The organism is Ruegeria sp. BB5 (assembly GCF_056539405.1).
Window position 1 is genome coordinate 224716 of the sequence record NZ_JBQFUX010000002.1, and the last position, 56656, is coordinate 281371.

The following is a 56656-nucleotide window of genomic DNA, read 5'->3' on the forward strand; positions in this document are numbered from 1 at the left end:
GCCAAGGGTGACGGCACGCTCCATATATTCCTCGGGATGTGAAGCCCCGGTGAGAAAGGTAAAATTCGACGTGATCGACAGTTCGGCATACATGGCGATTCCATATTATATTCACGTTTTGTTCTTTTTCGAGTCCTTTGCGCAGGAAACGGGTCGATTGGGATTTTCCGGGTGGGCATGATTGGGCAAAAGGAGACGCAAAATGTTCAAGATCACCGCATTGGCAACCGACGAAGTGCGCGCCCTTCAGGCTGGTCACCCGGATGCTTATGGCGCCACGCCAGAGCGCGCGACATCCACAGGCACAGGCAATCCATGCCGCCATTGCCTGCAGAATATTCCTGAGGGCGAAGAGATGCTGATATTGGCGCACCGGCCTTTTCTAGAGACACATCCTTACGCGGAAACGGGTCCGATATTTCTATGCGCTGCACAGTGTGAGCGGTACGAGGGGAAAGGGCTGCCAGAAATTCTGACCACGTCACCCGACTATCTGATCAAGGGCTACGGAACCGATGACCGGATCGTCTATGGCACCGGAGCGATCACACCCACAGACCAGATTGCCACTGCCGTCAGGGATATCTTTGCCCGCCCCGACGTGAGCTATATCCACGTCCGATCCGCGCGAAACAATTGCTACCAGGCTCGAATCGACCGGGTCTAAAGCTTGACCCGGTGCAGGCCCCGGCGCGGCTGATCCTGATCGTCTGCTGGGGTCTCATTCGCGCGGGATGAGGTAAGGGCGAGGAAGACATCCTCGAGATCAGCTTCTTCGGTACGAACATCGCGGATGCGGATGCCGGCAGAGCGTACGGATTCCAGAACTTGTTCGGCGCTGGTCTGGGCGCTGCGATAGCTCAATACCAGGGTGCCATCGTCTCGCAAAGCGGCTTCGACGCCTTCGGTCGTCGGCAAATCGGTCACCGGGCTATCCGGAGCAATCACCATGGTGCGGCTGTCCACCCGGCCCAGCAGGTTGGCGGTGCTGTCCTGCGCGATCATTTCGCCGTGGTTGATGATGGCGATCTCGTCGCACATTTCCTGTGCTTCTTCCAGATAATGCGTGGTCAGGATGATGGTCATGCCCTGTTCATTCAGATTGCGCACATTGGCCCACAGCATCTGACGCAGTTCGATATCCACGCCCGCCGTCGGTTCATCCAGCACAAGGATCTTAGGATGATGCACCAGCGCCTTGGCCAACAGCAGCCGCCGCCGCATCCCGCCCGAGAGGGTTCGCGCATAGGCCTCGGCCTTGTCGCTGAGGCCAACCAGCTCCAGAATCTCATCGCTGCGGCGCTGTGCTTTGGGCACGCCGTAAAGGCCAGCCTGCACCTCAAGCGCACCGCGCGGTGTGAAGAACGGGTCGAGGTTCAGTTCCTGCGGCATCACCCCAATAGAAGCACGGGACTGGCGCGGGTTCTGGTCCTGATCGTAGCCCCAGATCGATACATGGCCCGAGGTTTTCACCACCAGCCCGGCCAGGATGTTGATCAGGGTCGATTTTCCGGCCCCGTTCGGCCCCAGCAGGCCAAAGACTGACCCTCGTGGAACGGTCAGGTCGATGCCTTTCAATGCGCTCTTCTCGGGCTGGCCCTTGCCGCCACGATAGGTTTTGCGCAGCCCTTCGATCCTGATTGCCGCATCGGCCATGTGACCCTTGCCCCCGGTTTGCTCATCGCTCATAAACGCACCTAATGCATGCCCGCGAGGCCGACAACCGAAGAAGGATCGCCAGCCGTGACAATCGAAGCGCCGGAAACCAAGATCGTCGAAACCGCCCGTGTCGCCTGTGACGGCGGCGAAGGCGCATTGGGCCATCCGCGCGTCTGGCTGCAAATCCCCGAGGATATCGGTTGGGTCGAGTGTCCGTACTGCGATTGCAAATATGTGCTGTCCGGCAGCCAGGCACAAAGCTGACAGAGTGGCAGGTGCCGCGCGAAACGGAGGCCGGATGCCATATGCAGTGCAGCTTTTGAGGCTATCGGATCATGAGCCTTTGGCAAAAGGCGGCCACAGAAATGTGTATGCCTACCCGGATCAGCCCGCGCTTTTGATCAAGGTGACACGGCCCCGTACACGCCGGAACCGCTCGTTCTCTAAACGGTTGGTGCGGCGGATTTTGCCGGACACCGCCTTTCGCAACGCCTTGAAAGAGATCGAATGTGAGATGAAAGCCGCGCTGAAAAGCGGTGAGGAAATCGCGCAGCTGCCATTGGCACGGTCGTTCGGCGTTGTGCAGACAGATGTCGGGCCGGGGGTTGTGGTTGAACGGATTCAATCCAGCGATGGCCAGCTTGCGAACCATCTTTTGTCGATGTGCCGACAGCAGGGGCTGAGCGATCAGATGCTGGGTGACCTCAACCGTTTTGTGGAAAAGTTGTTCGAACTGCAGATTGTGGGCCGTGACATCCACGCGGAAAACATCGTCTACGGGTTACGCGGTCAGACCCGGATGTTTCTTTTGATCGATGGGTATGGTGAGCGTAACCTTGTTCCCCTGCGGTCACTGAGCCGTCGTTTGAATGATCAGTCCCTAAACAAGCAGTTGCAGCAAATCGCAGATCGTACAGGGCTGGTCTGGGATAAGGCGCGCAGGGTATTCAACCTCGGCTAAGCAAGCGGATCCGCAGTTTGTTTGTCTTCTGCGCTGGTCACCTGCACAACCCTGTGGCAGAACCGTTCCCAACCAGAACGGAGCGCGTACATGAGCAATTTCGGAAAAGGATGTCACCTGCATCTGATCGACGGATCGGCTTTTATTTTTCGGGCCTATCACGCGCTGCCCCCACTGACGCGGAAATCCGACGGGTTGCCGATTGGCGCTGTGTCTGGGTTCTGCAACATGCTGCAGAAATATGTCGAAGGAAACGCCGGGCCGGACGCGCCGACCCATGTGGCCGTGATTTTCGACAAGGGATCGCACACCTTCCGCAATGACCTGTATGACCAGTACAAGGCCAACCGCGAGGCGATGCCCGAAGATCTGCGCCCGCAGATGCCGCTGACGCGCGAGGCGACGCAGGCGTTCAACATCGCTTGCAAAGAGTTGGAGGGCTATGAAGCCGACGACATCATCGCGACCCTCGCCGTGCAGGCGCGCGATGCCGGCGGACGGGTGACAATCGTTAGCTCGGACAAGGATCTGATGCAGTTGGTCGGCGGCGGCGTGGAAATGCTGGACGCGATGAAGAACAAGCGCATCGACCGCGATGGGGTGTTCGAAAAGTTCGGTGTTGGGCCGGAACGGGTGGTCGACGTACAGGCGCTGGCAGGTGACAGCGTCGATAACGTGCCGGGCGCGCCTGGGATCGGGATCAAGACGGCGGCGCTGCTGATTAATGAATATGGTGATCTGGAAACCCTGTTGGACCGCGCCGAAGAGATCAAACAGCCCAAACGCCGCCAGACGCTGATCGAAAAGCGCGATCAGATCGAGCTGTCGAAAAAGTTGGTGCAGTTGGACGAAGAGACGCCGCTGGATTTCACCCTTGATGATCTTGAGGTGAAAGACCCCGAACCGGACACTTTGCTGGGCTTTTTGGCCGAGATGGAGTTTCGCACCCTGACCAAGCGCATCGCCGACAAGTTGGGGGCCGAGGCCCCGGTAATCGCTGATGCGCCCGCACCTGCGGCCGAAGAGGCCGAGGCTGAGGCCGTCCCCTTTGATGCGTCGAAATACGAATGCGTACGCGATGCCGGGGCGCTGCAAAAGTGGATTGATCAGGCATATGAGCGTGGCTGGGTCGCGGTCGATACCGAAACCACCGGGCTGAATGAAATGATCGCTGAGCTTGTTGGTATCTCACTGAGTGTTGAGGCGGGTGAAGCTTGCTATGTGCCGCTGATTCATCGCGAAAGTGCAACGGATGATCTGTTCGGATCGGATGCGCTGGCCGATGGGCAAATGCCGTTGGATGAGGCTCTGACCCTGCTGAAACCGATGTTTGAGGATCCATCGATCCTGAAAATCGGCCAGAACATGAAATACGATGCCAAGATATTCAAACGGTATGGCGTCGACGTGGCCCCGATCGATGACACCATGCTGATGTCCTATGCGATGCATGGGGGCGAGCACGGACATGGTATGGATACCCTGTCCGAACGGTATCTGAGCCACACGCCGATCCCGATCAAACCATTGCTGGGCTCGGGCAAGTCGGCGATCACCTTCGACAAGGTTCCGATTGATGAAGCTACAGCTTACGCTGCCGAGGATGCGGATATCACTCTGCGCCTGTGGAAACTGTTCAAGCCGCAACTGCATCAGGTGCAGGTGACCACAGTATATGAGACGCTCGAACGCCCTCTGGTGCCGGTTTTGGCAGAGATGGAGATGCACGGCATTAAGGTCGACCGCGACGTCCTAAGCCGCATGTCGAACGCGTTTGCACAGAAAATGGCGGGATTAGAGGCTGAAATCCATGAGCTGGCGGGAGAGAACTTCAATGTCGGCTCACCCGCGCAGCTGGGTGAGATCCTGTTCGACAAGATGGGTCTGGAAGGCGGCAAAAAGGGCAAGACCGGTAAATATTCGACCGGGGCGGATATCTTGGAAGATCTGGCAACCGAGCATGAGTTGCCGCGCCGGGTGTTGGATTGGCGGCAGCTGTCCAAACTGAAATCGACCTACACCGACGCGCTGCAGACCCATATCAATCCGGATACGGGCCGGGTGCATACTTCTTATTCGATCACTGGGGCGAACACGGGGCGTTTGGCCTCGACCGATCCCAACCTGCAAAACATCCCGGTGCGCACGGAAGAAGGGCGGCGCATACGCGAGGCGTTCATCGCCGAGCCGGGCAATGTGCTGGTCAGTCTCGACTATAGCCAGATCGAATTGCGGATTCTGGCGCATATCGCCGATATTTCGGCTCTGAAACAAGCGTTTTCAGATGGTTTGGACATTCACGCTATGACCGCGTCCGAGATGTTTGATGTGCCGCTGGACGAGATGACGCCGGATATCCGCCGTCAGGCCAAGGCGATCAACTTTGGTGTGATCTATGGCATCTCGGGTTTTGGGCTGGCGCGCAACCTGCGCATCCCACGAGCCGAGGCGCAGGGTTTCATCGACCGTTATTTCGAGCGGTTCCCCGGTATTCGCCGCTACATGGACGACACCGTCGCCTTTGCCAAAGAGCATGGTTACGTGCAGACGCTGTTTGGGCGCAAAATCCATACGCCCGAAATCAACGCCAAGGGACCGCATGCAGGATTTTCACGCCGGGCGGCGATCAATGCCCCAATTCAGGGCACAGCAGCGGATGTGATCCGGCGCGCGATGGTTCGAATGCCGGATGCGATCAATGGGTTACCCGCAAAGATGCTGTTGCAGGTGCATGACGAATTGCTGTTCGAAGTGGCTGAGGACGCGGTGGATCAGGTGATCGACGTGGCGCGCGATGTGATGGAAGGTGCATCGGATCCGGCGGTGAAGTTGGATGTAACGCTGAGCGTGGACGCGGGGCAAGGGGCCAACTGGGCCGAGGCGCACTAGCTGCTAAAAACAAGGGCGGCGCAGTTCATCAGTCCCGGCGGGCCCTCTTCACAGCGGGTCAGTCCTGTGGCCTGACCAGGCGGTTGACCAACCGTTGCACGGATGGGCCAAGCAGCAGGATGACGGTGAAGGCGATGGGCCAGCAAAAGGCCCAGGACGCTATCCAATCGCTGACGGTGTTGGGGCCTAACCCGATGGCTTTTACCGTCGCGATCCCTGTCACCAGGCAGGACATGAGTCCCGACATGATCAGGCTGAACAAGGCGCGGGAAAAGCGGGCGGGGATCATTGCGGGCATCCTGATGGTCTTGTTTCCCCTGATGTGCTGTATTTTCCGTCAAAACGCCAGAGCTAGCCCCGCATCCAGTCAAGGCTGTCCGTTGTTCGGGACGTGGAGGCAATATATTCGGCGCTGACCCAGCCGGAATAACCCGTTGCGTCCATCGCTGCGAACAGACGTTGGAAATCTGTCGGGCCGCGCCCCGGTTCACAGCGGTCGGGGGCGGCGCCGATCTGGGCGTGGACGATCCGCGGGTGAAAGCTATTCCAGACAGTTTCCGCGTCATCGTGGATCATATGAGCATGAAAGCTGTCATATTGCAGGCCGACATTGGGGCGGTTCACATGGTCCAGCACCTGCATTGCCAGATCGTAATCGTTCAGAAAGTACCCGGGCTGGGAAACCGGATTCAGCGGTTCGATCGTGAACTGCTGTTGCGGGGCAAAATCGGCGGCCCATTGCAGGTTGCGCACGAAACAGTCCTGCGCGTCCGAACCCGTGGCATAACCCGACATGATGTGGATCAGCCCTGGTCGTAGGATCTCGGCATAGCGCAAGACACGGCGGATATCGGATTGAAACCGCGCCTCGCCGCCCGGAACTGCGGCATAGCCGGGCTCACCCCCGGTGTAATTGGGCGGCGGCGCGTTGATCAGAACAAGTTCCAGTCCATTTGCCAGCAGCGCGCGGCGCGTTTCCTTTGCAGCCAGTTCATAAGGAAACAGAATTTCGACCGCTTTGAACCCGGCGTCGGCCGCCGCCTGGAAACGCTCCAGATACGGAAGCTCAGCAAAGAGCAGTGAGATATTGGCGGCAAATTTGGGCATGGGCGGTCTCGGGCAGCTGTTGGCCGGACCTTAACGGGACGGCGATTTTTGGGGAAGGGGATCAAAAACGACAGATTGTCGAAAATCGGCCAGATCGCCTGGATCAAATTAGAGACTTTTGGGGCAACGCGGCGAATCATTTTTGCGCGCCGTGCCAACAGAAGGTTTGAACACGATGGCAATGAGCCCTGACCCCGTGCGCGGGAACGCCCTTACTGTGTCTGGCGGACGGACATCCGCGGTGTCTGGCAATGGTCTGGCGGTTGCATCCATGCTGACTTGGGCGGCGGGATTTCCGGCCGCCGAGGTGCTGTTGCAAAGCTGGCCTCCGGTGGCCCTGTTTGCAGCACGATTGGTATTGGCGGTGGCGTTTCTGGTTCCGGTCTGGTTGCTGATTGACGGTCCGTCACGCGTATTGCGCGCCCGTTGGGGACATGCGTTGTTTGTTGGCGGGACGCTGGGCGCTGGCATGTTCCTGATCATTGTGGCGCAAAAACTGACTGACCCGGTAACAGTGGCCATCATCGCCTCTTGCGCGCCTTTGTTCGCGACGCTGTTGGAACTGGCGACTGGCGCACGGCGGTTGCGGTGGAATTTTGCGGTAGGTCTGGTTGTGTCGATCGTCGGCGGGCTGATTGCCACCAGTGCGGTAGCTCCGGCGCAGCTGGGGTTGGGTGCGGGCTGTGCCATCCTGTCAACCGGGCTGTTTTGTTGGGCCAGCATGGCGACAGCGCGGGATTTCCCCGAACTCAGCCAGACCGGGCGCAGCACGATTACCTTGGTTGGGGGGCTGATCGTGGCTGCATTCCTGTTCTTTGCGGCGGGTCAGGCTGGCATGGATATCCTGCCCTCGGCACCGATTGATGTGCAGCAGATGGGGATGCTGGTCATCTATGCGCTGGTTTCGCTGGGGCTGAGTCAGGTGCTGTTCATCGCGTCGGTGGGCAAGCTGGGCGTGGCGTTGGCCTCGTTTCATATCAACATCGCGCCCTTCTATGTGATGCTGATCATGCTGGTATTGGGCGAAGAGTGGAATTGGACCCGCGCGCTGGGCGCGAGCATCGTCGCTGTCGCTGTGGTTCTGGCGCAGGATCGCCGGGTCCCGCGACGGGCTTAATCCGGCAGGTCCTCGGACGGAATCAAAGGAAAAAACCGCCCCCCCGACCGAACGCCGAACCAGCCATCCTGATGCTGGGCAAGGTCCACGAGGCGGTAAAAGCTTTTACGATCAATCCGCGCCTCAAGGTTTGTGCGCACCAATACGTAGGGCGACGGCTCTTCTGTTTCTTCGTCGATGACAATGCGAATGGGATGGTCCGGCCCCGCCACAGCCCGGTCACCGACATGCGTGCTAAAAGTCACGCTTTGCCCGTCACCTTCCCCCTCGACATCGAAATCGACGGCCACAAAGGGCGCATCCTCGACGGTGATTCCAACCTTTTCCACCGGGGTTACCAGGTAATACTTCCCATCTTCTTTCTTAAGAATTGAGGAAAAAAGCTTCACAAGCTCGAACCGGTTGATGGGCGACCCTAAATAACTCCAGGTGCCATCTTTTGCGATCTTGATGTCCAGATCGCCGGAAAACGGAGGATTCCACAGGTGAACAGGCGGCAAACCCTTGGATTTGGTTGCTTTGACTGATGCAGCCAGACCATCAGGTGAAGGGGTCACAGGTTTTTGTCCGCTCATTGCTTTTGCCATTTCCTCTCAGCGCGATACACTTCAATCATAATAGTCCACGGAAGGGAAAGTCATGAGCGAACCTGCCGACCTCGTGTCCGAGATCGAAGCGCTGGAAAACAAGCTGCAAGAGGCCAAGGCCTCGATCACCCGTCGCTTTATCGGACAGGAACGGGTCGTTGACCTGACCCTGACTGCACTGTTGTGCGGCGGTCACGCTTTGTTGATCGGCTTGCCGGGGCTAGGTAAGACGCGATTGGTTGAAACCTTGTCGACGGTGATGGGCCTGCATGGCAATCGTATCCAGTTCACGCCCGATCTAATGCCTGCCGATATTCTGGGGTCCGAGGTTCTGGACACCGCCGATGACGGCACCCGCCACTTCCGCTTCATCTCTGGCCCGATCTTCTGTCAGTTGCTGATGGCGGATGAGATCAACCGCGCCAGCCCGCGGACTCAGTCGGCTCTGCTACAGGCAATGCAGGAACGCACCGTAACCGTGGCGGGCGAAGATCGCCCGCTGGGCGAGCCGTTTCACGTTCTCGCCACGCAAAACCCGATTGAACAGGAAGGCACCTATCCCCTGCCTGAGGCGCAGCTGGACCGGTTCCTTGTTCAGGTCGATGTTGAATATCCTGACCGTCAGACCGAACGAGACATTTTGCTTGCAACCACAGGGGTCGAAGAAGACGAAGCCCATCAGATTTTCACCAAAGATGAACTGTTGGCTGCGCAGGTTTTGCTGCGTCGCATGCCGGTGGGAGAGTCGGTTGTGGAGTTGATTCTTGATCTGGTTCGTGCGTTCCGCCCAGAAGAGGCAGGTGCGTCCGAGCGCGTCGCCGAAACAGTTGCCTGGGGTCCAGGTCCCCGTGCGGCGCAGGCGCTGATGATGACGGTGCGGGCCCGCGCGATGTTGCAGGGGCGGTTGGCGCCAAATGCCGAAGATGTCCTGGACATGGCCCGCCCGGTGCTCAGCCACCGGATGGCGCTGAACTTCGCGGCGCGCGCGCGTGGTGATAGTCTGGCTGAGCTGATCGACTCGACGGCCGCCGGGTTAATCCGTACTGAGGCCGCGGCGTGAATGCCGCGCTGACCCTTCGAGAAAGATCCGAAGCCGAGGCATCTCGGCTACCGCCGCTGTTGGCGCGCGCCGAACATCTGGCCGGAACCGTTTTGCTGGGCGATCACGGGCGCAGGCGCTCGGGCCTTGGCGATGATTTCTGGCAATACCGCCCGGCGCAGATTGGTGACAGCCGCCGGATGATCGACCACCGGCGCTCGGCCCGCGGGGATCAGCAGTTTGTGCGTGAACGGGAATGGCAGATCGCGCAATCGGTGATGCTGTGGGTGGATCAGGGTGCCTCGATGCGGTTTGCGTCCAACAAGAACCTTCCCACGAAAGGTGACAGGGCCCGTTTGCTGGGTTTGGCAATCTCGATCCTGCTGGTACGCGGTGGAGAGCGCGTGGGCCTAACCGGCACCACGCTGCCGCCCCGGCGCGGAAACGCGCAAATCATCCGACTGGCGCAGGCCTGGTCAGGCGATGTGCAGGACGATTATGCCTCGCCCGAGCATCGCGCCATGATCCCGCGCGCGCGTGCCGTGTTCATATCGGACTTTCTGGGCCCGATGAGCGAGGTGGAGCTGGCCCTGACCAAAGCTGCCGACCGTGGTGTACGGGGCGTTTTGATGCATGTTCTGGACCCGAGCGAGGAATCTTTTCCCTATCACGGCCGCACCGTGTTCGAGAGTGTCGGACGAACCCTGAAACACGAGACACTGAAAGCTGGTGCTTTACGTGGCCGGTACCTTGAGCGGCTGGCGGAGCGTAAGGAAGCGCTACAGCAATTGTGCCGGGCGACAAATTGGCAATATGGCCTGCACCACACCGAAGACAGCGCACAGGCGGCGCTGCTGTGGTTGTACCGCGCTTTGGACGGGAGCTTGCGATGACGGCATTTCTGTCAGTGATCAGCTTCACATCCCCTTGGGTATTGCTGAGCCTGCTGGCCCTGCCGATCCTGTGGCTGATTCTGCGCGCGGTTCCACCTGCACCGATCCGCCGCTTGTTTCCCGCGGTCACTTTGCTTTTGGGACAGAAGGACAAGGAAAGCGTTTCGGACCGTACCCCGTGGTGGTTGCTTTTGCTGCGGATGTTGGCAGTTGCCGCGATCATCATCGGATTAGCCGGACCGGTATTGAACCCGTCACGTATTCAGGCCGGGTCCGGCCCGTTGCTGTTGGTGTTGGATGCAAGCTGGGCCGGGGCTACGGGATGGCCAGCAACGCTGGAGCAAATTGACGCCCAGTTGGTTGAGGCCGGACGCGCGGGTCGTCCGGTATCCATTTTGCGCCTTACAGAGCCGGAAACTCCTGTCTTTCAGGCGGCAGAGGCCTGGCGCGGGCGGTTGCCGGGGATGGTTCCGGTGCCGTGGCAACCAAGCGAAACCCAGAACACGCAGGCAATTGACGTGCTGGATCAGATCGAAGAGGACTTTGACACATTCTGGTTCAGCGACAAGCTGGCTTACCCGAACAGCGCCCGAATTCTGGACACTTTGCAATCGCGCGGTGACGTGACGGTGTATCAATCTGCCGCCCCGGTGCTGGCGATGGTTCCGGCAGTGTATCAGGATGGGGTTATTCAACTGACTGCAAGACGATCTGAACCCGGGCCGGCGACGGCTGTCACGCTTGTGGCTCAGGGCCGCGACCCGGCGGGTGTCATGCGCATTCTGCACAGCGCTGATGCCGTTTTCGAAGAAAATGAAACAACGGCGCAGGTGGAGCTTGCCCTGCCATCCGAATTGCGGGGACGGATCACAAGGTTCGAGATTCAGGGGCAGCGTTCGGCCGGTGCGGTAACGCTAACGGATGACAGCCTTCGCCGACGTGAGGTCGTCCTGATCGCCGGAACGTTGAACCGTGAAGGGTTGGAACTGCTCTCACCGCTGCACTATCTGACCCAGGTCCTGAGCCCCACTGCGGACTTCGTGGATGGAGGGTTGCTGGAAGTTTTACCTGCCAATCCTGATGCCATCGTTCTGGCCGATGTGGCCAAACTGTCGCCCGGGGAGCAGACGGCATTGGTGGAATGGGTCGAACAGGGCGGATTATTGCTGCGCTTTGCCGGTCCACGCATGGCCGCCAGCGACCTGGGCCGCGATTCCGAGGATGTATTGCTGCCGGTACGTCTGCGCAGCGGCGGTCGCTCGGTTGGTGGCGCGATGAGCTGGGGTGAGGCCAAGGGGCTGGCACCCTTCCCGGAAAACTCGCCTTTCTACGGCTTGCAGGTGCCCGGCGATGTTACGGTCACAACACAGGTCATGGCGCAACCAGACCCTAACTTGGCGGATCGGGTGATTGCGTCGCTGTCCGACGGCACGCCCCTGGTCACACGCAAGGCGCTGGGTTTGGGCCAGGTGGTTCTGTTCCATGTGACGGCGGATGCAGAATGGTCCAGTCTGCCGCTTTCGGGGCTGTTTGTTGAGATGTTGGACCGTCTGGCCGTGGCCTCGGCTGCGAAATCCCGGCAGGATTCGCAGCTTCAGGGCACCACGTGGGAGCCGTTGCAAGTGATGGACGGCTTTGGCGCCCTGTCCGATGCGGGCAATCTGGCTGGCGTGGACGGGGTCGAGCTGATCTCGGGCACAACCGGCCCCGATTTGCAGCCCGGCCTTTATGAAAGCGGCAAACAGAAGCTGGCCTTGAATGTTCTGACAGAAGAGGCAGTGATTAGCCCGGCAATCTGGCCTTCGGATGTACCGATCAAAGGGCAGGAGGTGAACTCTGAGACACCTGTCGGGGGCATCCTGCTCAGCCTCGCTCTGCTATTGCTGACGATTGATGTGATCGCCTCATTGGCCTTGTCTGGCCGCCTTGGTCTGGCCAAAGCGGCGGCGGTTGCGCTGGGTGCCATGCTGTTGGTGCCCGAGGCGCAGGCGCAGACGCCTGAGGATACAGAATTCGCACTGAATGCCACGCATGAGCTGGTGCTGGCCCATGTGCTGACCGGAAATGCGCAGGTTGACGATGTGGCAGGTGCTGGCCTGCGTGGCTTGTCGCAAACGTTGTTCTATCGCACATCGGTCGAACCTGCCGAGCCCTTTGGGGTGGATCTTGAGCGCGATGAACTGGCGTTTTTCCCGCTGCTGTATTGGCCGATCACTCCGGATCAGCCGCAGCCTTCGGCTGAGGCCTATGTTAAACTGAACGCTTATTTGCGGTCGGGTGGCATGATCCTGTTCGACACACGTGATGCGGATATCGCGCGCTTTGGGGCCTCGAGCCCCAATGGGCGCAAACTGCAACAACTGGCGGCCCCGCTTAATATTCCCGCGTTAGAGCCTGTTCCAGGTGATCATGTTCTGACCCGAGCCTTTTACCTGCTGCAGGATTTCCCGGGTCGCTACGCTGGTACAGAAATCTGGGTCGAGGCCGCCCCGGTGGATGCCGAACAGATCGAGGGCATGCCATTTCGCAATCTCAACGACAACGTCACCCCTGTGGTGATTGGCGGCAATGACTGGGCCGGGGCTTGGGCGATCGATCGCAACGGACAGGCGCTATTGCCAGTCGGGCGTGGTTACGCCGGGGAACGTCAGCGCGAGCTGGCCAATCGCTTTGGGGTCAATCTGGTGATGCATGTGCTGACCGGGAATTACAAATCGGATCAGGTACACGTGCCTGCGCTTTTGGACAGGTTGGGACAATGACCGGAACAGTCATCTTTGATCCGCTGATCCCGTGGCCAGTACTGGCCATTGTCGCCGCGATTGCGGTCACAGGGGTTCTGCTGGCCCTTTGGCGCGGCCTGTCTGGTTGGGCCTTGCGCGGGCTGGCGGCGCTGGTGGTAATCGCGGCCTTGGCGGGTCCGGTCTATCAGGTCGAAGACCGTGCGCCGCTGACTGATATCGTGCTGATGATCGAGGATGAAAGCGCCAGCCAGGCCCTTTCGGATCGCGCCGACCAAACCGCGCAGGCGGCCGAGGGTTTGGCTGCTGAAATCGAAGCGCGTGACAATACCGAGCTGCGCCGAATCAAGGTCGCCGACGGAGACGGGGACGAAGGCACGCAGGTCATGGCCGCGTTGAGCGCCGCACTGGCCGAAGAGCCGCGCGCACGGATTGCGGGTATTCTGGTGGTTTCAGACGGTCTGGTGCATGATGTCGAGCAGGCACCCGACCTGCCCGCGCCGATGCACTTGCTGCAAACCGGACGTGAAAGCGACTGGGATCGCCGCCTGATCGTCCGCAATGCCCCCGCCTTTGCCATTATCGGTGAACCTGTCACCCTGACCTTGCGCGTGGAAGACAGCGGCGCTGCGCCTACCGGGGCGACCACTGCGCCGCTGGAGATATCAGTAGATGGGGCCGAGCCGGAACAATTCACCATTCCCATCGGCGTCGATGTCGAATTGCCCATCGCTCTGCCGCATGGTGGGCGCAATGTCATCCAGTTCACTGTGCCTCAGGCCGAGGGCGAATTGACCGACCGCAACAACACCGCGCTGATCCAGATGAACGGGGTGCGTGACCGGTTGCGTGTGCTGCTGGTTTCGGGTGAGCCGCATCCGGGCGGGCGGACCTGGCGCAATCTGCTGAAATCCGACAGCTCGGTCGATTTGGTGCATTTCACCATCTTGCGCCCGCCCGAGAAACAGGATGGCGTGCCGGTGGACGAGTTGTCCTTGATCGCTTTCCCAACGCGCGAGCTGTTTCTGGAAAAGATCAACGATTTCGACCTGATCATCTTTGATCGCTACAAACGGCGCGGCATCCTGCCCGCGATCTATCTGGACAATGTCACCAATTATATCAACGAAGGCGGCGCTGTTCTGATTGCGGCGGGGCCGGATTTTGCCAGCGCCGACAGCATCTTCCGTTCACCTTTGGCGCCGATTCTGCCGGCACAACCCACTGCCCGAGTGATCGAGGAACGTTTTGTGCCCATGGTGACCGATCTGGGCCATCGCCACCCAGTGACGACAGATCTGGGGGATTCCGAGGATTGGGGCGCATGGCTGCGCCAGATCGACGTCAACCACCGCACGGGTGAGCTGTTGATGACCGGTGTGGATGAGCGGCCCCTGCTGGTGCTGGACCGCGTGGGCGAAGGGCGCGTGGCGCTCTTGGCGTCGGACCATGCCTGGTTGTGGAGCCGGGGTTTTGAGGGCGGCGGGCCGCAATTGGAACTGTTGCGCCGTCTGGCCCATTGGATGATGAAAGAACCCGAGCTTGAGGAAGAAGCCTTATGGGCCGAAGCCAACGGGCAGGTCATGCGTATCATCCGTCAGACATTGGAGGATGAGGTCGGACCGGTGACCATCACCCGCCCCGATGGCGAAACGCTTGAAATAACGCTCGATGAGGTCTCCCCTGGGCGGTTCGAGGCGACCTATTTTGGACCCGAGATTGGCCTCTACCGTCTTCAGGAAGGTGACCAGATGGCAGTGATCGGGCTGGGCCCCGCTGCGCCGAAAGAGTTTGAGCGTACCATCGCCACTGATGAGGTGCTGAAACCCGTACTGGCCGAACTGCGCGGGGGTACAATCCGACTGGAAGACGGGTTGCCGTCTATCCGCAATGTCCGCGCCGGGCGTCCGGCTGCTGGGCGCGGATGGATCGGCCTGACCCCGCGAGAAGCCTATGAGACGCGCGATGTCACACAGGCCGGGCTTTTACCGCCCTGGCTGGTGCTGGTGCTGGCCGGTGGCTTCTTGCTGGCCGGATGGTTGCGCGAAGGGCGACGTTGATTACTCGAACACCACGCTGACCGTGGGATCACCGGGCAGGCCCGCATAGGTGACGGATGCCCCGCCCTTGCCCTTTGCAGGCGGCACAAGCGGGCCGAAAGACCCGACCGAAATCAGGTCGCCGGCTTGAAACTCGATACCTTTCGACATCAGCCATAGGGCCGCATTTGCCGGGTGCCCCAAAACGGCCGCCCCTGGGGCTTGCGCCAGTACCTCGCCATCCGCGGCGCGGAGTGTGACCGTCATATCCTGCAACGCCTGCGTCATCGCTGTAGGATCGGATACGGGAATTTCAGAGCCTAACACGCCGAGTTTCGGGGCAACGCCAATGGCGGTTAGGGTAACCGGCGTGATTGGCTCCCCCTCGGCCAGGGTAAGATCCGGCAGCTCGATAAAGGGGCGGATGGCTGAGATATGGGCAAGAACTTCGGCCGGGGTAGTCGCCTGATTGATGCCAGCGTCGCCGACAACCAGCACCAAATCGGCCTCAAAAACCGGACGCGCACCCCATGTGGCGGGTACAGTGGCCCCGTCGTCCAGCATCATATCGCGGTACAGAACGCCCTGAACCGGTTCAGATGCGCCGAACCGCTCTTGCGCGGGGGCGCTGGTCAGGCCTGCCTTATAGCCGATGATCGGCCCCAAATGTGGCTCTAACACACTGACTATCTTGGCCTGTGTACACAGCGCGTCTTCCATGCTGCCATCCGCAGAAAGGGCCGTCGTCGGTGTGTTGGTCAGATAGTCCTGCACATATTGGTCAATCTGCGCTTCTGTGGCGCAATCCGCCACCGCATGAGAACCCAGCGTGATGGCGCAGAGTATTGGCAAGTATGTTTTTCGCGGCATGGCAGACCTCCGGGTTTTCGAAAACTCTGGCACGATGGTCCGTGTTCGGGCAACGGCTTAAACACTTTTTCACGCTCTGTCGGGATGCTGGGCGCAAGTTACCTGGGATCAGAAACGATGAGTCTAGCAACCAAACTGGCACAGGAACGGCGTGCGCGGCTGGCGGCCGAGCGGCTGTTGGAAATGAAGCAGGTCGAATTGTCAGCCGCCAATCGCAAGCTCGGTTTGCATGCGATGGCCCTGACCAAACGCATCGGTGAAACCCAGGCCGAGGTCGAAACGGTCAGGGATGAAAATGAAAAGGTCAAATCCGACCTGACCGAAGCCAATGCCAAGATCGAAGTGGCCGAGCGCCGCTTGTGGCATTCGATGCAGACCATTCAGGACGGTTTCGCCTTTTTCAATGACCAAAGCCACATGATCGGGGCCAATGCCGCCTATCTCAGCCTGTTTGACGGTTTGGAAGAAGTGTCGCCGGGTATTTCCTATGCGCGTATCCTTGAGATTTTGACCGATGAAGGGCTGATCGATATTGGCGCGGAATCTCCGACCGATTGGCAGGCCAGAATGCTGAACCGCTGGGCACAACCCCAGCCGGAAGCGGTGGTGATCAAGCTGTGGAATGGTGAATATTTCAAGATGATCGACCAGCGCGGCAATGGCGGTGACGTGGTCAGTTTGGGCCTGAACATCACCGCCTCAGTTCGGGATGAGGCTGAGTTGAAGGCCGCCCGCGAACGGGCCGAGGCCGCAAACCGGGCCAAATCTGCCTTTCTGGCCAATATGAGCCATGAAATCAGAACCCCGATGAACGGCATTGTCGGCATGACCGAGTTGATGTCGGAAACCCCGCTGGACGAGGAACAGCGGCTCTATCTCAACACCATCCGCAACTCGGGCGAGGCGTTGTTGGTGATCATCAACGACGTTCTGGATTATTCCAAGATCGAGGCGGACAAGCTGATCCTGCACCCTGAACAGTTCGATTTTGAACGCTGCATTCTTGAGGTTGCGATGCTGATGCAACCCAGCGTGCGCGACAAAGGGCTGTCCTTGTTGGTCGATTATGATTTGTTCCTACCGACCTTGTTCGTGGGCGATCCCGGTCGCGTGCGGCAGGTGTTGACCAATCTGGTGGGCAATGCGGTCAAGTTCACCACCGAAGGCCATGTGTTGATCCGCGTCACTGGTGTGCCGAATGCAGACACGAACACATGCGATATTCACGTTGCGATCGAAGACACCGGTATCGGCATCGAAGAGGACAAGATCGGGCACATCTTCGGTGAATTTAATCAGGTCGAAGATGAAAAAAACCGCGCATTCGAGGGTACAGGGCTGGGGTTGGCGATCACCAAGCGGCTGATCACACTAATGGGCGGGTCGGTCTGGGTGGAAAGCGAACCTGAGCAGGGCTCCTGTTTTGGATTTCGCATCTCGTTGCCCACCATCGAAGGCCCGCAACCCACACCGCCTGATTTGGCTGGTCGGTTGCGCCACGTGGTCGTTGTTGAGGATCTGGCGGTGAACCGTGCCATCCTGTCGAAACAGCTAGGGCGATTGGGATCGAAAGTCACCGTTTGCGCCTCGGGGGGTGAGGCGCTGGCCGCTGTTGATGGCAGTGTGGACCTGTTGCTGTGTGATCACGACCTGCCGGACATGGATGGGTTGGAACTGGCGACCAAGCTGAAAGACCGGGGCTGGGGGGATTTGCCCGTGGTGGTGATGTCGGCCAATCCCGGTGTCATCCACGCCAACCCGGCACGTAACCTTATTGACGGGGTTTTGCAGAAACCTATTCCCCGCGCCGAACTGTATTCGCGCTTGACGAAATTGGGGCGGCTGCCTGTCACGCCTGAAGCTGCTTCAAGTGATCCCGAGGCACCGTCAGAGCCGCAGGGTGAACGCCAGATGCGTGTTTTGGCAGCCGAGGACAATCGGACCAATCAGTTGATCCTGCAAAAGATGGTCAAGGATTTGAATATTGACCTGCAATTCGCGGCGAATGGGCTGGAAGCCGTAGACCAGCATCAGAAATTCGACCCGGACCTGATTTTCATGGATATTTCGATGCCCAAGATGGATGGGAAACAGGCCACGGCGGAAATCCGGCGGCGCGAGATTGACACGGATCGGCATGTGCCGATCGTCGCATTGACGGCGCATGCCATGGCTGGGGATGATCAGGGCATTCTGTCGGCCGGATTGGATCACTATCTGACCAAACCGCTGCAAAAGCGGAGAATCCACCAGATGATATTGGACCATCAGCCCGAGGATGTTTTGCCTGTCATTGCCGAAGATGCACAGGCTGAATAGGGTAAGCCATGACTGATCGTGGATTTCAGCCTCGTGCCTTGGGTGAGATTGCCATTCGCTGTGCTGATATGGGCGCGATGGTGGCGTTTTATGAAGATGTGATCGGGCTGGAACGCCTGAGCGGTGATCACAACAGCGCCATCACCTTTTTCCGCATCGCCGAAGGGTTCGGTGGGCATACGCAGGTCTTGGCCCTGTTTCACCACACAGCAGCCCCGCGGCCCGGGTTGCACCCGAGCGGCGCTAACAAGCCCACAACCGGCGCCGGGTCATCCCTGCATCATATTGCTCTGTCATTGCCCTTTGCCGAACAAGAGGCCGTGATGCGCTGGTATGACAAAATCAGTCAGCCTTACCGCCTTGAACAATTCGGCTGGATCGGATGGCGCGGCATTTTCACCGAAGACCCCGAGGGCAACACGGTTGAGTTGGTTGCTTACGACCCATCGATGCTGGATCAGGCCTGATAGGGGCGCACGAAAACGGGTCTGTCCTCTTGCGACAGGTCCGAGCGGTATTCATATCCACCAGTGTCGAATTCCAGCAGCCCTTTGGGGTCGGTCAGACGGTGTTGAACAATATATCGGGCCATCGCACCCCGCGCTTTCTTGGCGAAGAAACTGACGATCTTAGGCGTGCCGGCCTTGTCTTCCATAAAGACCGGCGTGACCACCCGCAGCTTTAGCGCCTTAAGGTCAACCGCGCCGAAATACTCCTGACTGGCACAATTCACCAGAATGTCCGATCCAACCTCATCAGCTTGTGCGTTCAGCGCCTTGCTCAGCTGATCGCGCCAGTATTCATACAGGTTTTTGCCGCGCCGGGTTTTCAGCTTGCTGCCCATTTCAAGACGATAGGGTTGAATCGCGTCCAGCGGGCGTAACACCCCATACAGACCGGACAGGATACGCAGATGGTCTTGTGCCCAGGCCATTTCTTCGGCATCCAGCGAGGTCGCTTCCAGCCCCTGATAGGTATCCCCAGCAAAGGCCAGCGCTGCAGGTCGGGTCAATTCAGCGCTCGGCGAGTCCGAAAATGCTCGATACCGGTCACGGTTCAGACGGGCCAGATCGTCGCTGAGGTCCATCAGTTTTTTCAGATCGCCCAGTGTCAGATTGCGGGCGGTTTTCGACAGTCGGATCGCGTCGTCCTTAAAGTCGGGTTGCGTGACCTCAACGTCCCGCTCTGCCCAATCCAGCCGCTTGGCCGGGGAAACCACTACCAGCATATCCGCCCTCGTTTCTTGCCTGATGCAGGGTATCTAGCCCGCCTGACGCAGCACGTCCAGAAACGCGGCACCAAACCTTTCGTGACGACGGTTGCCCAGCACCTGTTCCATACCGCGCGGGTCATTGGGGCGCAGTTGTGCGACCTTGGCCAGTTGTGAGGCCGAACAGGTCAGCGGTTTGTCAATCCCGTCGGAGCCGCGTGAAAGCCGTGTTTGAACCTCAAGCAGTCGGTCATAGATATCCCCTTGTTCGCGGCCCGCCAGTTTGCGGCGTGCTGGGTGCAATTCTTCAACCGCGCCGGTCAGCACCTCAAGGAAGATGTCGCCGTACCGTTCCAGCTTTTTCGCGCCAACTCCGCTGATCCGGGCCATATCGTCCAAAGAGGCCGGGCGTTTTTCGGCCATTTCAATCAGGGTGCGATCGGGAAAGATAACATAGGCCGGAACTCGCGCGCTTTCCGCCAGCGCGCGACGTTTGGCCTTGAGTGCAGATAGCAGCGGCGCGTCTTCCTCGGACACCATCATCTTGACGGCGGGTCTCCGGGTGGCCTTGCGGATCGTGTCTTTGCGCAGGTTGATCTGCGCCTCACCCCTCAGGATCGGCTTGGCTGCTTCGGTCATGCGCAACGCGCCGTGGCGTTCGGGATCGGGGCGGACAAGGTCGTGCCCCATCATCTGCCGGAAGATCGCCTGCCATTGCGGGCGCGACCAGTCCTTGCCGATGCCCCATGTGGACAGGTTGTCGTGCCGCCGGGCGCGAATCTTGTCGGTTTCATTACCCAGCAGAATGTCGATCAAATGGCCCGCGCCGAACCATTCCTCGGTGCGCAGGATCGCCGACAAGGCCATGCGAACGGGGGTGGTTCCATCGAACACTTCCGGAGGGCTGTCGCACAGGTCGCATTTACCGCAAGGTTCGATCTGTTCTCCGAAATACCCCAGCAGGGTCTTGCGTCGACATTCGAGCGCCTCGGCCAGCCCGAGCAGAGCGTTCAGCCGCGCATGATCCGCCATGCGCCGTTCCGGTGGTGCGAGCCCCTCGTCGATCTGGGACCGGCGCAAGCGAATGTCGTCGGGGCCGAACAGGGTCAGCGTTTCGGCAGGCCCGCCGTCGCGCCCGGCGCGGCCGATTTCCTGATAATAGGCTTCGATGGACTTGGGCAGGTCCGCATGCGCGACCCAGCGGATATCGGGCTTGTCGATGCCCATTCCAAACGCAACGGTGGCAACCACGATCAGCCCATCCTCGCGGGCAAAGCGGGTTTCGACGATGCGGCGGTCTTCGGCCTCCATTCCGCCGTGGTAATGACAGGCGGTGTGGCCTTCGGCGCGCAAGGCCTGGGCCAACACTTCGGTTTTGTTGCGGGTGCCGCAATAGACGATACCCGATTGGCCTTTGCGTGCCTCGGCGAAGTCGAGGATCTGTTTGCGCGGCCCGTTCTTGGCGGCAAAGGCCAGATGGATATTGGGCCGGTCAAAGCCGCGCAGGAATTTGCGCGGGGCGGTGCCGTCGAACAGTTTTTCGACGATCTCATCTTGTGTTTCGGCATCTGCTGTGGCGGTGAAAGCGGCCAAAGGCACGTCCAATGCGCGCCTTAATTCTCCAATCCGCAGATAATCTGGGCGGAAATCATGACCCCATTGGCTGACGCAATGGGCCTCGTCTACGGCAATCAGGCTGACATTGATCCGACGCAACATGCCCAAGGCTGACCCGGCGGCCAGACGCTCGGGGGCCATGTAGAGCAGTTTCAGACGCCCGGCCTCCAGCGCCTCCCACACGGCATCGGTTTCTTCGGGGGTGTTGCCCGAGGTTAGCGCACCGGCCTCGACCCCGGCCTCTTGCAGCCCGCGCACCTGATCACGCATCAAGGCAATCAGGGGGGATATCACCACGGTCACCCCGTCACGCAGAAGGGCGGGTAACTGAAAACAAAGGGATTTGCCGCCGCCCGTGGGCATGATTGCCAGCACGTTTTCACCCAGCGTGACGGCATCGACGATCTCTTCCTGACCGGGGCGGAAATCGTCGAATCCAAAGACATCTCGCAGCAAAGGCGCGGCGTCGAACATGTGCGGGGTTGCCCTGTTTTAAGGTTTATCTGCTCTTAAGACAGGACAATCACATACTAAGATTCGGTGAACAAGAGGTCAGACGAAATAGCCCATATTGTTAATTAGAATGATCCGCAGCGCGTAGACGCCGATCAGCACCACCAAAGGCGTCAGGTCCAGCCCACCCATCGCGGGCAGGACGCGGCGGATTGGGCCATAGATAGGCTCTAATATCCGGTTCAGGCCATACCAAATTTGCGCCACCAGTTGCTGGTGCAGGTTGAGAACCTGAAAGTTGAGCAGCCAGCTCATGATCACATGGGCCAAAATGATGAACCAGACAATGTCCAGGATCAGCAGCAGAATTTGGATCAACGACAGCATTGGGCCTCCGGTAAATACGTGAGATGAGAGGTAAGCGCCCCCGCGACAAAGAGCAAGCCCGCGCCAACACAACGCTTGCGAATTGGGTTAAAGCCCCGTTTTATGAATGCAACAATAAACAGGGGCAGTAATGGCAGAGATTTCCAAGCGCAAGCGCATTTGGGGTTGGTGGTTTTTCGACTGGGCCAGTCAACCATATCACACCCTTCTGGTCACCTTTGTGTTCGGCCCCTATTTCGCCGGGGTTGCGGCGGGGTATTTTTCAGGAACCGGGTTGGATGCCGAGGCTGCGGCCGCGCGGGCGCAGACGGTTTGGGCTAATTGCCTGACCATCACCGGGTTGATCATCGCCTTTGGCGCGCCTTTGCTGGGTGCGATGGCGGATGTGTCGGGGCGGCGCATTCCGTGGATTTTTGCCTTTTCGGCGATGTACGCGGTGGGATCTGCCGCGCTTTGGTACACGCTGCCCGATGGCTCGAACATGTGGCTGATGCTGTCGGCCTTTGGGCTGGGTTTTGTCGGCGCGGAGTATGCGCTGATCTTCATCAACTCTCAGCTGCCTGATCTGGGCGATGACAATGAAGTGGGCGAAATTTCGGGTTCGGGCTTTGCGTTTGGTTATTTCGGCGGGTTGATTTCATTGGCGATCATGCTGTTGCTGTTCGTCGAACAGCCCAATGGCAAAACACTGATTGGGATGGACCCGATGTTCGGGCTGGATGCGGCGAGCCAGCAGGGCACGCGGTTCGTCGGTCCCTTTACCGCCGGTTGGTTCATCCTGTTCATGGTGCCCTATTTCCTTTGGGTGCGTGATGACCCGGACAGTAACAAGACTGGCAGCCTGCGTGAGGCATTGCGACTGCTGGGTAAATCCATCTCAGACTTGCGGTACCGGGTCAGTCTGGCGACCTATCTGGGTTCATCCATGTTCTACCGCGATGCGCTGAACGGGCTGTACAGTTTCGGCGGTGTCTATGCACGGCTGGTATTGGAATGGGGGCTGATCAAGATCGGAGTGTTCGGGATTGTCAGCGTTCTGGCCTCGGCCATCTTTGCGTGGGTCGGTGGCAAGATGGATAAGAAATACGGCCCTAAACCAGTTATTCTGGTCGCGATCTGGGTGCTGATCTTTGTCTGCATCACCGTGGTGTCGATGGATCGGACGCAGATTTACGGCATCTCCTTGCCCGAAGGGTCAGGCCTGCCGGATCTGGTGTTCTTTGGCTGCGGAGTTCTGATCGGCGGTATGGGCGGTATCCTGCAATCGGCCAGCCGATCCATGATGGTGCGCCATACCGACCCAAACACGCCAGTCGAAAGCTTTGGCCTTTACGGCCTGTCCGGCCGCGCGACATCTTTTGCCGCGCCTTTGCTAATCGGGATTGCCACAACTGTTACGGGCAGTGCGCGGTTGGGGGTGTCACCGATCATTCTGTTGTTTATTCTGGGCCTGTTCCTAATGCGCTGGGTTAAACCGGAAGGGGATCAGAGCAGATGATTTTACTACGTTTTTTAGCAATAATCGCCGCGATGACATTGGCAGGAGCAGCCGGGGCGCAGCCCTTGGCCAAGCAATTGTTCGGGGCGCAAAAGCAAAGTTCACAGCAAAAACCGGCCGCGTTCGGCAGTTATTCGCGCGGATGTGCCGCGGGGTCGGTGCAACTGCCCGAAACGGGGCCGACATGGCAAGCCATGCGCCTGTCGCGTAATCGCAACTGGGGCCACCCGGAGGCGGTGGATTACGTACAGGACCTCAGCAAGTTTGCGGCCCGGCAACCGGGGTGGAATGGTCTCTATATAGGGGATATCAGCCAACCGCGTGGTGGTCCGATGACTTCTGGTCATCGCAGCCACCAGTTGGGGTTGGACATTGATATCTGGATGCTGCCCGGCGACAACATGCGGCTGTCGCGCAAAGCGCGCGAGAATATCTCGTCGATTTCCCTGCGCCGCGCCAACGGGGCCTATGTGAATGGCAATTGGACGGCACAGCACCACGCCGTGCTGCGTGAGGCGGCAAAGGACAAGCGCGTGGCGCGGATTTTCGTCTTTCCCGGCGCCAAGGTTCAGATGTGCAATGATGAGAAAGGCAACAAGGCCTATCTGCGCAAGATCAGGCCATGGTGGGGGCATCATTATCATTTCCACGTGCGTCTGAAATGCCCCAAGGGCTCGCGCGGCTGTGTCAATCAGGACGCGCCGCCCAAAGGTGATGGGTGTGCCGAGGCGCAGCAATGGGTGCGCAACATCCTCAACCCGCCGCCACCTGACCCGAACGCGCCTGCGCCGAAGAAACGCCGCGAGTATGTTCTGACCGATTTGCCCCAGCAATGCGCCGCAGTCTTGCAATCCAACTGATTGCTACTTTGCTGGCGGGTGCGGTTTGGGCGGTCGAGGTCAAGACGGCCACATACTTAAACAGCTTTGTCTGGCGCCACCCGGCGGAATGGTTTGGCGGGTTTTCAGCCCTGTATATCTCGGACAACGGTCGGCATATGCTTGCGCTTAGTGACCGGTCGGTTCTTGTCCGCGCGACCATTGCGCGGGATGAGGATGACATTACAGGGGTCCGGATCACCGGGAACTGGCCGGTTCTCTCTAGCACAGGACGGCCCCTATCCGGCGAAGCAGGGGATTCCGAAGGCATTGCGGTCGCACCGGACGGTAGCCATTACATCTCATTTGAGTCAGTGCATCGCGTTGCCCGGTACGCGACCCCCGACGCCGAAGCGCGGGTGCTGCCGCGCCCAAAGGCGTTTGAAAATCTGAAACTGAATGGGTCGTTCGAAGCCTTGGCAATCGACAATCAGGGGTGGCTGTATACCCTTCCCGAAAGAAGCCGGACCGACGCAGGTGACATCCCCGTTTATCGCTGGGACGGGCAGGGTTGGTCGACCCCTTTCGTGTTGCCACAGCGGGAAAAATTCTTGCCTGTATCTGCCGATTTTGGTCCAGATGGTCGGTTCTATTTATTGGAACGAGCCCTGTCCCTGACAGGGTTCCGCACCCGCCTGCGGCGGTGGCAGATCACAGAGGATTCAGTCGGTGCCGAAGAAAACCTGTTTACGACCGGCGCAGGCACGCATGACAACCTCGAAGGGTTGTCGGTTTGGCGCGATGATCAGGGGCGGTTGCGCGCCACGATGATCTCGGACGACAACTTTCTGGTCCTTCAGCGCACTGAACTGGTGGAGTATCTGCTACCGGATTGACACATCCCAACCAAAGGTCTAAACGCACGGCTTGCCTTGGGACGGTCCCTTGGCCAAGTCGCCGCTACCTTGTCAAAACGGGCATCTGAAAACATGCAACGCGCTTACATACCCGGCATTATTGCCATGGCCGCCATTGTTGTGGCCTCGAACATTCTGGTTCAGTTCCTGATTTTTGACGGGCTGCTGACCTGGGGTGCTTTTACCTATCCGCTGGCCTTTCTGGTTACCGACATCATGAACCGCGTCTATGGCGTGGCCACGGCCCGCAAGGTGGTGTTCGCTGGGTTTGTCACCGGCATCATCTGTTCGCTGATCGGCAGCCAGATCATGCTGCAAGGTGACGGGTTCACCTATGCCGCCGTGCCGCTGCGGATCGCTGTTGCCTCGGGGACGGCGTTTCTGATTGCACAGCTGACCGATGTCACCGTGTTCAATTCGTTGCGTGGTGGTCGCTGGTGGCGCGCGCCGCTGGTGTCGACCCTGGTTGGCTCGGCGCTGGACACCGCGCTGTTTTTCACCATAGCATTCTCAGCTTCGGTCACGGTTTTCGGTGCCAATGCTGATGCGGCGATCAACTGGGCGTGGGAGCCTGTGCCCTTCATGCTGACTGGTCCGATGACCCCCCTGTGGGTGACGTTGGCGTTTGCCGACTGGCTGGTGAAGCTGTCGCTGGCGATGATCGCGCTGATCCCGTTCAAGGTGATTGTTGCGCGGTTGACCGCGCACCCGGCATAAAGGCGCGGTTGACCGCTTAGCTTGCAAAAAAAGTGCTTTGAGAATGGCGCATCTTGTGTCAGGCTCAAAGTTAACCGCAACAGATAGAAAAGGAGGTGATCCAGTGTCGAGAAAGAGATTGGAGAGAGGTGTCGGAACAACCGGGGGGATCGCCTGTTAGGGCAGCCCTTGGCGGAGCGCTCGCTCCGGCTGGTCGATTGATCTAACCGACCCAACCTCCTGTACTTTCGAAGGGCCGTCCCGCCGGGGCGGCCCTTTTTGTTTCTGCTTGTGCCGGATAAGGTCCACTTCATGTTGCGCATCACCGACGATATCACCCTGCAGGACTGGGAAATGACCGAGAGCTTTGTCCGCTCGTCCGGTCCCGGTGGTCAGAACGTGAACAAGGTCTCGACCGCAGTTGAGCTGCGGTTCGAGGCTGCGCGCTCGCCCTCCTTGCCCGATCCGGTCAAAAACAGGCTGAAACGGTTGGCCGGGCGGCGCTGGACCAAAGATGGCGCGATCATCATTCAATGCGAAGAAACCCGCAGCCAAGCCCGCAACCGCGAGATTGCCCGCGCCCGTCTGGCTGAACTGATTGTCCGCGCGCTGGTGAAACCCAAGCGGCGGATTGCGACGAAACCCACCTATGGCTCGGTCAAACGGCGGCTGGCGGCCAAAAAAGCGCGCTCGGATGTGAAGGCGCTGCGCGGCAAGGTCGCAGAAGATTGAACTGGCAGTTTCACGGTGCCTTGCTAGTTTGAAAAGGCAAGGGAGAGCAAGATCATGAGGTTAGAGGGGAAAACCGCGATTGTAACCGGTGGCGCGTCTGGCTTTGGTGCCGGGATCGTGCAGAAATTCCTGTCCGAAGGCGCGCGGGTCATGATTGCCGATATCAATGGTGACGCGGCCGAGGTTCAGGCAAATCAGCTTGGGCCGAATGCGATTGCTCAGATGGTCGACGTGGCGAATGCAGTCTCGGTGCAGGCCATGGCGGATATGGCGATGGATCGGTTCGGGCAATTGGATATTTTGGTGAACAATGCCGGTGTCACGCATCTGCCGACGCCGCTAGAGGATGTCACCGAAGAGGAATTTGACCGCGTCTTCAACGTGAACATGAAATCAGTCTATCTGACCGCACGGGCGCTGGTGCCAGCGATGAAAGCGCGCGGGGCGGGTGCGATCCTGAACGTGGCCTCGACCGCGGGGCTATCGCCACGTCCGAACCTGAATTGGTACAACGCGTCCAAGGGCTGGATGATCACGGCCACCAAGACAATGGCGGTGGAACTTGCGCCTTCGGGTGTGCGTGTAAACGCGCTCTGCCCGGTGGCCGGGGAAACACCACTGCTGAAATCCTTCATGGGAGAAGATACGCCTGAAATGCGTGCCAAGTTCCTGTCGACCATCCCGCTGGGGCGTTTCTCGACCCCCGACGACATGGCCAACGCCGCCTGTTTCCTGTGTTCGGACGAGGCGAGCATGATCACCGGCGCTGCATTGGAGGTCGACGGTGGCCGTTGTATCTGAGGTTTATCCATGATCCCCGGACCCCGTAATCTGATCACTGATGTCCCTGGCCTGAGGGTCGGAAATGCGCAGGACGCTGCGTTGAAATCGGGAACAACTGTCCTGACGGCAGATCAGGCCTTTACCGCCTCGGTTCACGTGATGGGGGGCGCACCGGGCACGCGGGAAACCGATCTGCTGGCGCCGGATAAATCGGTCTCGCAAGTGGATGCAATTACTTTGTCCGGTGGGTCGGCCTTTGGACTGGATGCCTGTTCTGGCGTCTCGGATGCATTGCGGTCGCGGGGCAGGGGGTATCCAGTGGGCGATACCGTGGTGCCCATTGTGCCCGGAGCGATCCTGTTTGATTTGTTGAACGGCGGAGACAAGGATTGGGTTGAAAACCCATATCGCGCGCTGGGACGAGCGGCTTTTGACGACGCAGATGTGGATTTTGCGTTAGGCACAGCGGGGGCCGGAACCGGCGCTTTGGCGGCGCGGCACAAGGGGGGGCTCGGGTCCGCCTCATTGGTTCTGGACAATGGGGTGACCGTCGGTGCCCTGGTTGCGGCCAACCCGTTGGGCAGTGTGACAACACCCGGCGACCGCCATTTCTGGGCAGCGCCGTTCGAGTTTGGAGACGAATTTGGCGGTTTAGGATCTGATTCAAGTGCCGGTCTTGGCTTTCCTGCTCCCAGCCTCAAGGCGCAGGCGATGCGACTTGCCGAGCCGGATAAGGGCAACACGACAATCGCTATTGTGGCCACGGATGCTGCCTTGTCGAAATCGCAGTGCCAGCGACTGGCAGTGGCAGCACATGATGGCATTGCCCGCGCCATTCTGCCGGCACACACACCAGGGGACGGAGATCTGGTCTTTGCGGTCAGCACTGGCGCGCAGACTATCGACGCCGAAGCCGGCTTGGGGCTGATCGGACATGCGGCCTCGGTCTGTCTGGCACGAGCTATTGCGCGGGCTATTTATCTGGCGACCCCGGCAGCGGGCGATCTATTGCCCTGTTGGACCGCACCACATGACAAAAGTTAAGGACTGTCTTTATGCCGCAGGGCACATTACCCTCGCGCGGCAATCTGCGCGTTGACTCTTTTTTGCGCCGACGGTCCATTCGGTGCAGCCAATTCGTATCGGAGCAAAACTCATGAATCGTATCCTCGCTACCGCAATTGTCGGCCTGCTGGCCCTTCCTGCCTATGCGGAAGGTGACGCCGAGGCCGGCAAAAAGGCCTTCAATAAATGCAAATCCTGCCATCAGATCGCTGACCCGGCCGGTGAAGTCATCGTCAAGGGCGGTAAGACCGGTCCGAACCTTTACGGTATCGCGGGCCGCACCGCGGGTACCGTCGAAGGGTTCAAATACGGAGACAGCATCGTTGAGGCTGGTGAAAACGGTCTGGTCTGGGATGAAGCCACCTTTGTCGAATACGCGCAGGATCCCAAGGCGTTTTTGAAAGATTACCTGGGTGAGACATCGGCCAAGTCGAAAATGACCTTCAAGTTGAAGAAGGGCGGCGAAGACGTCTATGCCTATATCGTCAGTGTCTCGGGCGAATAACGTCTGAAAAACCAGACCATTCGAAAGATTGCAAAAGGCCGCAGCCCCCTGCGGCCTTTCGTGCGATTGATAACAGCTTGGATCAAGGTCACCTTGGGGATACGCGGTTCATCATGCCCTTGCATGACTTCGCAAAGCCAAGCCGGTCCGGCGGCAGCCAATTCCATACATCCCGCCGCCCTGGCGGATCGGCAGCAGGAGACGACAGATGGGAAACATGATCCCGGCCTGGGTTGATGGTGAATTGACCCCCGTGGACAAGCTTGAGGCGCATGAAAAGGGCCTGCGGCACAAGGCAGTCTCGGTCTTTGTCGTGCGCGGCACCGAGATCTTGATGCAACGCCGGGCTTTGGGCAAATACCATACGCCGGGCCTGTGGGCGAATACCTGCTGCACCCATCCCGATTGGGGCGAGACGCCCTCGGAATGTGCCGTGCGTCGTTTGCGCGAAGAGTTGGGGATCACCGGCTTGTACCCGGAATACCGGCACCGGCTGGAGTATCACGCCGATGTTGGCAACAACATGATCGAACACGAAGTGGTCGATATCTTTCTGGCTCATGTTCGTGGGCCGCTTAAAATCGAGCCTAATCCGGACGAAGTCATGGATATCCGGTGGATCGACTACCATGATCTGCTGGCTGAAGTGCAACGACATCCGCAGCGGTTCACGCCGTGGCTGAAGATCTATCTGCACAGTCATGCCGACACGATTTTCGGTCCTGATCTGATCATCTCGGCCACGTCCTGACCGCAACGGCTTGCAAGGGCCGCCCAAGCCGCCTAAATCAACGCGTCATGGCCAAGCAAAAGACAGACCCGAATTACAAAGTCATCGCCGAAAACCGGCGTGCGCGCTTCGATTACGCGATCGAGGACGATATCGAGTGCGGCATCGTGCTGGAAGGGTCCGAGGTCAAATCCCTGCGCGTTGGTGGGTCAAACATTGCCGAAAGCTATGCTTCGGTCGAGGATGGCGAGCTGTGGCTGATCAACAGCTATATCGCGCCTTATGAGCAGGCGAAGGTTTTCAAGCACGAAGAACGCCGCCGCCGCAAGCTGCTGGTGTCGCGCAAAGAGCTGTCGAATCTGTGGAATGCGACCCAGCGCAAGGGCATGACGCTGGTGCCGCTGGTTTTGTATTTCAACCACAAGGGCCGGGCGAAGCTGAAGATCGGCATCGCCAAAGGTAAAAAACTGCACGACAAGCGTGAGACTCAGGCCAAGCGGGACTGGTCACGGCAGAAACAGCGGCTGATGAAGGATCACAGCTGATCCTTCGCCCGGTTCAGAACGCCATGGCTGCGGAAACGGCGCGTTTCCAGCGCTGATAGGCGGCGTCGCGTTCCTCGGCGGACAGTTCCGGTTCAAAACGGCGATCCAGCGCCCAGGTTTCCGAAAAGCCCTGTTGATCCGGGTAAACCCCTGCGCGCATTCCAGCCAACCAGGCCGCGCCTAATGCAGTGGTTTCCTGCATCACCGGGCGGTCGACCTCGGCCCCCAGATAATCCGACAGCCCCTGCATCGCCCAGTCCGAGGCGCTGGCCCCGCCATCCACGCGTAAGGTTACATCGGTATCCGCGCCCCAGTCGCCCTGCATGGCGTGCCACAGATCGCGGGTTTGATAGGCGATGCTTTCCAGCGTGGCCTTGGCGAACTCCGCGCGGCCGGAATTGCGGGTCAGGCCAAACACCGCGCCACGGCAGTCGGGCTTCCAATAGGGCGCGCCGAGGCCGGTAAAGGCAGGTACTAGCACCACATGCTGGTTTGGATCGGCTTTTTGGGCAAGTTCACCACTTTCCGGGGCGCTCTCAATGATCTGCAACGCATCGCGTAGCCATTGCACAGCGGCCCCGGCCACAAAGATCGATCCCTCCAGCGCATAGGTCCGCTTACCGTCCAACTGATAGGCGATCGTGGTCAGCAGGCGATTTTTGGATTCAACCGGTTTGTCCCCGGTATTCAGCAGGGCAAAACACCCCGTACCGTAGGTCGATTTCATCATGCCGGGTTGAAAACAGGCCTGGCCGATGGTTGCGGCCTGCTGATCTCCCGCCACGCCCAGAATTGGGATATCCCCCCCGAATAGGGTCGTATTTCCGAAGTCCGAGGCACAATCATGCACCTCTGGCAGCATGTTCATCGGTACGTCCAGCAGGTCGCAAATTTCGGCACTCCACGCGCCTTTGTTGATGTCGAACAACAGGGTGCGTGCAGCATTGGTGGCGTCAGTGGCGTGGCTGCGCCCCTCGGTCAGACGCCAAATCAGGAAACAGTCGATGGTGCCGAACATCAACTCTCCGGCCTCGGCGCGGTCGCGTGCGCCGGGCACGGTGTCCAGCAGCCATTTAACCTTGGTGCCCGAGAAATAGGGGTCCAGCAACAACCCGGTCTGGGCGGTCACGTCATCTTCGCACCCCGCCCGTTTGTAGCGCGCGCAAATTTCGGCGGTGCGGCGGTCCTGCCAGACGATGGCGTTGTGGAGTGGTTGACCGGTGGCGCGGTCCCAGACCACAGTGGTTTCGCGCTGGTTAGTGATGCCGATGCCTGCGATCTGGTCGGCGGTGACGCCGGTGGTTTCCATCACTTCGCGGCAGACGCGTAGAACGCTCTCCCAGATTTCTTCGGCGTCGTGTTCGACCCAACCTTCCTGCGGGAAATGCTGCGTGAATTCGTGCTGCGCGGTGCCTACGCGCTGCATTTCCGCGTCAAACAATATGGCCCGTGATGATGTGGTGCCCTGATCAATGGCAAGAATATAGGTCACGCCTGCGCCCCCCCTCCGGTCTGGTTTTGCCGGACTTTAGCGCAAACAATGACGATCGTGCCAGAGCGTTCAGACAGGAATATTGTCGATCAACCGCACACCATCCGCCCAGGCCGCCGCAAACAGCCGGGCGGGCCGTGTGGCATGGGTCAGCGGGTCCAGTGTGTCGGCGCAGCGCAGTTGAATATATTCAACTTGAGTGAAGCCTGCCGCCAGCAGATCAGACTCGGCCCGCGCGGCCACAGTTTCAAACGCGGCTCCTGCTTTCAGCGACTGGACCACACCCTGCATGATCCGGTGCTTGTTGGCCGCAATGTTCAACCCCTCGGGCGAGAGGAGGAGGTTGCGCGAGGACATTGCCAAGCCCGAGGGTTCGCGCACCGTGGGGCAGCCGACCACCTCGATGGGGATGTCCAGATCGCGGGCCATGCGGCGGACGATCATCAATTGTTGATAGTCTTTTTCCCCGAAATAGGCTCGATCTGCCTGCGTTTGCAGGAACAGCTTAGCGACCACAGTGGCGACGCCGTCAAAATGGCCGGGGCGGAATTCACCCTCCATCACATCGGTCAAACCTGCGACTGATACGGTGGTGGCAAAGCCCTGCGGATAGATCTCCTCGGGATCGGGAACATAGATCGCGTCGACACCGTAAGGGGCCAGTTTCTGCGCATCTTCGTTCTCGGTCCGCGGGTAATTGGCCAGATCGTCGGGGTTGTTGAACTGTTTGGGGTTTACAAAAACCGTAACGATCACCCGGTCGGTTCCGGCCTTCGCGGCCTCGGCCAATGAAAGATGCCCCTGATGTAGCGCGCCCATGGTGGGGACGACACCGATCGTTTCGCCGTTGCCGCGCCATTTGGTCGTCAGCGTGCGCAAATCACTTAGGCGGCGCAGAATGGGTGCGGTCATGTCTTAGGTCCTTTGGACGGAGCCTGATCGGCAAAGACATGTTCATCCGCTGGAAAGCTGCGGGCGCGCACATCGGAGGCATATTCCGCGATGGCGGCCTCGGCTTGCGGACCCAGTTCGGCATAGCGTTTGACAAATTTCGGTTTGAACGCGGTAAAAAAGCCCACCATGTCGTCCACGACCAGAATCTGCCCATCGCATCCGGCTGAGGCGCCAATGCCGATGGTCGGAATCGCGACCTCGGCGGTGATCTGATCAGCCAGGCCTTGCGGTACCTTCTCAAGCACAACGGAAAACGCACCAGCCTCGGCCACCGCATGGGCATCGGCCAACACCGCCTTCGCCTGTTCGTCGCGACCCTGCACCTTGTAGCCGCCCAGCGTGTTGATCGATTGTGGCGTCAGGCCGATATGCGCCATCACCGGGATACCGCGCTTGACCAGAAAGCGGATGGTCTCGGCCATTTCCACGCCGCCTTCCAGCTTGACCGCGCCTGCGCCGGTTTCGGCCATCAGGCGAGCGGCATTCTTGAAGGCATGGGCCGGGTCGTGTTCGTAACTGGCAAAGGGCATATCGATAACCATCATCGCCCTGTCCAGACCGCGCGCAACGGCCTGCCCATGCATCACCATCATCTCCATCGTCACACCCAGGGTCGAGGTCAGCCCATGCAGCACCATGCCGACGCTGTCGCCGACCAGAACAAAGTCGCAATGGGCATCCATCAGCCGTGCCATCGGTGTGGTATAGGCGGTCAAACTGACCAATGGTGTGCTGCCTTTGCGGGCGCGGATATCCTCGGCATTCGGGGCTGTTTTGCGGGCGGTGGCGCTCATGATCGCTCCTGCGGGGTTCATGTTGCAGTGCGGCATAGCAGATTGCACAAGGTTATAGAAACCCCGGTTGCGCGAACATTTCCTTGATTGACCCGAGGTTTAAAGGGACATTGAGTGCAGAAAAGCCTGTAAAACAGCCGGTTCCAAGGATTCAAACAGGGAGAGTTTTTCATGACAAAGCAGATGTTTCGGAGTATTGCGTCGGCTCTGGCGGTGGGCGCCAGCCTGTTTGCCTCGCAGGCTTTGGCCAAATCGGACATTACGATTGCGATGCAGTTGGAGCCGCCACACCTGGACCCGACCAGCGCCGCCGCGCAGGCCATTGATTCGGTGGTTTACACAAATATCTTCGAGGGTCTGACCCGCTTTATGGGTGACGGCTCGGTCGTGCCCGGCCTAGCCGAAAGCTGGGAAATTTCCGAGGACGGCACTGTCTATACATTCAAGCTGCGCGACGGGGTGACCTTTCATGACGGCACCGTCATGGATGCCGAGGACGTCAAATTCAGCCTCGACCGCGCCACGGCAGAAGACAGCGCAAATGCACAAAAGGCGCTGTTTGCAGGCATCGAAAGCGTTGAGGTTGTGGATCCGCTGACCGTAAAGGTCACCCTGTCCGAGCCGAACGGCAATTTTCTGTTCAACATGGCTTGGGGGGATGCGGTGATCGTCGCGCCCGAAAGCATCGACAACATCAAGACCAACCCGGTGGGGACCGGTGCCTTTACCTTTGGTGACTGGGTGCAGGGCGATAGCATCACGCTAAACCGGAACCCCAACTATTGGGGCGAACAACCTGCGTTAGAGACTGCTACGTTCAAGTTCATCTCGGACCCCACTGCCGCCTTTGCCGCGGTGATGGCCGAAGATGTGGACGTCTTCGACAACTTCCCTGCACCCGAAAACCTGCCTCAATTCGAGGCTGACCCGCGTTTTCAGGTGCTGGTGGGGTCGACCGAGGGGGAAACCATCCTGTCGACCAACAACAAGAAACCCCCGTTTGATGATATCCGCGTGCGGCAGGCGCTGGCCCATGCCATCGACCGGCAGGCGGTGATTGACGGTGCGATGTTCGGCTATGGCACGCCCATTGGCACCCATTTTGCACCGCACAACCCTGCCTATGTCGATCTGACCGGCACCTCGGCCCATGACCCGAAACAGGCCGCCAAACTGCTGGCCGATGCGGGGTATGAAGAGGGGTTCGAGACCACACTGCACCTGCCGCCACCCTCTTATGCCCGACGCGGAGGCGAGATCATCGCCGCGCAACTGGCCGAGGTTGGCATCAAGGCCGAGATCATCAATGTGGAATGGGCGCAGTGGCTGGAATCTGTGTTCAAGGGTAAGGATTACGGCCTAACCATCATCAGCCATACTGAGCCAATGGATATCGGCATCTATGCCCGCCCCGACTATTATTTCCAGTATGACAGTCTGGATGCCCAGACGTTGATGGAGACATTGAACGCGACCACCGATCCGGAGGAGCGTAAAAAGCTGTTGGGCGATATGCAGCGCCTGATCGCCACGGACTATGTCAACGGCTACTTGTTCCAATTGGCCAAGCTGGGGGTCGCCAAGGCCGGCGTTCAGGGCCTGTGGGAGAACGCGCCAACGGCCGCCATCGACCTGACCCAGATCAGTTGGTCCGAATAATCGGGTCCGGGGCCGATATCGGCCTCGGATTACCAGTTTCCGAGTGAGCCTGAAAATGAATCTGGTCCGTTTCTTGTGTTTTGTTGCTGTGACTGCCTGCCTGTGTGCGCTGGGCGGCAAGGGACAGGCGCAGAATGTGCTGGATGGCGGGCTCGGTGGTCTGGTTGGCACGCCGGAAAACCCGCTGAAGGTGGGGATCGGCATCCGTATCGATCAGGTTACCAGCGTGGATCAAAAGGCCGAGAATTATGGCGCCGTCGTCGTATTGCGCGCCGAATGGACCGATCCCGCGCTGGCCTTTGACCGCGACACTGTCGGGCGCGAGTTTCAGGTTTTCAATCCGAGGACGCTGGCTGAACATGCCACGGATATCGGGGCGGTGGTTCCGGCGTTTGTCATTCACAACCAGCAATCCAACAAATGGATACATGAATCTGCAGCCTCGCTGCACTATGACGGGCATGTGGTCTATGTCGAGAAGTCCTCCCTGACGTTGCAGGCTCCGCATTTTGATTTCCGAAAATACCCGTTCGACACCCAGGAGTTTTTCTTCGAAGTTGTCTCGATCTTTCCGTCCGAATACGTATCCTACTATCCGCTGGAAGAGTATTCTGGCTTGGGTGATCTGCTGGGCGAGGAAGAGTGGATACTGGACAACCCACAAGTCCTGCATTCGACGGTCATTGGCCTTTCGGGTCGGGACAGCGATCAGGTTGTGCTGGCGTTCGAAGGAAAGCGGCACCTGACCTATTATGTGATCCGGGTGTTCCTGCCGATGCTGGTTCTGGTCTCGGTGGGCTGGGCGCTGTTTTTCCTCGACGAATACCGCCGCCGGATCGAGATTGCCGGAGGCAACCTGCTGGTCTTCGTGGCCTTCAACTGGGCCATCTCTGCTGACCTGCCCAAGCTGGGCTACCTGACGTTTCTGGATTTCATCCTGCAATGCATGTTCCTGATGACAGGGGCATTGATCGTGTTCAACGTGGCCTTGCGCAAACTGAAAGTGTCCGGGCATGAGGACGGGGCCAGAAAGCTGGACAATTACGCAATTAAGTGGATTTATCCGCTGGGCTATGCGTCCATCGTCGCTTACGCGGTTTTTGCCTATCTGTTGGTGCCTTAGGTGCTGGACCCGCGCGATATGTGATCCTAACGTGGCCTCAATGCTCCGCTATGCCCTGAAACGTCTGATATCGCTGTTTATCAGCCTTGTGGTCGCCTCGGTGGTCATCTTCGCCGTGATCGAGGTGGCGCCAGGCGATCCGGCCTCGTTCATGTTGGGCGTCAACGCGCAAGAGGACACGCTGGCCGCCCTGCGGGCCGAGCTGGGATTGGACGGGTCCAAGATCCAGCGCTATTTCAACTGGGTTGGCGGTATGATGGTGGGGGATTTTGGGACCTCTTACACCTATCGAACACCGGTGTCGCAGATGATTTCGGACAGGCTATGGGTGTCATTGCCGCTGGCGCTTTATGCCCTGACCTTATCGACCCTGATTGCCTTCCCCGCCGGTATTTACGCCGCAGCCCGTCGTGGCAAGCCGGGGGATCTGACGGTGATGGGGGTGACGCAATTAGGTATCGCAGTACCGAATTTCTGGTTCGCGATGATGCTGGTGCTGATCTTTGCCATCAACCTTCGCTGGTTCAACGCCGGAGGTTTTGCGGGTTGGGACAAAGGCGTCTGGACCGGCCTGCATTCTCTGACATTGCCAGCCATTGCGCTGGCCTTGCCGCAGGCGGCGATCTTGGCGCGGGTCATGCGGTCTTCGCTGCTGGATATACTGGGCGAAGATTTCATGCGCACTGCCCGCGCCAAGGGATTGTCACGCCGTCAAGCACTGTGGCGGCACGGTGTGCGCAACGCGCTTATCCCGGTTCTGACCATCATCGGGCTGCAATTCTCGTTTCTGTTGGCGGGGTCGATCATCATCGAGCAGGTGTTTTATCTGCCCGGACTCGGGCGGCTGGTGTTTCAGGCGATCTCGGCCCGCGATTTGGTCGTGGTGGAATCGGTGGTCATGTTGCTTATCTTTGCTGTCATCACAGTGAATTTTCTGGTCGACCTCGCCTATGCCGCCGTGGACCCACGGCTGAGAGGTCGGTCATGAGCCGCAACCTGCTTCTTGGTTCAGTATTGTCCTCGTTGGTCTTGCTGGCAGCGCTGATGTCCTTTGTCTGGACGCCGTATGATTATGCGGCGCTGGATATCCCCAACAAGCTGGAGCCGCCTAATGCACAGCATTGGTTCGGCACAGATCATTTCGGGCGTGACATGTTCTCGATGATCATGGTGGGGGCTCGTACGTCCATCGCGGTGGCATTGGTGGCGGTGGGGATCGGTATGGCGCTGGGCGTACCGCTGGGCCTGACGGCGGCAGCGCATAAAGGATCATGGCTGGATGAGGTGATCATGCGCGGCAACGATTTGGTCTTTGCCTTCCCCTCGCTAGTCATCGCCATTCTGATCACAGCGGTGTTCGGAGCAGGCGCGATCAACGCGATCATCGCGATCGGTATTTTCAACGTTCCCGTCTTCGCCCGCATCACCCGTGGCGCGGCCTTGTCCCTATGGGAACGCGAGTTCATTCTGGCCGCGCGTGTCGCGGGCAAAGGCGCGGCGCGGATATCGGCAGAACATATTCTGCCCAATATTGCGAATCTGCTGATCGTGCAGGGCACCATTCAGTTCTCGCTGGGTATTCTGGCCGAGGCGGGCTTATCTTATGTCGGTCTGGGTGCGCAACCGCCCACACCCAGTTGGGGTCGAATGCTGGCCGATGCGCAGACAATGGTCAGTTTTGCCCCGCATTTGGCTCTGATTCCGGGGTTGGCGATTATTGTCACTGTGCTGGGACTGAACCTGTTAGGCGATGGGTTGCGCGATTGGCTTGATCCCAGAATACGAGTCGCGCGCGCATGAGCTTGCTGGAGATCGAAAACCTTTCTCTGACTATCCATGAGACCGAGATTCTGAAGCGGGTCAGCTTGTGTATTGGTGCCGGACAAATTGTTGCCGTGACCGGTGAAAGTGGCTCGGGCAAGTCGATGACCGCGCTGGCCGTGATGCAATTGCTGCCAAATGGCGCAAAGGCGGATGGCGCAATCCGGTTGGATGGGCAAAACTTGCTGAAACAGTCTGAACGCGAAATTTGCGCCCTGCGCGGGGCCAAAATTGGGATGGTGTTTCAGGAACCCATGACCGCCTTGAACCCGGTCAAAACCATTGGCGATCAGGTGATCGAGACCATTCTGATCCACAAGGCCATGTCGCGCACCAAGGCGCGGGCCCGCGCACACGAGGTTCTGAGCCGCGTTGGCCTGCCGCCTGACCATTTCCCGCTGTCGCGATATCCGCATGAACTGTCCGGCGGTCAACGGCAGCGTGTGGTAATCGCCATGGCAATCGCACTGCGTCCCAAATTGTTGATCGCGGATGAGCCGACAACCGCGCTGGATGTGACGACGCAGGCGCAGATACTCGACCTGCTCAAAGGATTGGCGCGCGAATATGGCATGGGGCTGCTGATGATCACGCACGATCTGGCGGTGGTGGCAGACATGGCCGACCAGATCGTCGTGATGCGCCATGGAGAGGTAGTCGAAAGCGGTGCAACCACTGACCTGCTGCACAATATGCAGCACCCCTATACGAAGATGCTGTTTCAGGCCTCGAGGCATCAGGTTTCACTACCTGAACCGCCCGAGTTCCTGCCATTGCTAGAGGTGAGAAATGTGGTGCGCGACTATAGCTTGCCGCGAAAAGGTCTGTTCAGCAGGCCGGATCACCACCGCGCGGTCGACGAAGTCAGCTTTACCCTGCACCGGGGTGAGCGGTTGGGCCTGGTTGGAGAATCTGGCTGTGGAAAATCGACCCTAACACGCGCAATCTTGGGTTTGGAGGACGTGCAGAGCGGTGAAATTTTACTGGACAACCAGCCTGTCTTTGCCGGTCACAAGCCGAACCCCGCTGTGCGACGTAAGATGCAGGTGGTGTTTCAGGATCCCTATGGCAGTTTCAATCCGCGCCACCGCGTCGCCCGCCTGATCACCGAACCGTTTCACCTGTTGGAATCCCCACCCACCGGCACCGAGCGGCAAGACCGTATCGCCGAAATGTTAACTGCCGTGGGCCTCAGCCCGGATGATGCGAACAAATACATCCATGAATTCTCGGGCGGGCAACGACAGCGGATTGCCTTGGCCCGCGCCTTGATCATTCGCCCCGAACTGATCGTGTTTGATGAGGCGGTCTCGGCCTTGGATGTATCCGTCCGGGCACAGATTCTGGATCTGCTGGCCGAGCTGTGTGCCACCTACAACCTGACTTACCTGTTCATCAGCCATGATCTAAGTGTCGTACGGACAATCACAGACCGGGTGATGGTGATGCAGGCGGGCAGAATTGTTGAACAGGGTGAGACCGAACAGGTATTTTCTTCCCCGCGGCACGCTTACACTCGGACCCTGATCGATGCCGCACCGGTCTTGCCCGGTATCGGTGCAAATGTCGTGTAATTCCTTTGTTAGAGTCGATATGGAGGCCAAAATGCCCAATTCTCTCTGGTTCAATCCCGGCCTTTGCCTGATCGGCGGCGATTGGGTCGCGCCTGCGTCACAGCAGACGATTTCGACGATCAATCCGTCTGACGGATCCGAGATCTGCCGGATTGCTCGCGCGAATGCCTCAGATATAGATGCCGCTGTGCAGGCTGCCCAAACGGCGTTGGATGGGGATTGGGGGCGAAAGACGGCGTTGGAGCGCGGCCGCGTCCTGACCCGACTTGGCCAACTGGTTTTGGAACGCGTAGATGACTTGGCGCAGCTTGAGGCGATGGATGTAGGAAAACCGCTGACACAGGCTCGTGCGGATGCCGTGGCGTTGGCGCGGTACTGCGAATTCTACGGCGGCGCGGCGGACAAGGTGATGGGCGAGACGATCCCCTATCTGGACGGCTACACCGTGTACACGCTGCGCGAACCGCACGGGGTGACCGGGCATATAGTGCCGTGGAACTACCCGATGCAGATCATTGGCCGCTCTGTCGGGGCAGCTTTGGCGATGGGCAACGCCTGCGTGCTGAAGCCAGCGGAAGAGGCGTGTTTGACCGCGCTTGCCTTTGCCCATCTGGCGCAACAGGCGGGCCTACCTGCCGGAGCGCTGAACGTGGTGCCGGGGATGGGGGCCGAGGCCGGGGCGGCATTGTCAGCGCATCCAGGCGTGCAGCATATCTCATTCACAGGGTCAGTTGCCACCGGCGCGCTGGTGCAACAGGCGGCGGGGCGCAACGTGGTGCCAGTGACGCTGGAACTGGGCGGTAAATCGCCCCAGCTGGTATTTGACGATGCCGATCTGGATGCCGCACTGCCGTTTCTGGTGAACGCGGGTATTCAGAATGCCGGGCAGACCTGCTCGGCTTCGTCCCGTATTCTGGTGCAGCGTGGGGTGTATGAGCAGGTCAAAACCCGCATGGCAGCCGCCTATGCCGATCTGACAGTTGGTCCAGCACCTGAAGATTTGCGGGTCGGCCCCCTGATCTCGGCCCGTCAGAAACAGATCGTCGAGGGTTTTTTAGCCAAAGGCGCGGACCTCAACATCGCAGGACAAGGGCGTATCGTAGATCATGCACCCGGCGAGGGGGCATATGTGCAGCCAACCCTTTTTGCCGATGTCCCGTCAGATCACCTTCTGGCTCGGGATGAAATTTTTGGACCGGTGCAGGTTCTGATCCCCTTTGAAACCGAGGAGGAGGCGGTTCAGATCGCCAACGCCACCGAATACGGGTTGGTTGCCAGCATCTGGACCCGCGACGGTGCGCGGCAGATGCGGTTGGCGAAACAGCTGCGTTCGGGACAGGTGTTCATCAACAATTATGGTGCGGGGGGCGGGGTAGAGTTGCCGTTTGGCGGTGTCGGCAAGTCCGGTCATGGCCGCGAAAAGGGGTTCGAGGCGCTGTTTGGGTTCTCGCAGGTGAAAACAGTAGCGGCTTACCATGGTTAGGGTCTAAACAATCACTTCGATCGACTGTTGTGCACCCACACCGAAGACGCGCTTATAGCGCTCGATCTCATCCTTTGGGCCCATCGCTTTTTCCGGGTTGTCGGACAGTTTCACGGTTGGTCGGCCATTGGCGGACACCGCCTTGCAGACCAGAGAGAACGGTGCCAGTACGTCATTCGGGACAAGTCCACGGAAATCATTGGTTAGCAAGGTGCCCCAACCAAACGAGACCTTCGTGCGATGAGCGAACTGGCTCTGCAGTTCGTGGATCTTGTCCACGTCCAGGCCGTCCGAGAAGATTACCCGCTTTTGCAGCGGGTCCTCACCGCGGGATTTCCACCAGTTGATGGCAATCTCGGCACCTGTCGCCGGATCTCCGCTGTCGACACGAATACCGGTCCATCCCGCCAGCCAATCCGGCGCATTGTCCAGAAAGCCCTGCGTGCCATAGGTGTCGGGCAGGATGATGCGCAGATTACCGTCATGTTCCTCGTGCCAGTCGCTGAGGACGTCATAGGGGGCCTGCGCCAGTTCGGTGTCGGATTCCGCCAGCGCGGAATAGACCATGGGCAGTTCATGGGCATTGGTGCCGATCGCCTCAACCTCGCGTCGCATGGCGATCAGGCAGTTCGAGGTGCCGGTAAACGCGGGCCCCAGCCCTTCGATCATCGCCTGCACGCACCAGTCCTGCCACAGGAAGGAATGCCGCCGACGGGTGCCGAAATCAGCAATGCCCAGCCCATCGATGCTGCGCAATTGATCGATTTTTTCCCAAACGCGGGTCATGGCACGGGCATAAAGCACCTGCAGTTCGAACCGGCGCATATTGTTTAGAACGGCGCGGGATCGCAGCTCCATCAATACCGCAAGCGCCGGGATTTCCCACAGCATGACCTCGTGCCACTTGCCCTCGAAGGTCAGTTCGTACTGATCGCCTTTGCGCTCAAGGTGGTAGGGCGGCAGGCGCAGATTCTCGAACCATTCCATAAAACCCGAGCGGAACATCTGCCGTTTCCCATAGAACATATTGCCACGCAGCCAGGTGCTTTCACCCCGGCTGAGGCTAAGAGACCGGATATGATCCAGCTGTTCGCGCAGCTCACCCTCATCGATCAATTTGGCCAGTGGAATGTGATTCGACCGGTTGATCAGCGAAAAAACCACATCCGTTTGGGGCTTATTTCGAAACACTGACTGGCACATCAGCAGTTTGTAGAAGTCTGTGTCGATTAAAGACCGTACAATCGGGTCAATCTTCCATTTATGATTGTACACGCGCGTCGCAATATCGACCATGGCAGAACTCCTGCGATTTCTGTTGTTAGATCAATAGGTGCATGAATTGGCAAGAGTCGCTAGATTGAAGACAATGACAAGGTGAGGTCACAAATCGAGCATATTGTGTAATCTTTTCATTGGTTAGTGAAAAGAAGGGGTTGGAAGAACAAGGTTTAGTTGGTTAATGGGTCTCGAGTACGACTTTGATATTGTAGCGATTGCGCCTGATGAAGTGGATCCGGAACATGGCATGGCTGCCGTGACGGGCCACCGCGCCGTTCGCGCGACCTTTCGCAATACTCAGACTGTTGAGGCCTTGCACAGTGCATCCCCCAAGATTCGTCGTATTTTTCTGGAATCGGGCTTCAGCCTGGAATCCAAGGGTGGCAGCCTTCCACATGGTTATTTCCTGTCCGAAGATGCACCGGATCGTGAACGCATCCTGAAACGGCTGTTTTCGAATATCCGCAATATGGGTGTTCAGGGGGAATATTGTGGTGATTTCGACTTTTGGCATTTCCTGGACGACGTAAGGCGGGCACGCCCCCGGGCAAATGCGACGCGCGAGTTGCAGGAATTGACGCCAAGCCCTCAAGCGCCTGATGTGGTCAAACCAAAACGACGCTCGGTTCAGGGGCGTATCGGGTTTGCGCTTGGTCTGGCCGTGGTTGTGATTGTCGTGCTGAGATACCTGGCGTCCGAGGGGTCTGCCCCCTAGGCCAGGATAACGCCGGCTTCCCGCATCGCGGTTTCAGCAGCGGCCAGTGATCCATCCATGTCGATAGCTCGGCACGCATCCATTCGGACCGTGACGTCAAAACCCAGGCGTGCTGCGTCGATTGCGGAATAGTACACACAAAAATCAGTGGCCAAGCCGACGAGCGTCAGTTTCGTGATCCCGCGCGACTTAAGATACCCCTCCAACCCTGTTGGTGTTTTCTGGTCATTTTCGAAAAACGCCGAGTAGCTGTCGATACCGCTACGAAAGCCCTTGCGAAGGACAAGATCGGCATGGGTGTTAAGATCCGGATGGAAATTGGCGCCCTCGGTTCCCTGAACGCAGTGATCCGGCCAAAGTACCTGCGGGCCGTAGTGCATTTCCGTCATGTCAAACGGGTTCTTGTCTTCATGCGACCCGGCGAACGACGAATGGCCCGCCGGATGCCAGTCCTGCGTCAGGATCACTGCATCGAATTCGTCCATCATGGCGTTGATCGGGGCCACGATCTCATCCCCTCCGGGTACGGCCAGCGCGCCGCCGGGGCAGAAATCGTTCTGGACGTCGATTACAAGCAGGGCGTGGGTCATCGCGGTTTCTCCTCAGGTTGCTCTATCGGTAGGGCGCGCAGGCCCAATCGTCAATCTGGCTGCGAAGCGTCAATTCGATCCCTTGCGACTCTGTTGCGTCAGGTTTAGACCGCGCGCATGTATACCATCGCTGCTCTCTATCACTTCACCCGTTTCCCGGATCACGCTGCCCTGCGCGAGCCTTTGTTGGACCTGTGCCGTACGCAATCTGTCAAAGGCACATTGCTGCTGGCGCAAGAGGGGATCAATGGCACCATTGCCGGCCCCCGCGCTGGGATCGATGCGGTGCTGGCGCATATCAAAGCGCTGCCCGGCTGTGCCGATCTGGACTGGAAAGAGGCCACCGCCGATCATCCGCCTTTTGGCAAGATGAAGGTGCGCTTGAAAAAAGAGATCGTGACCATGGGGCAGCCGGATATCGATCCGCGCGCCCGTGTCGGCAACTATGTCGAGCCTGAGGATTGGAACGATCTGATCCGCTCGGACGACGTGGTGGTGATCGACACCCGCAACGATTATGAGGTGGCGATTGGCACGTTTGAGGGCGCAATAGACCCTGAAACGGCCAGCTTCCGTGAGTTCCCGGCTTGGTGGGAAGAGAACAAAGAGCGGTTCCACAACAAGCGCGTCGCCATGTTCTGCACCGGTGGTATTCGCTGTGAGAAATCCACCAACTTCCTGCTGGGGCAGGGGGTTGAGGATGTGTATCACCTGAAGGGCGGCATCCTGCGCTATCTTGAGGAAATGCCAGCTGATGACAGCACCTGGCAGGGCGAGTGCTTTGTGTTCGACAACCGTGTGTCCGTTGGGCACGGGCTGGTCGAGGGGCCGCATAACCTGTGCCACGGTTGCCGCCGTCCGATTCTGCCCGAGGATATGAAGCGCCCTGAATACGAACATGGCGTGTCCTGCCACCGGTGTGTTGACGAAACCTCTGAAGCCGACAAAATGCGGTTCCGTGAGCGGCAGAAGCAGATCGGTCTGGCGCGGCAACGCGGGCAAGAGCATCTGGGCGCCGACTAACTCTCTGATAAATAAGGTTGCAGGCGCGGGTCGGAATGTCGATCATTGAACCTGCATCACCGTATCGGAGGTTTAATGCACCGCGACCCGACAACTCTGGATGAGTGGAAATCGACTTTGGTCGCGGCCCTGGGTCTGGTGGTCGTCAGCTTTGTTGCCTGGTATGGCCTGTCGCGGCTGAGCGAGACCACTGCTGGCGACAAAATAGGGACTGCAACAACCGTAGGGTTGACGATCTGGCTGGTGTCGCAGACCTGGTACTACATGACCCAAGTGAAATCCCCAAAGCGCCAACTGTTGCTGATGGGGATATCCTTTATTCAGGTCGTGCCTTTCTTGTTCGCAGCCGTTTACGGCTCGTTCGGGTATAACGATCTGTGTGTGGTCGGGGCCAAAGGGCCGTCAGACGTTTTGTATTTCTCATATGTCACATTCACGACGGTTGGGTTCGGAGACCTGCATCCCGCAGGCCTGTGCCGCGGGCTGGCCGTGGCTGAGGCGATCACTGGGTATATCCTGCTGGGCCTGTTCGTAGCGGCGGCCGTGGGTATTTACGCGCGCGGACACAGCCAGAATTGAACGGTCACTTGTTGTGGTCGATCCACTGGGACATTGCGTATTTGTCGCGAAAACACTCAGACGGGATTGGCCTGCGTTTGCTGCGCGAAATCCGTTCGGCAAAGGCGACCTGCTTGCCTGTGGGATAATTGGCAAAAGGTGACGGATCGTGTGGTTTATGTGCCGAAATCCAGGCTGACATTGATCGGCGGTCACGTTGTGCTTCGACCGGGATTTCCAGCGCCGACTGTTCCGCAATAGCGCGGGCAAAGCGCATCTGCCGGTCCGTGACGGGCAGCAGGTGATAGTCGTTTGTCGGGCCGCTTGGGGCGGAATTTCGCAAGTTCTGGGTCATCGGATATTCCCCTGACTATGTAGAACATAAATGGAACATTAACTTCTAATTTCAAGAGAGGGGGCTGCGACTCGGCGGGATATTGCCTGTTACGGCTTTTATTGACTGACCAATCAATAAAAGCTAAATCCGCGGATAACGCTCTTTGCCCGACGTGGGTGCAATCAAGAAAAGGACGCGGCATGAAGTTTCAGCCCAAGGCCAGCCATTTCATCAACGGTGAATATGTCGAAGACACCAATGGCGCCCCCATCGACGTCATCTACCCGGCCACTGGCGAGGTCATCGCGCGGTTGCATTCCGCCACGCCAGAGATTGTAAATCAGGCTCTAATCAGTGCCAAAGCGGCGCAAACGGAATGGGCCGCGATGTCCGGAACTGAACGTGGCCGGGTTCTGCGCCGCGCCGCCGATATCATGCGTGAGCGTAATCGTGAGCTGTCGATCCTCGAAACCCACGACACCGGAAAACCACTGCAAGAGACCTTGGTGGCCGATGCAACCAGTGGCGCCGATGCGCTGGAATATTTCGGTGGGCTGACGGCGTCGCTGACGGGTGAGCATATCCCGCTGGGCGGTGGCGATTTCGTCTACACCATCCGCGAGGCGCTGGGTGTCTGCATCGGAATCGGTGCGTGGAACTATCCGACCCAGATCGCTTGCTGGAAGGGTGCCCCTGCGCTGGCCTGCGGCAACACGATGGTGTTCAAACCCTCTGAGACCACGCCCCTGTCGGCCTTGAAGGTGGCCGAGATTCTGATCGAAGCCGGCGCGCCCAAAGGCGTCTACAACGTGGTGCAGGGCTATAGCGATGTAGGTGCGTCACTGGTGACCGACCCGCGCGTGGCCAAGGTATCGCTGACCGGCTCCGTTCCGACGGGCCGCAAGGTCTATTCCGCCGCGGCGGATGGCATGAAACACGTGACCATGGAATTGGGTGGCAAGTCCCCAATGATCGTGTTCGATGACGCCGATATCGAAAACGCCGTGTCGGGTGCGATTTTGGGCAATTTCTATTCCTCGGGTCAGGTCTGTTCCAACGGCACCCGCGTGTTCGTGCAGAAAGGCATCAAAGAGACCTTCCTGAACCGTCTGTCCGAACGTCTGGCAACGGCGAAAATCGGCGATCCGCTGGATGAAGAGGTCAATTTCGGCCCCATGGTCAGCGAAAACCAGATGAATATCGCGCTGGGTTATGTCGAAAAGGGCAAGACCGAGGGCGCACGGCTGGTCTTTGGCGGTGAGCGCATCGAATGTGACGGGTTCTATATGCAGCCTACTGTTTTTGCCGATGTCACCGATGATATGACCATCGCGCGCGAAGAAATCTTTGGCCCGGTCATGTCGGTGCTGGATTTCGACACCGAGGAAGAGGTACTGGCCCGCGCCAACGACACAGAATTCGGCTTGGCCGCCGGTGTGTTCACCAACGACCTGACCCGCGCCCACCGCATTGTGGCCGGGTTCGAGGCGGGCACCTGTTATATCAACACCTACAACCTTGCTCCGGTCGAGGCACCGTTTGGAGGGTCGAAAATGTCGGGTGTCGGACGTGAGAATTCGAAACTGGCGATCAACCATTTCAGCGAGATGAAGGCGGTTTATGTCTCAATGAACGATGTCGAGGCACCGTATTAACTCATCTCTGCGTGAAAATTATTCATACCGAGAATACTCTGTTCCCGACATTTCGCGTCGGGAACAGAGCATAAGCCACCTTTGACCTGTGGCTGACTTTCCTGACAGGGTGCGGTTCATGCGCCCGCCAGCAGGAGGTCACACCCATGAAAACCCACGCCCAGGCCGTTGTGATCGGAGGAGGTCTTGTCGGCTGCTCGATCCTTTATCATCTGGCCAAGCTCGGCTGGACCGACGCGGTGCTGCTGGAGCGGGATGAGCTGACCTCGGGTTCGACCTGGCATGCGGCGGCGAATATTCATGGGCTGCACGACAACAACAACATCACCCGCATCCAGCATTATACGATGAACCTGTATAAAGAGCTGGAAAAGGAAACCGGACAGGGCTGCGGCGTGTTCCAGTCGGGCTCGCTGTATCTGGCGCAGACCGAGGACCGCGAACACCAGCTGCGCCTGCAAGAGGCCAAGGCAAAATTCTACGGCTTGAACTTCTATGAGGTCAGCTGCGAACAGGCGATGGAACTGCATCCGCTGGCGCAGTTCGACGATATCCGCTGTATCATGTTTGAACCCGATGGCGGCAACGTCGATCCGTCGGGTGTGACTCACGCCTACGCCGCAGGGGCGCGCGCGATGGGGGCAACGATTGAGCGGTTTTGCCCTGTAATAGGGACTGAACAGAAATCTGATGGCTCGTGGATCGTGCGCACCGAAAAGGGTGATATCCACACGCAGTGGGTGGTCAATGCCGGGGGTCTGTGGGGGCGAGAAGTCGCGGCTCTGGCCGGGATCGAACTGCCGCTGCAACCGACCGAGCACCAGTATTTCGTGACCGAGGCGATTGACGAGGTTGCGGAACTGGGCCGTCGCCTGCCCTCGATCGCCGATCGGGATGGTGAGTATTATTTCCGTCAGGAAGGAAACGGCCTGCTGATCGGAGCCTATGAGAAAGATATGCGGTTCTGGGCCGAAAACGGCACACCGCTGGACTTCGCCCATGACCTCTTCCCCGACGATCTGGACCGGATCATGGAAAACGTGATCCGCGCCACCGAACGTGTGCCGGTAGCGGCAACGGCCGGGGTCAAACGGGTGATCAACGGCCCGATGATCTGGTCGCCGGACAGCAACGCGATCTGGGGGCCGGTGCCAGAACTGAAGAACTATTTCTGCTGTACCGGTATCATCCCCGGCTTCTCGCAATCCGGTGGCCTCGGGCTGTTGGCGGCGCAATGGATGGTCGAGGGTGAACCGCAATATGACATGTTCGCCTGGGATCTGGCGCGGTTTGGCGACTGGGCCGATAAGAAATTCACCAAGGCGCGGGTCGAAGATGTCTATACCCATCGATTTGCCATCCATTTCCCGAACGAAGAACGCAGCGCTGGCCGTCCCGCCCGTGTGCGCCCCGCTTACGAGATGCAGAAGCAGATGGGTTGTGTGTTCGGCCTGAACTGTGGCTGGGAACACCCCTTGTGGTTCGCCGATCAGCCCGGTGCGACCGAAACCAACGGCTTCACCCGCCAGAACTGGTGGCAACCCGTGGGCCGCGAGGTACAGATGCTGCGCGACAACGTAGGCGTCATCGATATCTCGAACTTCGCCAACTACGTGATCAAGGGGCCGGGCGCGTATGACTGGCTGGACCGTCTGGTGGCCAATCGGGTGCCGACCGAAGTGGGACGGTCCTGCCTGACACCGCTGATCTCGGTCCGAGGCGGCGTGGCCGGTGATTTCACCATCACCAAAGTGGCCGAGGATGAGTATATGATGATCGGCTCTGGCATGGCGGAACGGTATCATCAGCGTTTTTTCAACATGGTCGATCTGCCCGAAGGCACCACGTTCGAGGTTGCCACCAATCGGATTGCGGGCTTCAACGTAGCGGGACCAAAATCGCGCGACCTGCTGCAACGGCTGACCAACGCAAATCTGTCGAACGAAGCGTTCCGCTTTATGCGGTCCCAGACCATCGAAGTGGCCGGGGTGACCTGTCTGGCCATCCGCGTTTCGTTCACCGGTGATCTGGGGTGGGAGCTACACTGCGCCGAATCCGATCAAATCAGGCTCTATTCCTCGATTTTGAACGCGGCGAAAGAGCTAAACGGTGGCCCGGTTGGCGGCCGCGCGTTGGGATCGCTGCGCATCGAAAAAGGCTACGGCTCTTGGGGCCGGGAATATTCTCAGGAATACTGGCCGCAAGAAGTCGGGTTGGCCGGCCTGATCAAACTGGACAAGGATTTCCTGAACAAAGACGCCTATCTGTCCATCAAAGATAATTCTGCCCGCGAAATGCTTTGGATCTTTGAGGTTGATGCCGTTGACGCTGATGCCACCGGAGGTGAGCCGATATTCATGCCCGATGGTACGCCTGTGGGCCGGGTGACCTCGGGTGCCTATGGCTATTCGGTGGGCAAGTCCCTGGCCATTGGGTATGCCGACCCCAAGGTGGCCGGCCCCGGCGATACGGTCGAAATCTACATTCTGGGCAAGCCGCACAGCGCCAGAATCCTCTCGGAACCGCCTTTCGATCCCAATGGTCACAAGTTGCGTGAAATTCAGCCGGTCGCCGAAGGCGTCTCATGACTGGAACCTTCGCCCGCGTTGCAGATTTTGCCCTGAACCGATCTGCCGATCAGATGCCCGACAGCGCCAAGGAAGCGGCTGCGCTGATGATGCTGGATACGATGGGCATCCTGATCGCCTCTGGCCCGATGGAGGCCGGGGTGATCGCACGCGACACGGCGGCCCTGCTCTATGGCAGCTCTGATCCGGACTACAGCGCCCGGATGATGTTCGACGGGCGTCCGGTCAGCATGGCCGGGGCGGCTTATGCGGCGGCGACCCAGACGGATAACCTGGATGGGCATGACGGTTATAACCCGACCAAGGGGCATATTGGTGTTGTGGTTTTGCCCGCACTGGTCGCCATGGCCGCCCATCGCCCGGATCTGACGGGCCCCGAAGCACTGGCGACGGTGATCACCGGCTATGAAATTGCCGGGCGCGCGGGGTTGTCGCTGCATGCCTCGGTCAGTGACTACCATACGTCAGGTGCATGGAACGCGTTGGGCGTAGTCGCGATGGCCGCCCGTCTGCGCGGCCATTCGCAGGATCAGATGCGGCAGGCAATGGGTATCGCCGAATATCACGGTCCCCGCAGTCAGATGATGCGCGAGATTGCCAACCCCACGATGCTGCATGACGGATCGGGTTGGGGTGCGCTTGTCGGAGTTTCAGCCGCTATTCTGGCCGAACGTGGCTTTATCGGTGCCCCCGCCATCACGATCGAGGCAGAAACCGCCGCGCCTCATTGGGCCGATCTAGGCCAGTTTTGGCAGGTCGAGCATCAATACGTGAAACCCTACCCAATCTGCCGTTGGGCCCATGCCGCAATCGACGGTGTCCGGGCGGTAATGCGGGACAATGACCTGTCTCATGCGCAAATCCGGTCTATTCAGATCAACACATTCCATCAGGGTGCTTGCCTGTATGCCGGAATGCCCGGCACGACCTCTCAGGCACAGTATTCGTTGCCTTTCGCGGTGGCCGTGCAGGCGCTTTACGGTCGGATCGGGGTCGAGCATATTTCCGGTTCCGGTCTTTCTGACCCGGCAGTGGCCGCGCTGATACCCCGTATTCACGTGGCCGAGAGTGATCGTCACAATGCCCGCTTCCCCAAGGGTCGTTGGGCCGATGTCAGTATCGAAACCTCAGATGGGCAGATTTTCGACTCGGGAGATGTCCACGCCCGAGGCGGTCCCGAGGCCCCCATCAGCCGCGAAGAAGTGATCACCAAGTACTCGGAATTCGCAACGCCAGTCATCGGCCCGACCCGGGCTGCGGCAATTCGGGATGCAATTTTGGGCTGGGTCGCGCCGGACTCTCGGATGTCTGACTTGTCTCCGTTGATATTTGATCCTTAGAAAATGTGTCGCTTACGTCGCGCGTGTCGACAAAAAATCAGGAAAGTGTCCGCGTTAGAGCCGTATTCACGGCTGACTCAATATGGCAAACAACTCCGCAATCCTGTTGCGGGTTTCCACGCTGTCCCTCAATAGGTTCTCCGCGTCGGCCAGGGGCGTTTCAGGAAGTCGGGCCGGTGCGGCTGTTAGACCTTGGGATGTCTGGACGACCTGATCGAATTTGGTGTGATTTTCCAAATTCACTTGCTCTGGTAGATCGGCCAACCAGAACAAGCGGTTTGCTTCATCCTCACGACCTGAGTTGCGCATCAGATCACCCGCCGCCGCAAAATCCTCTGCTGCAATCAGGGCTTCAGTCCACAGCATAATCGCTGCGTCCGTCTGATCATCGTCCAGTTCCAGCATCGCTTGATGCGGACGCTGATCCAATAGCGCGGCTTTGGCCCGCAGACGGGCACGCTCACCCCGCCTCAGCCTGTCCTGAGGACGCTTTGCTAGTGCGTATGCATGTCGTGAAAACCCAAGCTTTGCCAGTCGGTCAGCAACGGCAATGGCTGTGTCGGTTGTCAGATTTTGAGAATGCTTATGTGACAAGATCAGGACGCGGCGCAAAAAGGTCGCATCATCAGCGCGTTCGGTCAGGATAAGCACCGCACGGTTCAGAGCGTCCGCGGATTCCGCATCCTCTGACAGCTCTGCCACCAAATCCAGAGAGGCATCGAATTCCTGACTCAGGCTTAGCGCGACCATATGGGTTTGTTTCATCAGGGGGCCGATGTCAGAACGGCGAAACTCAATCGTGTAGGATTCCGCCAGAGCCAGTTCCTGAGGAGAGATTGCGCCACGTTCCAGCCAACGTTTGTCGACCAGTCGGGCCAGTGCCAACGGCGCCTCAAGTGTGGCGTCTGACGCTTCGATCGCTTCAGTCAGCAAGACTTCGGTCCGGGGGGCGTCACCTTCGGCCGCTGCAACCTTGGCCTTTGCCTGCGCGACATTTGCGCTGGTTTGCGTCTTGACGCGATCGACCGAGCGCAAGATCCGCCGGGCGGCTTCTAACTCGTCCCCGTCTACCAGAATGTCCGACAAGGCCGGGCCGACATGGCGCCGCAGATGGTCCGGTAAGCGGGCAAAAGACTGTTCGATAGCCGTTAGACTGGCGTCGCCTTGCAAGTCGCCCTCACTCAGCGCCGCCCACAAAGCCGCATCGCCCTCGCAACGCTGCAAGCCCTGGAACGGATTGTCTTCGATCAGCGGCCCGTCATCCAGAACACGGGCAATGGCCGCGATGTGTTCGGTTTCCAAAGATCGCTCGTCCAGCAGGTCCAACGCCCGGATCGCTTCGGCGCCAAACCCGGAATGCGCGTACAGTTTCGCCAGTTTCAGCGCGCTCTCTTTGTCGATGGTATCGAATTCTTGGTACAGTTCTGATCGAAGCTGCGCGGCTTGTTCTGGAAACGGACGCTCGTCAGACCAACGGTCAAAAGCCAGCTCGGCGCTGGATACGCAGGGTGGGCGCCGTTCCACTTTTGGAACATCCGGACCCAAAAGCCCGTTCAAACCGTCCAAAATCGAAGTCACTTGAACATTCAATTCAACATCGGCTGGCAAAAATACGCTTTGATTCCCGTTGGATGCGCGTGGCCCCACCGGCGCAATGTTCAGATCAATGAATCCGCGGTCCGCCCCCTGCAGCAGCCGGGTCGAAAGCTGGTCTTCGAATCCGTTCGCGTTGAGGTTCAACAGCGGCAGGGCCAGTGCATCAATGGTCTGCTCCGGGCCTGTCGTTTTGATTTCTTTTGGGGTTTTGGGCAGGACCGGGGCCGGAATATCACTGGTGAGCGGCGGCAGGAAGGTGCCGGGTGCGATATCAATCACAATCATCGTACTTTTGAAAAGAAAGGCTGAAGCGACACAATCGCAACCGAACTCCAGTTCCAGTGCACCGCCTGGTTCGGCCTGCGAAATCGCGGCAAGTCGGTTTTGCGTCAGGCGTTGGAAGACGGTGCCGGTTCGGTATGTCACATCCTTCAGCGCGACGTTCAGGCGTGCGCCGTTTTTTGTCTGTTTCAGAACCCAATCGGTGTCTTGAGGCACTTGAACCACCAATCTGGTATAACCTTCATGCTCACCCGAGCGCACCGTCAGATCTTGCGCTGCGGCTCCGCTGGCCCCGGCGATGAACGCCGAGAATAAGAATGCAAACCGGGTCATGCGGCTGCCTGTATGAGTTCTTTCAACGCTTCTTCCAACTCGGTGAAATCAGGGCGGTTGTGGGTTGGGGTGTTCTGACGCCCAACCTCTATGCACATGGCAGCGTTGTGGTTGTGCAGATTGGCGACCAACACTTCTTTGATCAGCTGGTAGAAGTGGTTGTCTTCTTCGACGACAGCTTTCAGTTTGCCCGCGAAAGGTCCGACCAGGCCATAAGCCAGAAACACCCCAAGAAAGGTCCCCACCAGGGCGCCGCCGATCAATTTACCCAGCACTTCGGGGGGCTGGTCAATCGAACCCATCGTCTTGATCACGCCAAGAACCGCCGCAACGATGCCCAAGGCAGGCAGGCCATCCGCAACCGTCTGCAAGGCGTGGCTGGAATGCATGGCATGGTGGAAGTTCGCCTCCATCCGCTTTTCCAGAACTTCTTCCACCTGATGCGGATCATCATAGTTCATCGAGGCGGCGCGCATCGTATCGCAGATCAGGTCAACGGCCTCTTTATCTGCCTGAATTTTCGGGTAAGCCGAGAACAGAGATGAATTTTCCGGGTCTTCGATATGTTGTTCCACCTCGACCGGGTTGGCCTTGGCAATACGGATCAGCGAGAACAGCAGGCACAGCAGGTCGCGGTAGTCCTCAGGTTTCCATTTTGGTCCTTTGAACACTTTGCCCATGTCTTTGAGGGTGTGTTTGACGGCGCTCATGTCATTGCTGATCAGGAAAGCGCCAACAGCGGCACCGCCGATCATCATCATCTCAAAAGGAAGCGATTTCAAAATGATGGTCATTTTGCCGCCCGCAGCCAGATAACCGCCGAACACCATGGCGAAAATGACGACAATTCCGATTATTCCGATCATGGGTGATCTCCAGCAAAATCCTGTGCGGGGTTAGAGTTTTATTCCTGTGGGGCGGCGGCGTTGCGGCCTGCCATTATGACGCTGATGGTATAGGCGGCTTCGGGGCGCAGCCCGGCCAGAACACCAGCAGCCGCATCGGGCGGCATGCGAGACAGGAATCCGGCGGCAAAGCTTGGGTCCATCGTCTCAAACAACGCTGCGGCGTCCTTGGGTTTCATGCTTTGATAGACATCCGTCAGGCGCGTCAGATCGGTCTCGGCAGCTTTTTCGGCAATGGCGAGCGTCGCGCGCAGCGCCTCTTCGGCCTCTTGCAGGGCAATCAGTCGCGTCTCGATCGCCTGATCCGCAATGGCCAATGCCTTTTCCTTGTCAAGCGCTGCTGCCTCGCGCTTTTTCAGCGCTTCTTCCCGGCGCAGCAGTTCGGTCAGCAGGACCTGTGCGCCGGGCAGATCGGCCTGTGCGTGTTTGACTTTGGGGGCATAGGGTTCGGCAGTTTTTGCCAACGCTGGTCCTGCTTCTAGCCCAAGACGAATCGCGGCAGACCCGATCATCAGCAAAGAGATGACGGCCAGCACGCCACCTTTTGGGCGCCTATCGGCTTTCCGGCGGGTCATGATGCGACCTCACCCTGAGAGCGATCGTGGCGGAAGAACATCAAGCCGCCCGGCCGCTTGGCCGGTTCTGGGGCGGTCGCGTCCTTTTTTGGCTTCTCGGGCGCTTCGATCGTTTCAGCGACTTCATCTGACTCAGGCACGGCGGATTCCGCCTGTTCCTCGGGTGCGGCGCTGATATCTTCTTCGGGGTCGGTCGACTGGTCGGGTTTGTCTTGCGATGGAACGACGTCGTGCATCGAAGCCATCATCAGCTCTAACCGCTGCGCCACCGATTCTGCCCGCTGCGTCAGCTCTTTCAATTCCGCACCGGACTGGTCCGAGGCTGCTCGTGCGGCACCCAGGGATTTCTTAAGCTCATCCGCCTGGGTCGACAGAACAGCAACCGCGCCGCCCACGCCTTTTTCCAGATCGGTGAAGCGTTTCAGCCGTCGGGACAGCACGAAACAATACAGACCCGCACCCAGCGCGCCGGCGACCAGCAAAATATCTGCAATCAGCTCCAATTTCGCCTCCTAGTTCAAAACGAATTCCATCACGAGAACGTCGCGCACGCGGCCTTCTCCGACGACGATTTCAATGCGGCGCAGCAGATGGCCGCGGATGCGCATCAGGGCCAAAGAATCTTCAAGGTCCGAGACTTCGACCGCGCGTAGATACCCGTTCAGGATGTCCATGATTCGGGGTTTCATCTTTTCGACATCGGCGGCGTATTCGCTGTTTACCTCAAGCTGAGCGTGAAATTTCAGATGCCGCGAATCGCCTGCGTTCACCGACACGATCACCGGCGGCAGATCGATGAATCCCACTTGCGGCAGGGCCTTTACAGCCTTGCCCTTATCCGTTTCCTTGACGTCTTCCATTGCGGGCTTGCCACCAAAAGGAAGCAACCCGGAGGTGGTCAGGAAATAGCCACCAGCCGCCCCGGCCACGGCCAGAATCACCCCTATGATCATCCCTTTTTTCCCAGATTTTTTTGGTACTTCTGCCTGTTCTGCAGTCGCGTCAGTCATGACGTCCTCATTTGTCCGTTCTGCAATCGTCATAACCCGGCAGGGACTAACCGATTGTTAAGGGCAATCGTTCAAACAAGGGATGCGCCGGGCAGAATGTCGGCGAGTCGGAGGTGATCGTGCAGCAGATCGGAACTGTCTGGGCAAGTTTGGACAGGCGTAAACAAATCATCGTCGCCGGTGCAGTAGTGCTGGTTTTTCTTGGGGTTCTTGCGATGTCGCGACTGGTCACGGCGCCGTCGATGACCTTGCTTTATGCCGGGCTGGAAAGTGGCGCGGCGGGGGATGTCGTCCGCTCGCTGGATCAGCGCGGGGTGCCTTATGAGATTCGGGGCGGCTCGATCTACGTGCCCGGATCACAGCGAGATGAGCTGCGCATGACACTCGCCAGCGAGGGGATGCCCGCCAACGGCAATCAAGGCTATGAGCTGTTGGATTCACTTAGCGGGTTTGGCACCACCTCGCAGATGTTCGATGCCGCCTATTGGCGCGCAAAAGAAGGTGAGCTGGCCCGAACCATCGTTGGCAGCCCTCATGTCAGCCAGGCACGGGTTCATATTGCCAACGGATCGAACAACCCGTTTCAGCGCAGCGTGGCGCCGACGGCCTCGGTCTATCTGGTGCCGTCAGGGGCGCAGATCACATCCGATCAGGCCAAGGCGATCCGGTTTCTTGTGGCGTCTGCCGTCAGTGGTCTGGCGCCTGAGAATGTCACCGTGGTCGATTCGAACGGGGCGGTGATCGGCGCGCAGGAGACCGCAGTCGCTGCGGATACGGCAGATGACAAGGCG

The 56656-nt window shown here is 58.8% G+C and carries 54 protein-coding genes (2 of these 54 running past the window's edge); 34 read left to right on the forward strand and 20 right to left on the reverse strand.

The window, feature by feature from the left end:
• A protein-coding gene (locus ACR0DL_RS09110; RefSeq protein WP_170376336.1) for an error-prone DNA polymerase crosses the window boundary here: on the reverse strand, positions 1 to 93 show its start. It extends 2826 nt beyond the left edge of the window; the window shows 93 of its 2919 coding nt (coding positions 1–93); it begins with the start codon at positions 91 to 93; its stop codon lies off the left edge, out of view.
• A gap of 109 nt (positions 94 to 202) precedes the next feature.
• Here ACR0DL_RS09110 and ACR0DL_RS09115 point away from each other — a divergent pair, with 109 nt between their 5' ends.
• Positions 203 to 667, forward strand: coding sequence for a DUF1203 domain-containing protein (locus tag ACR0DL_RS09115; protein WP_170376335.1), 465 nt, complete (start codon positions 203 to 205; stop codon positions 665 to 667).
• Here the strand turns inward: ACR0DL_RS09115 and ACR0DL_RS09120 are convergent.
• Positions 664 to 1656, reverse strand: coding sequence for an ABC transporter ATP-binding protein (locus tag ACR0DL_RS09120; RefSeq protein ID WP_480688870.1), 993 nt, complete (start codon positions 1654 to 1656; stop codon positions 664 to 666). The two genes, ACR0DL_RS09115 and ACR0DL_RS09120, sit on opposite strands and share 4 nt — an antisense overlap.
• An 87-nt stretch (positions 1657 to 1743) precedes the next feature.
• Between ACR0DL_RS09120 and ACR0DL_RS09125 the strand changes: the two genes are divergently transcribed.
• The 3 genes from ACR0DL_RS09125 to polA all read left to right on the forward strand — a co-directional run bounded on the left by ACR0DL_RS09125 (position 1744) and on the right by polA (position 5509).
• Entirely contained in the window at positions 1744 to 1923 is a 180-nt protein-coding gene (locus ACR0DL_RS09125) for a zinc-finger domain-containing protein (RefSeq protein WP_170396688.1), read from the forward strand.
• Between the two features lie 34 nt (positions 1924 to 1957).
• Positions 1958 to 2620, forward strand: coding sequence for a YrbL family protein (locus ACR0DL_RS09130; protein WP_480688711.1), 663 nt, complete (start codon positions 1958 to 1960; stop codon positions 2618 to 2620).
• 90 nt (positions 2621 to 2710) lie between these two features.
• Positions 2711 to 5509, forward strand: coding sequence for a DNA polymerase I (gene polA / locus ACR0DL_RS09135; protein WP_480688713.1), 2799 nt, complete (start codon positions 2711 to 2713; stop codon positions 5507 to 5509).
• 58 nt (positions 5510 to 5567) lie between these two features.
• Here polA and ACR0DL_RS09140 read toward each other — a convergent pair whose 3' ends face one another.
• Together ACR0DL_RS09140 and ACR0DL_RS09145 are read right to left on the reverse strand one after the other, a co-directional pair.
• On the reverse strand, positions 5568 to 5798 hold the full coding sequence (locus tag ACR0DL_RS09140) for a DUF2798 domain-containing protein (protein WP_170410913.1): 231 nt from the start codon (positions 5796 to 5798) through the stop codon (positions 5568 to 5570).
• A gap of 62 nt (positions 5799 to 5860) precedes the next feature.
• Positions 5861 to 6616, reverse strand: a complete 756-nt coding sequence (locus ACR0DL_RS09145; RefSeq protein ID WP_170410910.1) for a hydroxypyruvate isomerase family protein — start codon at positions 6614 to 6616, stop codon at positions 5861 to 5863.
• 181 nt (positions 6617 to 6797) lie between these two features.
• Here ACR0DL_RS09145 and ACR0DL_RS09150 point away from each other — a divergent pair, with 181 nt between their 5' ends.
• Positions 6798 to 7733 carry a DMT family transporter gene (locus ACR0DL_RS09150; protein ID WP_480688716.1) on the forward strand — a complete coding sequence of 312 codons (936 nt, stop codon included), beginning with the start codon at positions 6798 to 6800 and terminating at the stop codon, positions 7731 to 7733.
• Here ACR0DL_RS09150 and ACR0DL_RS09155 read toward each other — a convergent pair.
• Entirely contained in the window at positions 7730 to 8308 is a 579-nt protein-coding gene (locus ACR0DL_RS09155; RefSeq protein WP_170349702.1) for a DUF1285 domain-containing protein, read from the reverse strand. The two genes, ACR0DL_RS09150 and ACR0DL_RS09155, sit on opposite strands and share 4 nt — an antisense overlap.
• Positions 8309 to 8372: 64 nt before the next feature.
• On the opposite strand from ACR0DL_RS09155, the gene ACR0DL_RS09160 reads away from it, so the two are divergent.
• Genes ACR0DL_RS09160 through ACR0DL_RS09175 form a run of 4 tightly spaced genes read left to right on the forward strand, consistent with a single transcriptional unit; the run spans position 8373 to position 15053 of the window.
• Positions 8373 to 9380, forward strand: coding sequence for an AAA family ATPase (locus ACR0DL_RS09160; protein ID WP_170349703.1), 1008 nt, complete (start codon positions 8373 to 8375; stop codon positions 9378 to 9380).
• A complete protein-coding gene (locus ACR0DL_RS09165) occupies positions 9377 to 10252 on the forward strand; it encodes a DUF58 domain-containing protein (protein ID WP_170349704.1) in 876 nt (291 codons plus the stop codon). Before ACR0DL_RS09160 ends, ACR0DL_RS09165 begins: the two co-directional genes overlap by 4 nt.
• Complete coding sequence (locus ACR0DL_RS09170; protein ID WP_480688718.1) at positions 10249 to 13014, forward strand: DUF4159 domain-containing protein; 2766 nt, start codon at positions 10249 to 10251, stop codon at positions 13012 to 13014. The genes ACR0DL_RS09165 and ACR0DL_RS09170 overlap by 4 nt, the downstream gene beginning before the upstream one ends.
• The gene (locus ACR0DL_RS09175) at positions 13011 to 15053 is read left to right on the forward strand and encodes a hypothetical protein (protein ID WP_170360871.1); all 2043 of its coding nucleotides are present in this window, start codon (positions 13011 to 13013) and stop codon (positions 15051 to 15053) included. Before ACR0DL_RS09170 ends, ACR0DL_RS09175 begins: the two co-directional genes overlap by 4 nt.
• Here ACR0DL_RS09175 and ACR0DL_RS09180 read toward each other — a convergent pair whose 3' ends face one another.
• Positions 15054 to 15902 (reverse strand): 2-keto-4-pentenoate hydratase, encoded by an 849-nt coding sequence (locus ACR0DL_RS09180; protein WP_480688720.1) that lies wholly within the window; start codon positions 15900 to 15902, stop codon positions 15054 to 15056.
• Positions 15903 to 16019: 117 nt separating this feature from the next.
• Here ACR0DL_RS09180 and ACR0DL_RS09185 point away from each other — a divergent pair, with 117 nt between their 5' ends.
• Both ACR0DL_RS09185 and ACR0DL_RS09190 read left to right on the forward strand, forming a co-directional pair.
• Positions 16020 to 18221, forward strand: a complete 2202-nt coding sequence (locus tag ACR0DL_RS09185) for a response regulator (protein WP_480688722.1) — start codon at positions 16020 to 16022, stop codon at positions 18219 to 18221.
• Between the two features lie 8 nt (positions 18222 to 18229).
• Positions 18230 to 18688 (forward strand): VOC family protein, encoded by a 459-nt coding sequence (locus tag ACR0DL_RS09190; protein WP_480688724.1) that lies wholly within the window; start codon positions 18230 to 18232, stop codon positions 18686 to 18688.
• Here ACR0DL_RS09190 and yaaA read toward each other — a convergent pair.
• The 3 genes from yaaA to ACR0DL_RS09205 form a co-directional block, all read right to left on the reverse strand.
• Positions 18679 to 19449 (reverse strand): peroxide stress protein YaaA, encoded by a 771-nt coding sequence (gene yaaA, locus ACR0DL_RS09195; protein ID WP_480688726.1) that lies wholly within the window; start codon positions 19447 to 19449, stop codon positions 18679 to 18681. The two genes, ACR0DL_RS09190 and yaaA, sit on opposite strands and share 10 nt — an antisense overlap.
• Positions 19450 to 19482: 33 nt before the next feature.
• On the reverse strand, positions 19483 to 21522 hold the full coding sequence (gene recQ / locus ACR0DL_RS09200; RefSeq protein WP_480688728.1) for a DNA helicase RecQ: 2040 nt from the start codon (positions 21520 to 21522) through the stop codon (positions 19483 to 19485).
• Positions 21523 to 21600: 78 nt separating this feature from the next.
• Entirely contained in the window at positions 21601 to 21888 is a 288-nt protein-coding gene (locus tag ACR0DL_RS09205; protein ID WP_480688730.1) for a YggT family protein, read from the reverse strand.
• A gap of 130 nt (positions 21889 to 22018) precedes the next feature.
• Here ACR0DL_RS09205 and ACR0DL_RS09210 point away from each other — a divergent pair, with 130 nt between their 5' ends.
• From ACR0DL_RS09210 to smpB, 10 genes are all read left to right on the forward strand, one after another.
• Positions 22019 to 23386, forward strand: a complete 1368-nt coding sequence (locus ACR0DL_RS09210; RefSeq protein WP_480688732.1) for an MFS transporter — start codon at positions 22019 to 22021, stop codon at positions 23384 to 23386.
• Complete coding sequence (gene mepA, locus ACR0DL_RS09215; protein WP_170376310.1) at positions 23383 to 24246, forward strand: penicillin-insensitive murein endopeptidase; 864 nt, start codon at positions 23383 to 23385, stop codon at positions 24244 to 24246. The genes ACR0DL_RS09210 and mepA overlap by 4 nt, the downstream gene beginning before the upstream one ends.
• Complete coding sequence (locus ACR0DL_RS09220) at positions 24219 to 25100, forward strand: esterase-like activity of phytase family protein (RefSeq protein WP_226689070.1); 882 nt, start codon at positions 24219 to 24221, stop codon at positions 25098 to 25100. The genes mepA and ACR0DL_RS09220 overlap by 28 nt, the downstream gene beginning before the upstream one ends.
• A 93-nt stretch (positions 25101 to 25193) precedes the next feature.
• Complete coding sequence (locus ACR0DL_RS09225) at positions 25194 to 25838, forward strand: queuosine precursor transporter (protein WP_226689071.1); 645 nt, start codon at positions 25194 to 25196, stop codon at positions 25836 to 25838.
• A gap of 291 nt (positions 25839 to 26129) precedes the next feature.
• Positions 26130 to 26549, forward strand: coding sequence for an alternative ribosome rescue aminoacyl-tRNA hydrolase ArfB (arfB, locus tag ACR0DL_RS09230; protein ID WP_170360851.1), 420 nt, complete (start codon positions 26130 to 26132; stop codon positions 26547 to 26549).
• Between the two features lie 54 nt (positions 26550 to 26603).
• Complete coding sequence (locus tag ACR0DL_RS09235; RefSeq protein WP_170360849.1) at positions 26604 to 27350, forward strand: SDR family oxidoreductase; 747 nt, start codon at positions 26604 to 26606, stop codon at positions 27348 to 27350.
• Positions 27351 to 27359: 9 nt separating this feature from the next.
• Positions 27360 to 28376, forward strand: coding sequence for a P1 family peptidase (locus ACR0DL_RS09240; protein ID WP_170349718.1), 1017 nt, complete (start codon positions 27360 to 27362; stop codon positions 28374 to 28376).
• A gap of 112 nt (positions 28377 to 28488) precedes the next feature.
• Positions 28489 to 28902: a c-type cytochrome gene (locus ACR0DL_RS09245; RefSeq protein WP_170349719.1), complete on the forward strand. Its 414-nt coding sequence runs from the start codon at positions 28489 to 28491 to the stop codon at positions 28900 to 28902.
• Between the two features lie 208 nt (positions 28903 to 29110).
• Entirely contained in the window at positions 29111 to 29653 is a 543-nt protein-coding gene (gene idi / locus ACR0DL_RS09250) for an isopentenyl-diphosphate Delta-isomerase (protein WP_480688734.1), read from the forward strand.
• A 47-nt stretch (positions 29654 to 29700) separates the two neighbouring features.
• Positions 29701 to 30177, forward strand: coding sequence for an SsrA-binding protein SmpB (smpB, locus tag ACR0DL_RS09255; protein WP_170360845.1), 477 nt, complete (start codon positions 29701 to 29703; stop codon positions 30175 to 30177).
• A gap of 13 nt (positions 30178 to 30190) precedes the next feature.
• Here the strand turns inward: smpB and glpK are convergent, their stop codons facing one another.
• From glpK to panB, 3 genes are all read right to left on the reverse strand, one after another.
• Positions 30191 to 31669 (reverse strand): glycerol kinase GlpK, encoded by a 1479-nt coding sequence (gene glpK / locus ACR0DL_RS09260; protein WP_480688736.1) that lies wholly within the window; start codon positions 31667 to 31669, stop codon positions 30191 to 30193.
• A 69-nt stretch (positions 31670 to 31738) separates the two neighbouring features.
• The gene (gene panC / locus ACR0DL_RS09265) at positions 31739 to 32581 is read right to left on the reverse strand and encodes a pantoate--beta-alanine ligase (RefSeq protein WP_170550047.1); all 843 of its coding nucleotides are present in this window, start codon (positions 32579 to 32581) and stop codon (positions 31739 to 31741) included.
• The gene (gene panB, locus ACR0DL_RS09270) at positions 32578 to 33417 is read right to left on the reverse strand and encodes a 3-methyl-2-oxobutanoate hydroxymethyltransferase (RefSeq protein WP_170396649.1); all 840 of its coding nucleotides are present in this window, start codon (positions 33415 to 33417) and stop codon (positions 32578 to 32580) included. Before panB ends, panC begins: the two co-directional genes overlap by 4 nt.
• A 171-nt stretch (positions 33418 to 33588) precedes the next feature.
• On the opposite strand from panB, the gene ACR0DL_RS09275 reads away from it, so the two are divergent.
• The 6 genes from ACR0DL_RS09275 to ACR0DL_RS09300 are packed head-to-tail and all read left to right on the forward strand — an operon-like array spanning position 33589 to position 41077.
• A complete protein-coding gene (locus tag ACR0DL_RS09275; RefSeq protein ID WP_170396647.1) occupies positions 33589 to 35076 on the forward strand; it encodes an ABC transporter substrate-binding protein in 1488 nt (495 codons plus the stop codon).
• Between the two features lie 55 nt (positions 35077 to 35131).
• Entirely contained in the window at positions 35132 to 36199 is a 1068-nt protein-coding gene (locus ACR0DL_RS09280; protein WP_480688738.1) for a ligand-gated ion channel, read from the forward strand.
• A 40-nt stretch (positions 36200 to 36239) separates the two neighbouring features.
• The gene (locus ACR0DL_RS09285) at positions 36240 to 37187 is read left to right on the forward strand and encodes an ABC transporter permease (RefSeq protein ID WP_480688740.1); all 948 of its coding nucleotides are present in this window, start codon (positions 36240 to 36242) and stop codon (positions 37185 to 37187) included.
• On the forward strand, positions 37184 to 37999 hold the full coding sequence (locus ACR0DL_RS09290; protein ID WP_480688742.1) for an ABC transporter permease: 816 nt from the start codon (positions 37184 to 37186) through the stop codon (positions 37997 to 37999). The genes ACR0DL_RS09285 and ACR0DL_RS09290 overlap by 4 nt, the downstream gene beginning before the upstream one ends.
• Positions 37996 to 39594: an ABC transporter ATP-binding protein gene (locus ACR0DL_RS09295; protein ID WP_480688744.1), complete on the forward strand. Its 1599-nt coding sequence runs from the start codon at positions 37996 to 37998 to the stop codon at positions 39592 to 39594. Before ACR0DL_RS09290 ends, ACR0DL_RS09295 begins: the two co-directional genes overlap by 4 nt.
• 31 nt (positions 39595 to 39625) lie before the next feature.
• Entirely contained in the window at positions 39626 to 41077 is a 1452-nt protein-coding gene (locus tag ACR0DL_RS09300) for an aldehyde dehydrogenase family protein (protein WP_480688746.1), read from the forward strand.
• A gap of 3 nt (positions 41078 to 41080) precedes the next feature.
• On the opposite strand, the gene pncB is transcribed toward ACR0DL_RS09300, so the two are convergent.
• Positions 41081 to 42373 carry a nicotinate phosphoribosyltransferase gene (gene pncB, locus ACR0DL_RS09305; RefSeq protein WP_480688748.1) on the reverse strand — a complete coding sequence of 431 codons (1293 nt, stop codon included), beginning with the start codon at positions 42371 to 42373 and terminating at the stop codon, positions 41081 to 41083.
• A 166-nt stretch (positions 42374 to 42539) separates the two neighbouring features.
• Between pncB and ACR0DL_RS09310 the strand changes: the two genes are divergently transcribed.
• Complete coding sequence (locus tag ACR0DL_RS09310; RefSeq protein WP_170349732.1) at positions 42540 to 43073, forward strand: hypothetical protein; 534 nt, start codon at positions 42540 to 42542, stop codon at positions 43071 to 43073.
• Here the strand turns inward: ACR0DL_RS09310 and pncA are convergent.
• Positions 43070 to 43663: a bifunctional nicotinamidase/pyrazinamidase gene (gene pncA / locus ACR0DL_RS09315; RefSeq protein WP_480688750.1), complete on the reverse strand. Its 594-nt coding sequence runs from the start codon at positions 43661 to 43663 to the stop codon at positions 43070 to 43072. The two genes, ACR0DL_RS09310 and pncA, sit on opposite strands and share 4 nt — an antisense overlap.
• 117 nt (positions 43664 to 43780) lie before the next feature.
• On the opposite strand from pncA, the gene trhO reads away from it, so the two are divergent.
• Complete coding sequence (trhO, locus tag ACR0DL_RS09320; RefSeq protein ID WP_480688752.1) at positions 43781 to 44686, forward strand: oxygen-dependent tRNA uridine(34) hydroxylase TrhO; 906 nt, start codon at positions 43781 to 43783, stop codon at positions 44684 to 44686.
• Between the two features lie 75 nt (positions 44687 to 44761).
• Positions 44762 to 45265: a potassium channel family protein gene (locus ACR0DL_RS09325; protein ID WP_170349735.1), complete on the forward strand. Its 504-nt coding sequence runs from the start codon at positions 44762 to 44764 to the stop codon at positions 45263 to 45265.
• A gap of 4 nt (positions 45266 to 45269) precedes the next feature.
• On the opposite strand, the gene ACR0DL_RS09330 is transcribed toward ACR0DL_RS09325, so the two are convergent.
• Positions 45270 to 45599, reverse strand: a complete 330-nt coding sequence (locus ACR0DL_RS09330) for a hypothetical protein (protein ID WP_170360821.1) — start codon at positions 45597 to 45599, stop codon at positions 45270 to 45272.
• A 182-nt stretch (positions 45600 to 45781) separates the two neighbouring features.
• Here ACR0DL_RS09330 and betB point away from each other — a divergent pair, with 182 nt between their 5' ends.
• The 3 genes from betB to ACR0DL_RS09345 all read left to right on the forward strand — a co-directional run bounded on the left by betB (position 45782) and on the right by ACR0DL_RS09345 (position 51164).
• Complete coding sequence (gene betB / locus ACR0DL_RS09335) at positions 45782 to 47236, forward strand: betaine-aldehyde dehydrogenase (RefSeq protein WP_480688754.1); 1455 nt, start codon at positions 45782 to 45784, stop codon at positions 47234 to 47236.
• A gap of 146 nt (positions 47237 to 47382) precedes the next feature.
• A complete protein-coding gene (locus ACR0DL_RS09340) occupies positions 47383 to 49824 on the forward strand; it encodes a GcvT family protein (RefSeq protein WP_480688756.1) in 2442 nt (813 codons plus the stop codon).
• Positions 49821 to 51164, forward strand: a complete 1344-nt coding sequence (locus ACR0DL_RS09345) for an MmgE/PrpD family protein (RefSeq protein WP_480688758.1) — start codon at positions 49821 to 49823, stop codon at positions 51162 to 51164. Before ACR0DL_RS09340 ends, ACR0DL_RS09345 begins: the two co-directional genes overlap by 4 nt.
• 66 nt (positions 51165 to 51230) lie before the next feature.
• Here the strand turns inward: ACR0DL_RS09345 and ACR0DL_RS09350 are convergent, their stop codons facing one another.
• Genes ACR0DL_RS09350 through ACR0DL_RS09370 form a run of 5 tightly spaced genes read right to left on the reverse strand, consistent with a single transcriptional unit; the run spans position 51231 to position 55865 of the window.
• Positions 51231 to 53375: a hypothetical protein gene (locus tag ACR0DL_RS09350; RefSeq protein ID WP_480688760.1), complete on the reverse strand. Its 2145-nt coding sequence runs from the start codon at positions 53373 to 53375 to the stop codon at positions 51231 to 51233.
• Positions 53372 to 54241, reverse strand: coding sequence for a flagellar motor stator protein MotA (motA, locus tag ACR0DL_RS09355; RefSeq protein ID WP_480688762.1), 870 nt, complete (start codon positions 54239 to 54241; stop codon positions 53372 to 53374). The genes ACR0DL_RS09350 and motA overlap by 4 nt, the downstream gene beginning before the upstream one ends.
• A 38-nt stretch (positions 54242 to 54279) precedes the next feature.
• On the reverse strand, positions 54280 to 54855 hold the full coding sequence (locus ACR0DL_RS09360; RefSeq protein ID WP_480688764.1) for a MotE family protein: 576 nt from the start codon (positions 54853 to 54855) through the stop codon (positions 54280 to 54282).
• Positions 54852 to 55358 carry a hypothetical protein gene (locus tag ACR0DL_RS09365; RefSeq protein WP_480688766.1) on the reverse strand — a complete coding sequence of 169 codons (507 nt, stop codon included), beginning with the start codon at positions 55356 to 55358 and terminating at the stop codon, positions 54852 to 54854. Before ACR0DL_RS09365 ends, ACR0DL_RS09360 begins: the two co-directional genes overlap by 4 nt.
• Positions 55359 to 55367: 9 nt before the next feature.
• Complete coding sequence (locus tag ACR0DL_RS09370; protein ID WP_480647717.1) at positions 55368 to 55865, reverse strand: flagellar basal body-associated FliL family protein; 498 nt, start codon at positions 55863 to 55865, stop codon at positions 55368 to 55370.
• A gap of 119 nt (positions 55866 to 55984) precedes the next feature.
• Between ACR0DL_RS09370 and fliF the strand changes: the two genes are divergently transcribed.
• Positions 55985 to 56656, forward strand: partial view of a flagellar basal-body MS-ring/collar protein FliF gene (gene fliF, locus ACR0DL_RS09375; protein ID WP_480688768.1) — the beginning only. The gene runs 918 nt beyond the window's last position; only the first 672 of its 1590 coding nucleotides appear in the window; it begins with the start codon at positions 55985 to 55987; its stop codon lies off the right edge, out of view.

Excerpts from the sequence above, each read along its gene's own strand:
- ACR0DL_RS09185 (WP_480688722.1), top strand. The coding sequence starts at position 16,020 with ATGAGTCTAGCAACCAAACTGGCACAGGAACGGCGTGCGCGGCTGGCG.
- ACR0DL_RS09210 (WP_480688732.1), top strand. The coding sequence starts at position 22,019 with ATGGCAGAGATTTCCAAGCGCAAGCGCATTTGGGGTTGGTGGTTTTTC.
- ACR0DL_RS09190 (WP_480688724.1), top strand. The coding sequence starts at position 18,230 with ATGACTGATCGTGGATTTCAGCCTCGTGCCTTGGGTGAGATTGCCATT.
- ACR0DL_RS09245 (WP_170349719.1), top strand. The coding sequence starts at position 28,489 with ATGAATCGTATCCTCGCTACCGCAATTGTCGGCCTGCTGGCCCTTCCT.
- ACR0DL_RS09290 (WP_480688742.1), top strand. The coding sequence starts at position 37,184 with ATGAGCCGCAACCTGCTTCTTGGTTCAGTATTGTCCTCGTTGGTCTTG.
- panC (WP_170550047.1), bottom strand. The coding sequence starts at position 32,581 with ATGACCGCACCCATTCTGCGCCGCCTAAGTGATTTGCGCACGCTGACG.
- ACR0DL_RS09145 (WP_170410910.1), bottom strand. The coding sequence starts at position 6,616 with ATGCCCAAATTTGCCGCCAATATCTCACTGCTCTTTGCTGAGCTTCCG.
- ACR0DL_RS09325 (WP_170349735.1), top strand. The coding sequence starts at position 44,762 with ATGCACCGCGACCCGACAACTCTGGATGAGTGGAAATCGACTTTGGTC.
- ACR0DL_RS09235 (WP_170360849.1), top strand. The coding sequence starts at position 26,604 with ATGAGGTTAGAGGGGAAAACCGCGATTGTAACCGGTGGCGCGTCTGGC.
- motA (WP_480688762.1), bottom strand. The coding sequence starts at position 54,241 with ATGATCGGAATAATCGGAATTGTCGTCATTTTCGCCATGGTGTTCGGC.
- ACR0DL_RS09170 (WP_480688718.1), top strand. The coding sequence starts at position 10,249 with ATGACGGCATTTCTGTCAGTGATCAGCTTCACATCCCCTTGGGTATTG.
- ACR0DL_RS09310 (WP_170349732.1), top strand. The coding sequence starts at position 42,540 with ATGGGTCTCGAGTACGACTTTGATATTGTAGCGATTGCGCCTGATGAA.
- ACR0DL_RS09140 (WP_170410913.1), bottom strand. The coding sequence starts at position 5,798 with ATGATCCCCGCCCGCTTTTCCCGCGCCTTGTTCAGCCTGATCATGTCG.
- yaaA (WP_480688726.1), bottom strand. The coding sequence starts at position 19,449 with ATGCTGGTAGTGGTTTCCCCGGCCAAGCGGCTGGATTGGGCAGAGCGG.
- ACR0DL_RS09205 (WP_480688730.1), bottom strand. The coding sequence starts at position 21,888 with ATGCTGTCGTTGATCCAAATTCTGCTGCTGATCCTGGACATTGTCTGG.
- idi (WP_480688734.1), top strand. The coding sequence starts at position 29,111 with ATGGGAAACATGATCCCGGCCTGGGTTGATGGTGAATTGACCCCCGTG.
- ACR0DL_RS09160 (WP_170349703.1), top strand. The coding sequence starts at position 8,373 with ATGAGCGAACCTGCCGACCTCGTGTCCGAGATCGAAGCGCTGGAAAAC.
- pncA (WP_480688750.1), bottom strand. The coding sequence starts at position 43,663 with ATGACCCACGCCCTGCTTGTAATCGACGTCCAGAACGATTTCTGCCCC.
- recQ (WP_480688728.1), bottom strand. The coding sequence starts at position 21,522 with ATGTTCGACGCCGCGCCTTTGCTGCGAGATGTCTTTGGATTCGACGAT.
- betB (WP_480688754.1), top strand. The coding sequence starts at position 45,782 with ATGAAGTTTCAGCCCAAGGCCAGCCATTTCATCAACGGTGAATATGTC.
- mepA (WP_170376310.1), top strand. The coding sequence starts at position 23,383 with ATGATTTTACTACGTTTTTTAGCAATAATCGCCGCGATGACATTGGCA.
- ACR0DL_RS09340 (WP_480688756.1), top strand. The coding sequence starts at position 47,383 with ATGAAAACCCACGCCCAGGCCGTTGTGATCGGAGGAGGTCTTGTCGGC.
- ACR0DL_RS09300 (WP_480688746.1), top strand. The coding sequence starts at position 39,626 with ATGCCCAATTCTCTCTGGTTCAATCCCGGCCTTTGCCTGATCGGCGGC.
- polA (WP_480688713.1), top strand. The coding sequence starts at position 2,711 with ATGAGCAATTTCGGAAAAGGATGTCACCTGCATCTGATCGACGGATCG.
- ACR0DL_RS09150 (WP_480688716.1), top strand. The coding sequence starts at position 6,798 with ATGAGCCCTGACCCCGTGCGCGGGAACGCCCTTACTGTGTCTGGCGGA.
- trhO (WP_480688752.1), top strand. The coding sequence starts at position 43,781 with ATGTATACCATCGCTGCTCTCTATCACTTCACCCGTTTCCCGGATCAC.
- ACR0DL_RS09130 (WP_480688711.1), top strand. The coding sequence starts at position 1,958 with ATGCCATATGCAGTGCAGCTTTTGAGGCTATCGGATCATGAGCCTTTG.
- ACR0DL_RS09360 (WP_480688764.1), bottom strand. The coding sequence starts at position 54,855 with ATGACCCGCCGGAAAGCCGATAGGCGCCCAAAAGGTGGCGTGCTGGCC.
- arfB (WP_170360851.1), top strand. The coding sequence starts at position 26,130 with ATGTTGCGCATCACCGACGATATCACCCTGCAGGACTGGGAAATGACC.
- ACR0DL_RS09295 (WP_480688744.1), top strand. The coding sequence starts at position 37,996 with ATGAGCTTGCTGGAGATCGAAAACCTTTCTCTGACTATCCATGAGACC.
- pncB (WP_480688748.1), bottom strand. The coding sequence starts at position 42,373 with ATGGTCGATATTGCGACGCGCGTGTACAATCATAAATGGAAGATTGAC.
- ACR0DL_RS09120 (WP_480688870.1), bottom strand. The coding sequence starts at position 1,656 with ATGGCCGATGCGGCAATCAGGATCGAAGGGCTGCGCAAAACCTATCGT.
- ACR0DL_RS09175 (WP_170360871.1), top strand. The coding sequence starts at position 13,011 with ATGACCGGAACAGTCATCTTTGATCCGCTGATCCCGTGGCCAGTACTG.
- ACR0DL_RS09155 (WP_170349702.1), bottom strand. The coding sequence starts at position 8,308 with ATGAGCGGACAAAAACCTGTGACCCCTTCACCTGATGGTCTGGCTGCA.
- ACR0DL_RS09280 (WP_480688738.1), top strand. The coding sequence starts at position 35,132 with ATGAATCTGGTCCGTTTCTTGTGTTTTGTTGCTGTGACTGCCTGCCTG.
- ACR0DL_RS09330 (WP_170360821.1), bottom strand. The coding sequence starts at position 45,599 with ATGACCCAGAACTTGCGAAATTCCGCCCCAAGCGGCCCGACAAACGAC.
- ACR0DL_RS09240 (WP_170349718.1), top strand. The coding sequence starts at position 27,360 with ATGATCCCCGGACCCCGTAATCTGATCACTGATGTCCCTGGCCTGAGG.
- ACR0DL_RS09350 (WP_480688760.1), bottom strand. The coding sequence starts at position 53,375 with ATGACCCGGTTTGCATTCTTATTCTCGGCGTTCATCGCCGGGGCCAGC.
- ACR0DL_RS09220 (WP_226689070.1), top strand. The coding sequence starts at position 24,219 with ATGCGCCGCAGTCTTGCAATCCAACTGATTGCTACTTTGCTGGCGGGT.
- ACR0DL_RS09345 (WP_480688758.1), top strand. The coding sequence starts at position 49,821 with ATGACTGGAACCTTCGCCCGCGTTGCAGATTTTGCCCTGAACCGATCT.
- ACR0DL_RS09370 (WP_480647717.1), bottom strand. The coding sequence starts at position 55,865 with ATGACTGACGCGACTGCAGAACAGGCAGAAGTACCAAAAAAATCTGGG.
- ACR0DL_RS09180 (WP_480688720.1), bottom strand. The coding sequence starts at position 15,902 with ATGCCGCGAAAAACATACTTGCCAATACTCTGCGCCATCACGCTGGGT.
- ACR0DL_RS09275 (WP_170396647.1), top strand. The coding sequence starts at position 33,589 with ATGACAAAGCAGATGTTTCGGAGTATTGCGTCGGCTCTGGCGGTGGGC.
- ACR0DL_RS09225 (WP_226689071.1), top strand. The coding sequence starts at position 25,194 with ATGCAACGCGCTTACATACCCGGCATTATTGCCATGGCCGCCATTGTT.
- ACR0DL_RS09115 (WP_170376335.1), top strand. The coding sequence starts at position 203 with ATGTTCAAGATCACCGCATTGGCAACCGACGAAGTGCGCGCCCTTCAG.
- panB (WP_170396649.1), bottom strand. The coding sequence starts at position 33,417 with ATGAGCGCCACCGCCCGCAAAACAGCCCCGAATGCCGAGGATATCCGC.
- ACR0DL_RS09285 (WP_480688740.1), top strand. The coding sequence starts at position 36,240 with ATGCTCCGCTATGCCCTGAAACGTCTGATATCGCTGTTTATCAGCCTT.
- smpB (WP_170360845.1), top strand. The coding sequence starts at position 29,701 with ATGGCCAAGCAAAAGACAGACCCGAATTACAAAGTCATCGCCGAAAAC.